We start from the raw sequence: 43,236 nt of genomic DNA on the forward strand, positions 1-43,236 counted from the left end.
TCCGCAGCATAATCACGAATGGTCGTGTGCCCACACTTTGGGACTCCGGAAGTTATCCACAACCATGCCGACCAGCACTTTCGCTCAACGATCAAGGCTTATGTGCCCGCGAACTGCGAAACTCGGGATGCTGGCGAGGGCATGGTGGCCTCTTCCGCGTCTCACACCAAGGGGCCGCGCTCGATCTGACGGCCCCGTCGGGTGAAGCGCGGGGCGTCGCCTCGGTGACGCCGGTCTCTCACCCCCAGGGCAGCGGAGTGCCGACATCGGGCGCGGCCGAGATGTCCCGGCCGCCGGCTAAGTTCGACGGGGCGGAGGGGGCGGTGAGGTCGCGGAAGATGTCGGTGCCGGGCCGCCGCGAGCGTCAGCAGTACGGAGAGCACCTCGGTGCCCAGCGGGCATTCCGAGGGAGAACGTCTGGTTCCAGGACAGGCCCGTGGTGTCGAGACTGCTGGTGAACGTCCGCGCGAACCCGGCCGGACCTTCCCGGCCAGCAGCCTGTTCATGATCGGGGCCAGACCGAGTACGAGAGACAGGGGCAGCGTCCCCTCCCACTCGGAGAAGTTCCTGATCAGCGGGTACGGCGGCGGGGTGCCAGGACCTCGGTGACCTTGGCGATGGCTTCGGCACCGGGTTTGACGTCGCGCATGGCGGTGCGGGGGTTCTTGTGGCGGGTCTTGCCCATGATGAGCTGCAGCGGGACTTCGGCTTCGCCGAGGTGGGTGGCGGCGCTGTGGCGCAGTTGGTGCAGGTCGAGCCCGGCGTACTTGTCCCGTAGGAGGCGGGTCGCGGTCGTAGCCCAGGCGGGCGCGGCCGGTGTGCGGGCAGATGTCGGCGGCCGCGGGGCGGCGGGCCGGGACCGGGCGGCGTTCGGACAGGAACAGCGGGCCGTGCGTGCGCGTGTTGCCGTCGGGGAGCCGGAGGAGGCGGGGTAGCAGGTGGGCGGTGCCGCTGTCCCAGTACACCCACTCGGTGGCGTCGCCCTTGGAGCGGACAGGGGCGCGGCGGTGCTCCAGGTCGAGGTCTTCGACGTTCAGCGCGAGGATCTCGGCGGCCCGGGCGGCCGTTTCGTACAGCATCCGCCACAGGGTCTTCTCCCGGAGCGGGATGTCGCGGCAGGGACAGCAGCCGATGGATGGTGGTCTTGGCGACCGCGCGGGTCTCGTCAGCGCTCTCCTTACGGCGTTCGGCCTCAGCCGGGACCGACGGTACGGCCCAGTGCTTCTTGGCGCGGCACCAGGCCAGCCAGGAGGTGACGGCGGCGCGGTTGCGGTTCCAGGTCGCCGGCGCGCTGATACCCCACAGCTCGGCGAACACGGCGCCGATCTCGGCGTCGGTGACGTCGGCGAGCGGCCGGTCGCGGCCGAGCCGCTCGATGGTGCGGTCGATGGCCGAGGCGTAGGCGCGGTGGGTGTTGGGGTTGGCGGTGCGGGGGGTGGCCAGGAAGGCGTCGGCGGCCGCGGCGAGCGTGACGTGCCCGCCGCGCAGGGCGGTTACCTTCGGCGCGGCGCTCATGCCGGCCGCCGCGCGATGCCCGGTGCGATGTACCGGATAACGTGCCGGAGTCGCGCACCTCCCCAGCGAGGAGTGTTCCTGGTCGCCGCGCCACCATGACCGCTCATGTACGTGATGCGATTCGCCCACCACGCCTATCCACGCGCCCGACCGTATCCTGGCCGGCTTCGCCGCGCACACCTCATCGCCGAGCCCTCGTCATGGCCGACAGAATGATCAGCGGTTGACACGTTGCCGACAGATCATCGCGACGGCGAGGGCCATGCGGATCCACGCGCACCAATCCATGGCCAGATAGCCACACCGCAACCGACTCCACTTCCAGCCCAGCGGTCAGCCGCCCTCGAACCCCTGCAGCAACCATCGCCGCCCTGCGACGTCCAACGACAACACCAGCACCCCCCGAACCCTGCTCCGAACACGGCCTGCCCCCGATAACGCCACATATCGAGCCGAGCCTCGAACGGCAGATCCTCCCGCCACCACTGCCGTGTCCTCACCCACGCCCCAGCACCTCCTCCACCCAGTAGAAGCGTGCCCGTCCACCGCGGCGTGTCCAGGTGAACGTCGCCGGGCGGCCCAGAAGGAAGACCAGGTTGTCATCCTCAACGGTGACGACCTCCACCAGCCGCTCCTCTCCCATCCCGCCAACGTAGGCCGCCGAGCTACACCGGCCAGCCCGACGCGCCGCCACCCCCGCCACCTTCGTCCTGCCACAACCCCTCATCGCCGGACGCCACCACCGCACATCCCCAACGCGGCGCCGAGGGATGCCAGGGTAAGCGTGGAGTGAGCCGGGGCAGCCGCTCCCCCACCAGCGGATCTGCAGGTGCCGCTCGACAAGGAAACCGTGAGCGGAAAGGCCGACACGACGCCGTACAGCGCGCCAAGGAGATCGGCGGCATTGTCGGCCCGTCAAACCACAGAATCCGTCTTCGACGGTCTGCACGGGCGAAGCCCGTTCCCCTCGGGTCCTTACGAAAAGATAATAAAATCTATGCTGCCGCCTTTACATTGTAGATTAATACAGCCGCGTTGCTGAGTGCCTTCATCGCCGAGGGCGAGAATGCCTCCACTCCGGCCCGGCTGCGAATTCTGGCTGGTCTACCTCCCTGAGGGCGTCGGCCTCGGCCTGCTGGGCGTCGAGGGTGAAGCCTGCTGCGATGATCGCGTCCACGTGCCGTAAGTCCCCGAGCCCTGGCAATCGCCTCACCGTGGTGGCGGATCGCCCCGCGCGGACGTCCAGCGCAACCGCGCGGCCCTGCTCGAAGCGGCGCAGCGGCACTTCCTGACGTACGGGGTCGGCACCTCTTTGGAGGCAGTGGCCATGGAGGCCGGCCTCGGGCCCGGCACGCTGTACCGGCACTTCCCCACCCGGGAGGCGCTGCTGGCGGCCGTGCTGCAACCGCGCTCGGAGGAACTGGTGGCCCGCCAGGCGGACATCGCGCAACTCGGCGACGAGTGCGAGGCGTTGCGGCAATGGTTGCGGGCGATGGAGGACTACTTCAGCGCCTTCAGCGGGCTGCCGAAACCACTCATGGCCGCGGCCAGAGCACAGGTGCCAGACAATCCGCTCACCCTCCCCTGTGACACCCTCATTGCCACGACCGACGAATACGTGCGGGCCGCGCAGTTCACGGGGCGGGTGCGAGCCTCGGTGACCGGGTACGACCTGTTCCTCGCGTCCGTCTCCAGTGAAGAACACGTGCGGCACCCGCGCAGACGTCAGCCGCTTGAACTGCGGACAGGCGGTTCGCTCGATCCACGTCATCCCAAGGCCGTCCCTCGCCTCGATCCCAGCGTCCAGACGCCGGAAACCGTAGCGACGATCAACTCCAGCAGATGCCTTGTTCACCAAAAACGCAATCAATCCCAGCGGAGGGTCACATCATCCGAGAAACGCCCCCTCTGACTAGCAGTTCAGCAGCCCACTGTCCCTTTCTCCCGTACGTGGTCTACCCCCAGAACCGGCGCGCCTGCAGGGCGACCAGCTCGACCAGCGATGCGGCGAACGGGCCGGCCTGCTCGGCGGGCAACGCCTTCAAGGCGCCCTGGAAACGGGCGTGCGCTTCGGGGAAGAGCTCCCGGGCCCGTTCCTCGGCCAGGCGTGCCCGCTCGGCGCCCTCCATCAGCCGTGCATGCTGAGCGAGATAGTCCGCGCGTTCGCGCAATCATCCGACCTGGACCCTTCCGACGTAGCCGGGACCTGATACACGCCAGCCCCGGCCACGTCGCGAAGCGGTCACACCAGCCGGGTGACCTTGCCGGTGTCGAGCGAGTAATACCCGCCCACGATCTTGAGATTCCGGTCGGCGATGCGCGGGGCGAGCAGCTTGTCGGCCTTGAGTTCGGCCACGACATTGGTGGTGTTGATCCGGATCATCCTGTCCACGTCCCCGCGGGCTTGCTCATAGGCCGGTCGCAGGTCGGTGACGATGCGGTGCAGGTGGCCGGGAAGCTTCGTGCCCGTCTTGAGGGCGTGGGCGGCGGCGGTGACCGCGCCGCAGCGCTGGTGGCCGAGCACCATGATCAGGGGTGTGTCCAGTTCGGCGGGGCCGTACTCGATGGCGCCGGCGATGAGGGGGTCGATGGTCTGGGCGGCGCTGCGTACGGTGAGGATGTCGCCGATCCCCGTGTCGAAGACGATCTCCGGGGGGACGCGGGAGTCGATGCAGGAGACGACCACCGCGTACGGTTCCTGCTTCTGGGCGACCTCCGCGCGCCGGCCGAGGTCCTGGTGGGGGTGGGTGGAGGCGTCGGCGGCCCAGCGCCGGTTGCCCTCGCGCAGCTTCGCCCACGCCTCGTCCGGGGTGGCGGGCCGGCGCGCGGAGGGTCGTGCGAGGCTGTGCGCCGCCCCGCCGTCTAACAGGACCTGTCCGGCGACCAGTCCAGCGGCGAGCAGTACTGTACGACGGCCCATGATCTTCTTAGGCATGGGATCCAGTATGCAGTACACCGACTACGCGTTGATCGCCGGGGCGCCCTCACGGACCCGCGTCACCCTGTTTCCGCGCGGAAAGACCGGTAAAGCGTTGGACGACACCACCCTCCAGGCAAAGGCCCCCGCCCCGGAACGTGTCCCTAGACCTCGATGGAGAAACCATGCGAAAGAGCAGCGCCACCAGCGTTCTGTCCACTGTCCTCGCCGCAGCCCTGGCGACTCCACTGGTCGCGTTGGCGGCGGCCCCTGCCCAGGCCGCCGCCTCCACTCAGGCGGCCGCAGCGCTCGCATGCGAGTTGCACCTCGGCCCCACCACCAAGAGCGGCAGCACCATCGTCGGGTTCGGCAGCCAGTCACAGGACTGCGGCACGAGCGGCACCTCCACGCTGGTCATCCAACGCAGCCGCTGGTACGGCTGGCAGGACCTCGCCAACACGACGGTCACGGGACGCGGCTACGACGCCTACGTCCGTTACAACTGCTCGGGCACGGGAACCCACACCTATCGCACCATCCACGTGGGCCGGACGATCGGCGGCAGCCCGGCGTTCAAGGAGTCCAACCACCTGCGCGTCTCCTGCTGACAGTCGGTTCGACACCAGCGGCACACGGTAGGCAGACTGCGGAAGATCTCCGACCGTATCCGGGTGAGCGCCTGACAGACAGCACTGCGGGGCCCCGCGCCTGCTCCCGGGATCCGGGCCCCGCCTGTACCGCGTCGCAAACGCAGCCACGAGGCTCTGACCTGTGGTTTGCCGGGACCTGGACCCGCAAGCAAATCGCGGGGCCTTCAGCTTCGCGATGGCGGATGGCGGCCTTCACCCTGCCGCGCCGGTTCGACCCGAGCCTGGCCCGGGCCGGCTTTCGCAACAGCCGCAACAGGCGGGCCTTCTCGGGTGTCGCGCAGGCGTACGCGGGAGCCGGGTGCGCGAAGACGATGGTCGGGGCAAGGGCGGCGAGGAATCGTCATGGCAAGCTTGGTCCGGCCACCCCGGCGATCAGGCGAGCCGACGGGCGACGCCGCAGCAATTCTCCTTCAAGATTCAGTAGATGCGGGTCCGAGCCGGGCCAGGTGGGCGCGGATGGTCTCGACGTCCACGCCCCCTTCGTCGCCTTGGTCGGTGCCGAGGTCGCTCAGGATGGTCAGCGTCCGGGACCAGTGGTGGCGGGCCTGTTCGTACTGGCCGAGTGCGGCGTAGGCGTGCGCGAGGCCGTCGTGGGCGCGGGCCTCGTCGCCCGGTTGATCGAGGTCCGAGGCGAGCTGCCGGGCCTGGTCGTGGCTGTCGAGCGCCTGGTCGTCCTGCCCGCAGGCGTGCTGCAGCCGGCCCATGCCGTGCACGGCCTCGAACTGCCAGTTGCGGTTGCCGATCTCGCGGGCGAGGTCGAGTGCCTGCTGGTAGCAGTCGCGGGCCTGCTGGTGACGCTTCTGCATGCGGTGCAGATCGCCGAGCGCGGTGACGCTGTCGAGCTCGCCGAGCCGATGGTGCGTGGCGCGCGCCAGGTCCAGGGCCCGCGTGAAGTGTTCGGTGGCGGGCACGTGCTCGCCCCGGCCGAGGTGGATGTGCCCGAGCCCGAGCAGGGCGCGCATCTCACCGGTACGGTGGCCGATCGTCCTGGCGATGTCGAGCGCCCGCACCAGGTTGTCGCCGGCCGGCTCGGGCCGTCCCGTCATCCGGTGGATGTGGCCCAAGCCGATCAACGCGTCCAGCTCGCCGGTCCGCTGCCCGATCTGCTGGGCGAGGTCCCGCGCCTGCGTGAAGTCCTCGGCCGACTGCTTGTACTGCCCGTGGATCGCGCGGAGCAGGCCCAGGGTGTTCAGGGCGCGCAACTGGCCGGAGCGGTTGCCGATGGCGCGGCCGATGTCGAGGGCACGCGAGGTGTCCTCCATGGTGATGGTGTACCGGCTCTGCTTGTAGCGGATCTCGCCCAGCCCGAGCAGCGCCTCCATCTCGCTCGTACGGTCGTCGGCGGCGCGCGCGGCGGCCAGCGCCCGCGCGTGCAGCGTCTCGGCCTCGGCGTAGCGGCCACGGGTGCGCAGGCACCGGTGCAGGGTGACCGACAGGTGCTGGAGGTGCTCGGGGAAGCCCTGCTCGGCGGCGTGCTGGGCCAGGGAGAGCAGGTTGACCAGCTCCGCGTCCAGCCAGGCGGTGGCCTGCGCCGCATCGGCCATGGACACGGTGCCCGAGGGCGGGAGCGGGCGCGTGTCGGCCTCGTAGGGGTAGAGGCGGTCCATCGCCGCCGACGCGCCCTGGGCGTAGTGGTCCAGCAGCCGGTTCAGCGCGGCGCGCCGATCGGCCTCCGGCTCCTCCTGCGCGGCCACCTCGGCGGCGTGCGTGCGGATCAGGTCGTGGAAGCGGTAGCGGCCGGGCACCGGCTCCTGCATGACATGCACCTCCAGCAGCCGATCCAGCAGCGCAGAGGCGTCCTCGACGCTGGTGGCCAACAGCGCGGCGGCCGCGTCGGGCGGGATGTCCACCCCGGCGTGCAGCCCCAGCAGCCGGTACGGGCGTCGCTCGGCGGCGGTGAGCTCCCGGTAGGACAGGTCGAGCGCGGCGACGACGCTGCGCTGCCCGGCCCGCAACTCGCTCAGCCGGCGCTCGTGCTCCTCCAGGCGTCCCAGCAGGTGTGCCACGGTCCAGGTCGGATGCGCCTTCAGCCGGGCCGCGGCCAGCCGGATCGCCAGCGGCAGCAGCCCGCACCGATGCACCACCTCGGCCAGCGCCTCGCGGGGGGCGTCCGCGACCCGTTCCGGCCCCGCGGTGCCGGCGAACAGCGCGATCGCGTCCTCGGCAGGCAGCACGTCCACCGACACCGTACGCACGTCATTCAGCTCGACCAGCCGCCGCCGGCTCGTCACCAGCACCAGGCAGCCTCCCGCGCCCGGCAGCAGCGGCCGCACCTGGGCCTCGTCGGCGGCGTTGTCCAGCAGGATCAGCATCTTCCGGCCGGCCAGCACGCTCCGGTAGAGCGCGGCCCGGTCGTCGACGTGCTGGGGGATCGACTCTCCGGCGACGCCCAGCACGTCCAGCACCCGGGCCAGGGTGTCGGCCGGGTCGGCCGGGGCCATGCCCTGGGTGTAACCGTGCAGGTCGACGAACAGGTCGCCGTCCGGGAAGCGGGCGGCCAGCCGGTGCGCGGCGTGCACGGCCAGCGCGGTCTTGCCGACCCCCGCCATGCCGTCGATGGCGGTGATCACCACCGTGGACGCGCCGCCGGCCTCGTCCAGCAGGGCCAGCTCCCGCGCCCGGCCGACGAACTCCACGTCGGCGGGCAACTGCCGCGGCGTCGGACGCAGCAGGGGCGGGGGCTGTTCGGCTCCGCCCGCGGCGCGCTTCAGCAGCCACAGCTCCTCGGCCCCCAGGCCCAGAGCCTCGGCCAGCAGCCGTACCGACGCGTGGCGCGGCCGGCGCAACTCACCCGTCTCCAACCGGCGGACGGTGCGGACGTTGACACCCGCCCGCTCCGCCAGCTGCGCCTGGGTCAGCAGGGCGCGATCACGCCAGGTGCGCAGCAACGTGCCCAGGTCCGGCTCCTCCTCCGGAGGGCTCGCATGAGGTCGGTCACTCGCTCCTGACAGCATGACGACATCTCCCGCGCGCACCGGCTTGGATCAGGGTCAGACTACGGTAAACGCGGCGAGTCAGGGCGCGGTTCACCGGCCCGCCACCCGCGCCGATCCCCGCGGCCGGGCGCTGGACGGACACGTCGTCGTCCTTCGTTGTCCGGCGGCGACGATCGCAACGTCTGGGTGCGCAGCCTCGACACCGGGCAACTTCTCGCCGACCCTTCGCCGGCCACACCGACATCACCACCGCTCTGGCGGCGGACGGTCGTCGACGCCATCGGCCCGAACCTCCTGCCGTACACGATCGGCACCCCCGCCTGCTACGGCCTCGCGGGTCGGGCCGGCGGTCGGATCGGTCGAGACCGGGGTCAGGGGCGGGCCGGCCCGCGGGGCCACCGTGCTCGCAAGCTCGACCGACTGGGACTACACCGGCCCGTTCCTGCTGCCCGACGGGCGCGAGATCGAGGCGACGTGATCCGGTCCAGTGATCGGGCCCGTGGCGTCAGAGGAGCGGCAGGCGACCGGCGTCGCGCCACGCCTCGTACTCGGCGCGGCTGTCCGGGCTGAGCGGGTAGTAGTCGGACAGCCGGGCCCCTTGTTCGAGCCGCATCCGGCTGAACTCCTCCCAGTTCTCGTGGTCCTCGGCCGACTGCACGAGCTCGAGCGCCTTGCCCGAGGGCACGATCACCGCGCCGTCGTCGTCGGCGACCACGACGTCGCCGGGCAGGCAGAGCACGCCGCCGGCGGCGACCGGGACGTCGTACGCCCAGGGGAACAGGTCGGTCTGGGAGGCGTAGTGCGGCGTCGTGCCGGTGCACCAGATCGGCACCCCGAGCTCGCGCACGCGCCCGGAGTCGCGGATGCGCCCGTCGACGACGATCCCGGCGCCGCCGCGACGCTTGAAGTAGCGGACGAGCATGTCGCCGAAGCAGCCGGTGAACGAGCTGCCGTAGGCCTGGACGACGAGCACGTCGCCCTCCTGCACGGTCTCGAGTACGGCCCACAGGGCGGTGTCGCGCTCGACGTACTCCTGGCCCAGGCCGCTCGCGACGTCCTCGCGCTGCGGCATGAACTGCAGCGTCAGGGCGGAGCCGACGACGCTCCTGCCGCGTTCGAGCGGGGCGGGACCCTGGACGGCGGTGCGGGTGATGCCCATGCCGTTGAGCTTGGCGCAGGCCGTGGCGGCGCTGACCGCCTTCATGCGGCGCAGGATGTCGGGGTCGGCCCGGTCGAAGGGCTCACCGCGGACGGGCAGGGGCCAGACGGCCGACGGCGACTCGGGGGCGGTGTTCATGCGTGGTTCTCCTGAGCGGTGCGGACGAAGTCCTGGTGGGAGGCGCGGTGGACGCGCCGGGTGATCTCGAGGTCGAGGGCGATCCGCGTGCGCGCGGGCAGCAGCACCTCGATCCGCGAGGCGCCGACGGCGACGCGGTGGCGCGTGGCCGGGGCGGGCGGGATGTCGTATCGGCGGTCGTCGCCGGGGTAGCCGGGCTCGGCGGTGTCGTGGCCGGCGCTGACGATCTCGTCCTCGCCGAAGGCGCCGGCCTGGACGACGGCGAGCTGGTCGTCGTCACCGAGGTTGACGAGGTCGAGCGCGACGCGGCGTTCCTCGACCGCCCTGACCAGGGCCGCGACGCCGGGCGGCAGGCCGGGGCGGCCGCGCGCCCCGTCGCCGACCAGGACGCGGGCGAGCGCGAGGCCGCCGTAGTAGACGGCCGGTGGCGCGCCGGTCACGAGCTGGCTCAGCACCTCCGTCACGACGGGGTTGAGCCGCTGCCAGAAGTGGATGTCGCCGTCCGCCGGTTCGCCGGGGGCCTGCGCGATCAGCGCCATCCGCCGCAGGACCTGGGCGAGGGCCAGCTCCAATGCGCGTTCCGGGTAGTCCGGGTTGCGTCCGGCGAGGTAGCCGATCCAGGGCGCCTCGTGGCCCTGCTCCTCCTTGTCGTGGAACCAGCGCACCGCCTCCCAGTCGGAGTCGGAGGCGGCCCGCAGCCGTTCGATGCGCGGGTCGTGGGCGATGTCGCCGCGCGCCCACGCGAGCCAGAGCACGGGCGCGAGCGGCACCGGGTGCCGGTCGAACCAGCCCCGGGGGCCGTGCCGGTAGGGCACGAGCAGCTCGCGGGTGCTCTCGCCGGCGCCGAGCCGCTCGGCCCAGCCGGGGCCGAGGCTGCCGCGGGTGGCGATGCGGTCGGCGACCTCGCCCTGCGCCATCACGGCGTCGAGGGTGCCGCCGACGAGGTCGAGCCGGTCGAGCGTGCCGGTGAGCACCACGGTGTTGAGCGCGGCGACCGTGGCGGCGGGCGCGATCGAGTGCAGGCCGTGCGGCCAGGTCCAGCCGTAGTGGCCGCCGTACCAGGCGCCGCCGTGCAGCTCGCCGACGGTGCCGCCGGGGCCGACGTTGTCGGGCAGCACGCCGCCGTTCGCGGCCGCGCGCTCACGCCAGGCGTCCACGTACTCGAGCACCCATGCTTCGAGGCGCGGGTCGTGGTCGTAGAGCCAGGCGTTGACCGCGAGGGTGGTCGCGGCGAGGTTGACGGCGGTGTCGCCGCGCCCCATCCGCTCCTGCATCGCCTGCCCCATGGCGCGGGCCGCGGCCGGGTCGCGCAGGTCCTCCCAGTCGCGGACGCCGGGGACGTCGAGCAGCGGCAGGCCGTAGATCTCCATGCCGGGCTGGTCGGCGCGGTACTCCTCCCAGTCCTCGCCGACGCCCCAGCGCGGGCCGCCGGAGCCGGTGTGCGGGGCGACGATCGTACGGGTGAGCGGGTCGTAGTTGCCGGCGCCGGGCAGGTAGAGCTCGGCGAAGCGGCGCGCCCGCGCCCGGAAGGCGGCGTCGCCGGGGTCCGCGGCGCAGATCGACAGGAAGAACGGCAGCGACTCGCCCTGGTGGAACCAGTCGTAGCCGAGCTCGTACTCCTCCCGGACGAAGCCGAACTCGGTGAGCTGCCGGGTCACGCCCTCCCAGTGGTGCTTGGCCGCCTCCAGCAGGTCGCCGGACCCGCCGAGGCGGTACAGCACGGGCCAGTTGAAGAACGGCTCGTAGAAGTCGTCGACGCCGTCGCGGCCGTACATCCGGCCCCGGTAGCGCAGGCGGCCGTCGGGCTCGCAGAAGCGCCGCTCGAACTCGCGCCAGGCGCGGTCGAGGCGGGCGAGCAGCTCGCGCTCCAGGACCGCCCAGCGGGGCAGCTCGCGCAGGGGCACGGTGGCGGAAATCCTGATCATCCCTTGACCGCTCCCGAGGTGAGGCCGCCGATGATGCGCTTTTGCAGCAGCACGTAGAACACGAGCGCGGGTGCGACCGCGAGCAGCATGTTCGAGTAGACGATGGTGAAGTCGGTCGAGTACTTGCTGACCGCCGCGAACACCCCGGTGGTCACCGTGTAGACGCCGGATCCGGGTCCCAGGATGATCCGCGGGTTCACGAAGTCGGACCAGACGCTCACGGAGTTGAGCACGACGGCGGTCGCGACGGCCGGGCGCATCAGCGGGAAGATGATGCGCCAGAACGTGCCCATCCGGCTCGCGCCGTCGATCCGGGCGGCCTTGTCCAGCTCGCGCGGGATGCTCTGCACGAACGCGGTGAACAGGAACACCGTCGTGGGGATCGTCAGCGCCGTCTGGAACAGGACGAGCCCGGGCACGGTGCCCATGAGGCCGATGGTCCGCAGCACGTAGATCACCGGGATGACGATCGCCTGGCTCGGGATGAACAGGCCCATCAGCAGCACGAGCAGCACCAGGCGGTGGCCGCGCCGGGTCCCGCGGGCGATCGCGTACGCGGCCGGCCCGGTGACCAGGATGGACAGCACGTTGACGGCCGCGACGAGGAGCGCGGTCGTGCCGTACGCGCCGAGCACGTTGAAGTCGGCGGAGGTCGCGGCCCGCACGATGTTGTCGAGCGTGAACCCGTCGGCGGGCACGCCGAACGGCGAGCCGACGATGTCGTCCTGGCTCTTGAACGCGTTGGTCGCGAGCAGGTAGAGCGGAGCGGCCATCACGGCGGCGAGCACGACGAGCACCACGCCGCGGAGCAGGCGGGCGGTCATGCGGCCACCGCCTGCTCGCCGCGCCGGCGGAGCTGGGTGACGACGACCGTCATCGCGATGATCGCGATCATCAGCACGACCGACTGGGCCGCGCCGTAGCCGAGCTGCGAGCGGCTGAAGGAGGTCGTGAGGATGGTGAACACCGACGTCTGGGTGGCCCCGGCGGGCCCGCCGGCGGTGAGCGCGAGGACGAGCTCGTAGACCCGGAGCAGCCCGATCGCCGCGAGCACGACGTTGAGCGTGACGGTCGGCGCGAGCACGGGGAGCTTGACCCGCCAGAACGTCTGCCAGGGGCCGGCCCCGTCGATGACCGCCGCCTCCAGGAGCGAGGCGTCGATGGTCTGCAGGCCGGCGAGGTAGAGCACGACGTTGACCCCGAAGCTGGCCCAGATGATCACCACGACGGTGGTGGCGGTGGCCCATACGGGGTCGGCCAGGAAGGGCAGCCGCTCGACGCCGAAGCCGGTCAGCAGCGCGTTGACCGCGCCGTTGCTGCCGAGGATCGACGCCCAGAGGAAGCCGAGGATGACCGGCCCGATCACGTACGGCGAGAAGACCAGCACGCGCATGACCGTGGTGACGCGGTTGCTGCGGTTGAGGAGCACGGCGATGCCCAGGCCCAGCGCGTTGCAGGCGATCGTGCCCACGACGGCGATCACCGCGGTGAAGCCGGCGGCCCGCAGCACCTCGGGGTCCTGCACGAGCCGCTCGTAGTTGCGGGTGCCGACCCACGACGGCGGGATCGTGAAGCCGTCCCAGTTCGTGAGGCTGAGGTAGACCGCGATCGCGATCGGGACGAGCACGAACAGCGTGACCAGCGCGAGCGCCGGCGCGATCATGACGGCGTCGGTGAGCAGGTCGAGGCGGGCGCCCCGGACGCGGCGGGTGGCCGGCGCCGCCCCGGCGGCACCGGCCCGAGTGCTGCTAGCCGGCATTCAGATCCCACCACGAGTCCAGCGCGGCCGCCGCCTTCGCCGGTGCGGTGCCGACGTAGAGAGCCTGGACCTGCTTGTTGAGCTCGTCGCCGAACCCGCCGGGGATCGTGGGGCCGGAGGTGCCGAGCACCAGTCGGGGCGCGGCGTCGTGGATCGCCGCGACCTGCTGGTTGAGCGGGCTGCCCTTGTACGGGTGCCCCTGGCGGAAGTTGCCCTCCGAGGCGAGCGACGCGGCGACCGCCGCCTTGTCGCTGACCAGGTACTTGACCAGGCTCAGCGCGAGATCCTGGTGCTTCGAGGCCTGCAGGATCGAGTACGGCTGCGCGGGCCCGCCGAGCTGCCCGGCCGGCCGGCCGTCGAGCGACGGCGCCGCGAAGACGCCCACGTCGAACGAGGGAGCGGCCTCGTCGATGGAGGGCACGATCCAGTTGCCGATCACGTACGTGGCGGCCTTGCCGGAGGTGAACCCGTCGATCGAGTCCTGGTACTTCAGGCCCAGCGCGTCCCGGTCCACAAGCCCGTCGGCGATCCAGCCGGCGTAGGCGTCGAGGTAGTTCTTGTACGGGCTCGCCGCGAAGGTGGCCGTGCCGGCGTTGCGCTGGGCGTAGAAGTCGCCGGACCCGAGGAGCTGCGGGTTGGCCAGCATGGCGAACTGCGCTCCGGTGACCCACTCCCCCGCCGTCTGCAGCGGGAGGTAGCCGGCCTTCTTGAGCGCCTTCAGGTCCTGGGTGAACTCCTCCAGGCTGGCCGGCGGCCCGTCGATGCCGGCGTCGGCGAAGGCCTTCTTGTTGTAGAAGACGAGCGACTGGATCTGCGCGCCGGTGGCGACCTGCCAGATCTTGCCGCCGACCTTGTTCTCCTGGACGAGCGGGGTGTCGAGCACCCAGTCGTCCTCCGGGAAGGCGAGCAGCTGCGGCGCCACCACCGGGTCGAGGTTGCTGGCGACGATGTCGGGCACGTCGCCCGAGGCGAGCTCCTGCTGGAGGGTCGCCTGGACGTCCTCCGCGCTCGGCACCTCGATGGTGACCTTCACCCCCTTGTTCTGGGCGACCCAGGGCTGGACGAGTTTCTCGTAGTACTGCTTGGTCAGGACCGGGGTGATGTTGGCGAGGATGCGGAGCTCGCCTCCGCCCTCCTCGGCGCCACCGCTCGCGCATCCGGTCAGGAGTCCGGCCGCCATCGCCGAGCCGAGCAGGATCGCGACGCCGCGCATGCTGTATCGCATGATTTTCCCTTGCTAAGACAATCGCCTATCGATAGGCGAGTGGCACAGTAGACCGTGGTCCATCTGTCTGGCAAGCCTAGGACGACGACCGGTCGGTCCCGAGGTCGCCCGCCGCGTGCGCCGCGAAGGCCACCGCGGCCACCTCCGGATCGCCGCTGACCAGGGCGTCGATGAGGTCGGCGTGCCAGCGGACGACCTGGGCCCGGTCGCCGAGGTAGGAGGGGTCGCCGATCGCGCGCTGGCTGATGAGCATGGGTTCGAGCGTGTCCCAGAGCCGGGCGAGCACGGAGACGCCGGTGGAGGCGATCACGCTGCGGTGGAACTCGACGTCGAGCTTGCGGAAGGCCGCCCAGTCCCCCGAGGCGACCACCTTCTCCATGCGCGCGACGATCGCGCGCAGCCGGGCGAGGTCGGTGGCGGTCGCGGCCGTGACGGCGAGGCGGGCACCCGCCGCCTCGATCGAGGCGCGCATCTGCCGCGCGATCGCGAACTCCTCGGGCGAGATCTCGGTCACGTAGCTGCCGTGGCGGGGCACCGAGACGACGAGCCCCGCGTGCACCAGCCGCTTGACCGCTTCACGGACAGGCGCCTGGCTGATGCTGAGCTGCCGGGCGATCTCGGACTCCACGACGCGGGATCCGGGGGCGCGCGTGCCGTCGAGGATGGAGGTGAGAATCAGGTCGTACACCTGGTCCGAGAGCAGTCCCCGGTTGATGCCGGTGTCGGTCATGGCGCCTTTCCTTGCGTTCCGATGGTGCTGCCTAGGCTAGCGATAGTCGATTGTCCCCATTGACGCGGCACGACCCTGGTCACTAACTTCTCGATAATCGATTAGTGATTGGATCTTGGATGGCCCGTCGGATCGTCGCGGCCCGTGCCGCCGCACTCGCCACGACCACCGCCGCCGCGTTACTCGGTGGCACCCTCACCAGCACACCCCCCGCCGCAGCCGCGGGAGGCACCACGTACTACGTGAGCACCTCCGGCTCCGACTCCAACCCGGGAACCTCCGGCTCCCCGTTCCGCACCATCCAGCGATGCGGCACGGTCATGACCGCCGGTGACACCTGCCAGATCGCCTCCGGGACGTACCGCGAGACCGTCAAGCCGGTCGCCGACGGCACGGCGGCGAACCGCATCACCTACACCGCCGCCCCGGGCGCGGCGGTGATCGTCGACGGCAGCGACCCGGTGACCGGCTGGTCCCAGGTCACCGGAGCCCAGCTGGCCGCGCTCCAGGAGGCCGACCCCACCCTCACCGGGTCGGAGTTCGCCGCGGCGGTCGGGGCCGGCCGGATCTACCGGGCCCCGGTCACCGTCAACGGCGCCCTGCCCGGGCAGCAGGTGTTCGTCGACGGGGCGATGCAGCCCGAGGCGGCCTGGCCGCACCCGGGCAACAACCCGGCCGAGCCGGTGCTCGCCTCCGCGCAGTCCGGCACCCAGACCTCGCTCTCCGACGCGGCGCTCACCCAGCCGGCCGGCTGGTGGGTCGGCGCCCGCCTCACCTCGCACAACTGGTTCGTCAGCGAGTCCGGCACCGTGACCAGCTCGGCGGTCGGGTCGGTGACCGCGAGCAGCCTGCCGGCCTGCGTGGGGCTCAGCCCCAACCAGCGCAACCTGTACTCGCTGAGCGGCAAGCTCGCGCTGCTCGGCAAGGCGGGCGAGTGGCACCACCGCGCCGCCGACGGCCACCTCTACCTCTGGACCCCCGACGGGGCCGCCCCGTCCGCCCACACCGTCGAGGTCAAGCAGCGCGAGCTCGCCTTCGACCTGTCCGGCCGTTCGTACACGACCGTGCTCGGCATCGGCATCAAGGGCTCCACCGTCCAGACCTCGTCCTCGACCCACCACGTGACGCTCGACGGGATCACCGCCCGCTACGTCTCCGCCTACAGCGACCTCGTCGTCGACCCGGCCAAGGTCACCCCCGCCGACCCGTGCGACGTGCTCACCGCCGGCGAGACCACCAGCGGCATCCAGCTGCGCGGCACCGCCAACGTGCTGCGCAACAGCACGATCGACTGGAGCGCCGGCAACGGCGTGCTGGTGGCGGGCACCGGCAACACGGTGACCAACAACCGCATCACGAACGCCGACTACATGGGCAGCTACGCGGCCAGCATCAACGTGCTCGGCAGCGACCACCTCATCAGCCACAACACGGCCTGGGGCAGCGGGCGCAGCAACCTCAACATCGACAACAAGGTCGCCGGCACCGTCTCCTCCGGCCACCTGATCCGGTACAACGACTTCGGCGACTACGGCAAGCTCGTCAACGACGTCGGGGCGATCTACGTGTGCTGCCGGGTGAACCTGGCGAACACGATCATCGACCACAACCTGCTGCACGACGCGGCCCCGGGCGTGGCCCAGGACGGGCCGGCGCCCGGCGTCTACCTCGACCTGGAGACCTACAACGCCACGGTCGCCGACAACGTCGCCTGGAACCGCACCACGTACGGCGTCGTCCTGATCAACCCGAACGGCGGCACGACCTCGGGCAACAAGATCTACGGCAACACCAGCGGCACCGACCCCAAGGCGGTCAGCCTGTTCGGCGGCACCTACTCCACCTCCGAGGTGAAGAACAACATCGGCATCGTCGACACCATGCCGGGGGTCACGGTCTCCAACAACCTGCCGAGTTCGACCGACCCGCAGTTCACGAACGCCGCCGGGCTCGACTTCACCGTCACCTCCGGCTCCCCCGCCCGCAACGCCGGCGCGGTGCTGCCGCCCTGGACGGACGGCTCGACCGACGCGACCCCCACGATCGGCGCCTACCAGTACGGCGCGACGAAGTGGACCGCCGGCGTACGCTCCGTCGGCGCGACCATCCAGGCGGAGTCGGCCGCGGCCTCATCCGGCACGAACACCCGCTCCGGCGGGACCGGCACGGTCGTCGGCAGCTTCGACGGCGGCGACTGGCTGCGCTACGCGAACGTCGCCTTCGGCAACGGGCGCACCATGTTCGCGGCGACCCTCGCGACCGAGGTGCAGTACGCCAACCAGCGCTTCGAGATCCGCATCGACTCGCCCACCGGCCCCGTCATCGGCACCGCGACGGTCTCGGCGACCGGCGGCTGGGACCGCTTCGTGCCCCAGTACACGCCGATCACCCCGACCAGCGGCACCCATGACGTGTACCTCATCGCCCTGGGCACGGGACCGGGCGTCGGCGACATCGACACCATCTCCTTCACCCGCACCCCGGCCAAGCTGGAGGCCGAGCACGCGGACGCCGGCTCCGGCACCAGCGTGGCCGCGGGCGGGACGGGGAAGTTCGCCGGGAGCTTCGACGGCGGCGACAGCCTGACGTTCCGGTCGGTCGACTTCGGCATGGGGCGCACGTCGTTCTCCGCCTCGGTCGGGGTCGACCCCGCGTACGCGGGCCAGAGCTTCGAGGTACGGATCGACGGCCCGGCCGGTCCGGTGATCGGCACCCTCACGACGGCCTCGACCGGCGGGTGGACCCGGTTCGCCACGCAGAGCGTCGGCATCGCCGGCACGAGCGGTGTGCACGACCTGTTCCTGGTGGCGAGCGGGGGCGCGGGCGTCGCGAACATCGACTGGGTGGCCCTGGAGTGACCACCCGGCCGGCCCGCCGGTAGCCGGGGACCTGCTGTCCCGTACCGGGCGGCAGCGCTACCGGAGGAGCCGCCGCCCCGAACCCGGAGGGCGTCCCTGGCAGCCGATCCATCCGGGACAGCAGATCCCCAATTCTCCCCCAAGTTGTCACATACCGGACACCTGGCTGGTCTTAGGAGGCATGATTGCGACCTCAACCCCTGAGACCAGCCCCTCCTGGATCCGTACGACCCTGGCCGGCGCCGGCCTCGCGATCGTCACCCTGGCGACCGTCGGCCTGACCGGCACCCCGGCGGCGGACGCGGCCGCGGCCGAACGCGCCATGCCCACCGTCATCCTGGAACACGGCGCCTTCGCCGACGCCTCGAGCTGGACGGGTGTCGTCAAGCGGCTGCGGCATGACGGGTATCCCGTGATCGCCGCGGCCAACCCGCTGCGCAGCCCGGCCAGTGACGCCGCCCACCTGCGCGGCCTGGTGGACAGCGTGCGAGGTCCGGTGGTGCTGGTCGGTCACTCCTACGGCGGATCGGTCATCAGCACCGCCGCCGACGGGGACGACCAGGTCAAGGCACTCGTCTACATTGCGGCCTTCGCGCCGGACACCGGTGAGAGCGCCGCGGACCTGGCCGCCAGGTTCCCCGGCAGCACGCTGTCCGAGACGCTCGAGCCCGTGCCCTTCACCCTGCCGGACGGAACCTCCGGCACCGACCTCTACATCGACCAGGACAAGTTCCGCCGGCAGTTCGCGGCCGACGTCCCCGCCACGATCACCAAGGTCATGGCCGCCGCCCAGCGCCCCGTCACCGCCGCCGCGCTGGAGGAGAAGGCCACCAAGGCGGCGTGGAAGACCATCCCGTCCTGGACGCTGATCACGACGCGGGACAGGAACATCCCGGCGGCCGCGCAGCGCTTCATGGCCAGGCGCGCCCGCTCGCACGCCGTCGAGGTCGACGCCTCCCACGCGGTGTCCGTCTCCCGGCCCGACACGGTCACGCGCCTGATCGAGCAGGCCGCCAATGCCACTGTCCGCTAGAACACACCTCCCCCGCTCGGACCCCGGGGCGCTCCGGCGCGAGCGACGTCGGAGCGCCCCGGGCACCACCTCGCGTGTCGCGGCGAGCTGCGGGACCGTCAACGCGGACCAGAAAGTACGGAGCGCAGGCCAGGCTCCGGCGCGCGAGGCAGCGCAAACCCGAGCGGCCAAGACCCCGGACACAGCCCTGCACCCGGACCTGGCGGAGGATGCTCTCGGCGGTGATCCGGGCATCGCGCCTACGGGCCGGGACGACGCACAGGTAGGCGCCGTCAGGTTCCATGAGGACGTTCGCGCCGCCTAAGTGGATCTTGTACGTGCGCAGATCCCCGCCTAACACCAGGAACCGTTCGGTGAGAGTGAGCCGGTCGGCGATGGCCGCGCGGGGCAGCAGCCGCGCCAGCGCGTCGCCGCGCACCTCGGCCGTCTCCACCTGTACGAAGCCGCGCCCCTCCCGCCGGTCGAAGCGGACCCGCCCGGTGGGGGCCAGCGTCACCTCGTGGCCCTCGACGCCCGCCGCCGAGTATCCGAACCGGACCCGCCAGGCACCCTCGGCCAGCTCCCTGCTCGCCTCCGCGGCATGGTCGCCGTCGAACGGCCCCAGCCAGGTCGTCCGCCAGCGGCGCCCCTTGTCACGGTGGCTGCCAGGCCCACCAGGGTTCGCTGACCGTGGAGGACCCTCCGCGCCAGGGAACGTGCCTGGTCCTGCGCATGCGTCTGCTGCCCTGAACCGGCTGCCGCACCAGCCCCCGCCGTCGCGACACGGGGCCGCTCGCTAAGGGCAGAGGCCCGGCGGGGCCGCGCCGGTGTGCTCGGCCGCGCGGCGATCAGTAATGAATGGCGCCCTTCGCGCCACCGCCCACGATCACCCGGCGTCGCCGTTGGTGGCGACGCTGAGCGGACTGGTGAGGAAGGCGACCACCACCGCGACCTCTTCGGGCCGCACGAGCCGGCCGATGGAGACGGAGGCCGCCATCCGGCTCTCGAACTCCTCCGCGGTCGCCCCGCTCTCGGCCGCCGGCGGGCCGATGATGTCCAGCATGGTTTCCGTACGGGTGGGAAACGCCCGCAACGCCTTGCCATCCGCGTTTCCGACGATTTCTGGCGCCAACGCTGCAAATGATGCCGTTCATGATCCGTTGCCGTTATCAACCACTGAGACGATCCGGTCGTTAAGTCCCTACTGATCGGAGATATAAGTCTTGACCGTAAATCCCTTCCGCCGGCGGGCGCTGGCGGTCGGAGCACTGCTCGCCACGGCGCTCACCACGGCCGGCCCCGCCGCCGCCGCTCCCGGAGCGGCCGCCGGCGGCGCACCCCCCACCGGACCGGACACCGTGCCCGCCGCTGTGCCCGCCGCGTCCGGCGGCCCCCGCACTGTCACCCTGATCAACGGCGACAAGGTCACCGTCAGCGACGCCGGCGGTCTCGTCACCACCACCGTTCAGGGCCCCGACGGGCGCCCTGCCGGTGCCCGGACAACCACCTTAGGCAAGGACACCTACGTCTATCCCGACGAGGTGGCGCCGTACGTCGCCGCCGGGTTACTCGACGAGCGGCTCTTCAACGTCACCGAACTCATCGCCGACGGCTACGACGACGCGCACGCCGACCGGCTGCCGCTGATCGTCACCTACAGCGGGGACGCGGCCCGCGCCAAGACGCCGCCGGTGCCCGCGGGCGCGGTGCGCGTCCGCACCCTGAGCAGCGTCGGCGGCGCCGCGATCGAGCAGCGGCGCGACCAGGCGCCGAAGTTCTGGGCCGCGCTCACCGGCGCCCCGGCCGCGGGCCGGCGGGCCTCCTCCGGCACTGCCTCCTTCACCGCCGGCGTCGCAAAGATCTGGCTGGACGGCAAGGTACGCGCCACGCTGGCCGACACCACGGCCCAGATCGGCGCACCCGCCGTCTGGTCCGGCGGCAACACCGGCGCCGGCGTCACGGTGGCCGTCCTGGACACCGGCGTGGACGCCGCGCATCCGGACCTGGCCGGCCAGGTGGCCGCCGCGCAGAGCTTCGTTCCCGGCGAGGACGCGACCGACCGCGTCGGGCACGGCACCCACGTCGCCTCGACGATCGCCGGCACCGGCGCCGCCTCCGGCGGCAAGGAACGCGGTGTCGCGCCGGGAGCCCGGCTGCACGTCGGCAAGGTTCTCAACGACGAGGGCTGGGGGCAGGACTCCTGGATCATCGCGGGCATGGAATGGGCCGCGCGCGACCAGCACGCCAGGATCATCAGCATGAGCCTCGGCGGCGACCCCACCGACGGCACCGACCCGCAGAGCCAGGCGGTCAACCGGCTCAGCGCCGAGACCGGGACGCTGTTCACCATCGCCGCGGGCAACTCCGGCCCCGACATGCAGAGCGTCGCGGCCCCCGGCGCGGCGGACGCCGCGCTCACCGTGGGCGCCGTGGACGGGCTGGACCGGCTCGCCGTCTTCTCCAGCCGCGGCCCCAGGCGCGGCGACAACGGGCTCAAGCCGGAGATCACCGCCCCGGGCGTGGACGTTCTCGCGGCCCGCTCGCAGTACGCCGCGGAGGGCGAGGGCCCCTACCTCACGATGAGCGGCACCTCGATGGCCACCCCGCACGTGGCGGGCGCCGCCGCGCTGGTGGCTGCCGCGCATCCCGACTGGACCGGCGGACAGCTCAAGAACGCCCTGCTGAGCACCAGCAAGATCACCCGGCGGTACGACGCCTACTGGGCCGGATCCGGGCGGCTCGACGCCGCCGCCGCGGTGTCGGCCACCGTCCTGGCCACCGGTGTCGACTTCACCGGGCTGCGCTGGCCGTACCCGCCGGGTGAGCAGGCCGAGCGGGAGATCACCTACACCAACACCGGGGACGAGCCGGTCACCCTGGACCTCGCCGTCAACGCGCCCACCGCCCCGGCCGGCCTTTTCACTCTGTCCGCCTCCCAGGTCACCGTGCCGGCGCACGGGACGAGCAAGGTCACGCTGAACGTCGAGCCGGCCCGTGCGGACGATGACACCTACGCCAGTGGCCAGATCATCGCCACCGGGCCGGGCGGTACCCCGGCGGTGCACACCCTGATCGGCATGAACAAGGAGGGCCGGCGGACCGGCCTGTCCATCCGGACCAGGGACCGGGACGGCGGCGGCCTGCCCGGGGAGGTCGTGGTGAAGGACATCACTCGCGACACCGCGCCGAAGTCGTACCTGATCGACGAGTCGGGCCGGCTCGACCTGCGGGTGCGGCCCGGCACGTACAGCGTCGCCCTCTACAGCGACGTGACCGGCGTGCACGGCCCGTCGTCACTCGGCCGGGCGGTCCTGGTGGCCCCCGAGACGATCCTGGACGACGCGGACAAGACGATCACCCTGGACGCCGCCGACCTGCGCCAGCTCACGGCGGTCACGCCACAGGAGACCGCCAAGGCCGAGGTTCGCGTCGACTTCGTCCGGTCATATCCCGATCGGTACCGGCTCGCGGACAACTACATCGTCGACGACGCCTACGACAGCCTCTGGGCCACGCCGACCGGCGGGAAGGTGACCCAGGGCGCGTTCAGCTTCGGCGTCCGCTGGAGTTTGATCGAACCGCCGCTTACTCTCCGCGGCGACAGCGGCCACAGTGACGGCAGCGGTGACTACGACGACCTGCGCGTCCAGACCGGTGCCGGCCTCCCCGCCGAGGGCCGGGCCCGGATGGAGGCGGTCTTCGCCGGGCAGGGCGCCCCGGCCGACTTCGCCCGGGTCAAGGTGCGCGGCAAGGTCGCGGTCGTCCGGCACAACGCCGGTGTGCCCGCGACGGCGCAGGCCGACGCGGCCGCGGCGGCCGGCGCGAAGCTGCTCCTCATCGTCAACGACGGTCTCGGCCGGCTCGACGCCTGGCAGGATGTGCCGGACCCCAAGACGCCCCTGCCCGTCGCCTCGCTCGGCCGGGACCAGGGCGAAAAGCTGATCTCCCAGCTCGGCCGGGGCCGGGACGACCTCACCGTCGAGGCACACCCCACCCCCGGCTACGTGTACGACCTGGTCCGCCGCTACGACGGCGCGATTCCGGCGAACCTTTCCTATCGGCCATCCGTGCGCGAGCTCGCCCGGGTGGACGTGGCCTATCGCAACCCGGCACCCGGCTCCGGGTCCGTTACCGGCCCCGCTACTGGCCCCGCTGCTGGCGTCGCCATGCGTTACGACGTCTCTCCCGCCCAGCCGGGCACCGCCCTTGGCGGCGCGGCCGTGCCGGTCCCGGCGCAGGGCACCCGGACGGACTGGGTCTCCGGCGGCGAGCAGTGGGTGGAGATGACCACCATGGTTCCGATCAGCGAGTTCTCGGACGTCCTCACCTACCCGGCGGGCCGCCGGGCCGAGGCAACCTGGTTCGCGCCCGTCGCCCGGCCGCGCCTGCTCCAGGAGAGCATCGGCTCGGGACCGCCGCAACTGATCGGCACCACCCTGTCGGCCCTCACCCTGCCGTCCTGGGGCGACTCCGACCCGCACCACAAGGGCCTGGCCTGGGACGGCGAGATCAGCTGGAGCGCCAGCGTGTACCAGGGTGACGAACTGCTGGCCGAAGGCCTTGGCGGCACCGTGGAGGCCGATCTCACCCCGGGCCCGTCGCCGGTGCGGCTGGTCCTCGCGACCACGCAGAAGGCCGCCGTCTCGCCGTACTCGCCGCGAACCAGCACCGAGTGGACCTTCGGCTTCACCGAGGCCGGCGACACGCCGAGACAACCGCCGCTGCTTCAGCTCGACTACGGAGTCGAGACCGACCTGGCGGGGACGGCCAGACGCCGCTCCGACCTCGAGGTCACCGCCTCGCACCTGCGCGACGCCGACGGCGCGGCGCAGGTGCGAGACGTCGGCTTGGAGGTGTCCTACGACGACGGAGCCACCTGGCAGCCGGTGGGCAAGCGGCACCGGACCCGTGACGGCGGCTGGCTGTTCACCATGGAGGCTCCCTCCTCCGCCAGATTCGCCTCGATCCGCGCCACGGCACGGGACACGGCGGGCAACAGCGTCACACAGACGATCGTGAGGGCCTTCGGGCTGCGCTGACCCTTGCGATCCAGGCGGCCCCGGGACGGCCATCGGGCCGGGGCCGCTCGCTCGCCCGGGGGATCAGTTGACGCGGCCGATCACGCAGCTCTGGCTCCGTGACCTGCTCTGGGATCATCTCCGCTCCGATCACCTCGCTGCCCGCGTTCGGCCCACCGGTCGATCAGACGCGCGGGGACATCACCGAACTGAGCGCCTTCCTCGAAGTGGAGGCACCCGGCGGCGGCCACGACCCCACCGTGCTGCGGGTCGAACAAGCTCACCGCTTCGCCGACCAGCAGCACCGCGAACGCAATGGCCCCGCGTCACTGGCCATGAAGAAGCAAGTCGGCACGCCCCCTCCATCGTGACCACCATCACCCGGTGCATGGTTCTCAGCTTATCCTCGCAAGTCAGAGCTAGATGATCTTGTCGGGCACGTCAGGCATGTTGACCGGCCTAGAAGGCACGTTGCGTCGAAGGCGCGCCCGCGTGTTCCGCCGAATCCGCGATGCCTGTTGGGGCTGATCTGGTCAGCTGCTGCGTCACCGTCCTCGTGCTGCGGGGTCGTGCTCGGCGGCGATGGGGCGGGGTTTCCTCGCCGAGGCGGACGTAGCGGCCAAGGCTGTCCAGGTGCCGGTGGCGGCTCTTGGCCTGCAATTCGGGCGCGATGCGCGGCACCGTCTGCTGCGGGTTGTTCGCCAACCCCAAGAGCGGCAACCAGGGCAGCGTCGCCCGCGACGGCGTCATCGTGGGGTCGGGCACCCACCCAGGCGGCGGCAGCGTCTCGCCCGACCAATCCGCCGTGGAGATCCTGATGACGTACCCGTACCAATACCAGTAAGTGGCCATTGCCTACTGCTGCGCCGACGCGGGCCTGCGGCCGGCCGACTCCCGTGCGATCATCGGCGAGTGCGACCTGTGGATGAGACTTCCCGACCATCCGCTCGGAGACGGGCGTTGATCGTGGTGGCCATCGCTGCCACGCCCTTCCTCCTGATGTACGCCGCTGCGACGGCCCCCCGGTGGATCGCCGATCACCGCCTGGCGAGCCTGGAGAATCGAGCCCTCGACCATCCGCTGCCACCCGGCACGACGTTCGGCGCGTCCGCACCTCAGGAGCCCGTCATCGGTGACTCCGGCGACTGCTGGGCCGGCTTCGCCTTCACCCTGCGCACCGATCGCCCGCCCGAGGAGATCAAGCGGTACTACGAGGCGGCCCCCTTCCTGCGAACCGACGCGCACTTCTCCGAGCTGAGCGTCAGCGCCGTGCAGGAATCCGCCGACCAGGTGTCGGTCGCCGTCGACACGATCTACTCCGGCACCTGGGACCTGCGCTGCTGGTGAACGGCTCTTACGGCCCTGACGGCTTGGCTCGCGTGGCGTTCGTGGAGCGGTCTGCCTGGCGGCAAGGCTCGTGCTGTCAGTGGCGCTTGATCCACTTGGCCGGGGATCAGTAAGGTTGGGCGCTTTCCTCCTCACCCCCATCCCGGAGTGCCTCATGCGCCGCCATCGTTTCGGCCGGCTCGCCGCCGGCTTCGCGGCCCTCTACCTGGCCGCCGTGATCGTCCTCGCCGTCGTCGGACTGGTCACCGGCGACCTCGTCCCTCTGTGGAGAGTCGTCGCGGACCCGGACGGATACACGGCGGACGAGATCCGGGCGTGGCCGTGGCTGCCCGCCCTGCTGGTGCCGATCGCGGCGGTGCAGGCGTGGGCGTACCGGGAGGTGTTGCGCGGGCGGCTGCGCGGGGAACCGGCACGGCACGGCCGGGAGGTGCGACTGCTGCGGGTCGCTCTCTACGCCATGGTCGTGTACGTCCTGACCTGGCAACTGCCGATCCCCTACCTGTGGTGGATGTCGCTGGTCGCCGATGTGATCGAACTCGTGGTGATATGGCTGTTCTTCCGCGTGCTGCGGGGGAGCACCCGCCGATGGCCACGGGTGCTCATGCTCGTGACCGGCACCCTCAGCGCGGTGCACAACGTCGCCACCACCATCGCGTACCAGACGGGCAACTACCTCTTCGCCGGGCAGAACTGGACCTGGACGCTGGACGTCCTGTGGTCGGTGTGGCTGGTGTCACTGCTGGTGGCGCAGGCGCGGGATCCGCGCTGGAGCGGCGCGACGGTACGGGCCGGCGTGATCGCGGTCTTCTTCTCGCTCCTGTCGTCCGGCTCGGTCTCGATCGTGGCGTTCGGCGGCTCGGACGCGGTGGCGTGGAAGCTACTGATGCCCTCGCTCCTGGGCGCGGTTTCGGTCTTCTCGCTGGTCTGGTGGGCGCGGTCCGCACACGACCTGGGCACGCTCCAGCCTCCCGTGCCCCGGACGGAGCCCGTGCGGGCGCGCGCCAGGTGGTGGCCGCTGCCGGCCGTGGCGATCGTGCTCCCGCTGGTCCCCGCGGCCGTCAACCTCACGCAGGGAGTGCCGTTCTGGCTCGGACCGAAGAACGTGCTGAGCGACGCGGTACGCGAGTACACCGGGCCGGAGGCCACCGCGTACTGGTTCGCGCTCGACCTCCTCGTCGGCGTCGGCGCGCCGGCGGTGCTGATCCTGGTCGCCGTGCGGCGGCGGACGCGCACGTTACTGCGCGCCACGACGCTGAGCCTGTTCCTGCTGGGCGGGGCCGGCGCCGTGAGCGCGCTCACCTCGGAGCACTCCACCTTCTTCGGGGAGCTGTGGCTTTACCCGGAAAGCCTCTACGTCGAGCGGGGCGCCACCGTCCCCTACGAGGGCGCCCAGCTCCTCTCCCCCGGTATCTCCCCGCTCTGGTACGCCCTCGCGCTCACCGCCTCCGGCCTCATCCTGCTCCTCCTGTACGGCGCCCCGCCCGCCCACCGCGTCCGCCACCACGTCCTCCTGGCGGGGCTCGCCTCGGCCGTGGCCCTGTGCCTGCTGCCCACAGCGGACAAGGCCCGCGGCCCCGTCACGGACTGCGACATGCCCGAGCGGTGGAAGATCGACATCAGCGAGGCGGAGCCGCGCGAGCTGACGGCCGAGCAGAAGTTCGTGTGCTCCCTGCGCAGCGAGCACGGCGCACAGAACCTGCACGTGTTCCCCGACACCACGCCCGACCAGGTCGTGCTCGCCTACGGCCGCCACCTGTGCGGCGTCCACACCCGCAACGACCCACCGGAGCTGGCCCGGCTGAAGACCGACCGCGCGTCCCTCACCTATCCACTGGCCGGCATCTGTCCCAGCGCCACCACCATCGTCCAGGCCACGAAGGCCAAGCAGGACCAGGAGATCGCGGCGATACAGGCCGACTCCCAAGCCATGTGCGACGCCACGCCGCGCCACCGCCCACGCACCAAGCCGGCCCGGGCGATCCGGATGAAGGAGCCGCAGTGGACCGACTACGGGGTGCTGCAGACGTACGAGGGGGAAGGAGAGGAGGAGACCGAGCCGGACATGGACCCCGGCAACGGGCTGGTCTCCTCCGCGCGCGGCATCCTGGCCGTCATGACCCACCCCGACTTCGACCTCTGCGTCACCCTGGAGACCTACACCCGCCGGCCGCCCGTCGAGACCAAGGGCTGGGACAAGGTGGTCGAGGTCGGCTACTACAGCCCGGGCGGCGAGATCGTGCTCTACGACAGCCTCAGCGGCACCGAGCTGCCCAACCTCGCCCTCAACGGGCGCAAGGGGCACTACCGCATCCGCGTGCACTACGCCTGGTTCCCCTGGAAGGGCGAGGCGCAGAGTGGGCAGCGGCTGCTGATCATGGCGTATCCCGGCAAGGGCGACAAGGAGATCGTCCACCGGAACCGGAAGTGACCTGATTCTCCAGCCGCCGAAAGGTTTCCTCCCATTCGGCGCCGATGGCGCTGCGGGCGTTGCCGCGTTCATACGCCTGAGCGCAGATCAGGTACTGCCGGTCGATCGCGGGGTGGCTCATCGCCGGCCCTGACCGCTCGGGGTGACCCTCGCGAGCCGTTGTGGAACCGCGCGGCTGACGACTGCGGAGACCTCCCAACCGTCAGGTCGATTCACGGATGGGAGGCCCCGACCGGCGCCGTCCACCGCGCGCTCACCACTGACGCCGTCAGGTGCTGGGATTCGTAGACGGCGAACCTGAGACTGCCGGGTCGTCCGTCGGGTCGCTGGTCGGGTCGTCCGTCGGGGCGTCCGTCGGGTCGTCCGTCGGGTCGTTGGTCGGGTCGTCGGTCGGGTCGTCGGTGGGCTCCGAGGTCTCCACGCACGGGCTGGGCGTGGTTACCCGCGGGTCGGTGGACGCGACGCACGGGGTGGGCGTGTCCTTCAGATCCGGCGTGGGCGTGGGCGTGGGTGTCGGTGTGCCGTCCTGCGCGCCCTCTGTGCCGGTTGGCCGGTCGAACTCCTTGCCGGTCTCCTGGCCGGTGGCGGGATCGAGCTGGGCGAGCTTGATCGCAGGCTGCTCCTCCCCCGCCTCGACCACGGTCACCCTCTTCTTCGAGAAGTGCTTCCATTTCTGGCCCTTGTACTTCGCCCGGTCGATGTCCACGTCGCCGTCGGGCGGAAGCAGCGGGTTCCCGCAGTCGCACTTGACGACGGGCGTTCCCGTCCTGTCCACGAGGACCGCGATGCCCGCCTGGAGCAGGGCGTGGAAGGCCTTGCTCTTGCCCTTGCGGTATCCGTGGTTCTTCACGAGCACGTCGCGCCGCAGCACGACAGAGGTGAGCGCGCCGACATGAGCAGGTATGTCGGCTACGTCCATGTCGAGCGCTTCCGCCCACGCCCTGGCCTTCTTCGGATTGTTGTTGAGAAACTCGATGAGCTTCTTCTTCGAGCACTGGGTCGATCTGGTCGTCCCGCCGTAGAGGCCCGCGCGGTCCCCGTCCACAGCACCGCCGGCTCCCGCGATGACGTTCATGAGGTTCTCCGCGCCGGTCTCGAAGAACGGATCGTCCCCGAGGACGTCCACGGCGGTCAGCACGATGGGCACGACCCGGGTGGCCATCGTGCAGGACGAGACGCCCAGCACCATCGCCAGCAGGGCGGCGAGCGTGGCCAGGATCCCTCCCCTGGATGCGTACATGCGATTTCCCCTCCGAAGCGAGGAACCAGCGTCCGGCGGCCCCCTTGCAGAACGGGTGTAGAACAGTTGAAAGACTCTTACCGGAGGGATCTACAGAAGGGTCGTCGGCAAGCTCTCCCACAGGAGCGAGCGCAGCCTGTGGTGTCGATGACGTGGACTGGTCTCGGGGGACGCCGGTCATCAGCTCCCGCCCAACCCGACCCACCGGGCCGTGCCGTGGACGCGGCCATCGATGGTGAGTCGCGGCTTCTCGATCCTGAGGCGCGTGCTTCTCCGGCCCTTGTCGGGAGCTTCTGGACCCGGAGTTCACTGAGATCGGAGCCTCAGGACGCTGGTGGGACGCGGAGTCAATCCTCACGATGATGGAGGGATCGGTGGCTCCGGAGCCGCCGGTCACGGTCAGCAAGATGTCGGGGGTCGTGCTGGCTCAGGGCATCGTTCACCTGACGTACTTTGCTGACCATCGGGGGCGCCGGGCATGGCGGAGCTCTCTATGGCGCCTGACGGAGACTGGCTGGCGCATCCATTTTCATCAGGGCACTTTGGCTGGACGCCTTGACCAGTGACTCCCTCAGGGCACGAGGTCCAGGGTTCCGGGCGCTTCGATGACGGTCAACTGCCGCTCGGGGTCGGTTTCCTGGTGCGCGAACGGGTTGATCAGGTCGGCGAGGTCTTGCCGGTCCCGCTCGGTCGAGGACCGTCGCCGGGGGCGCAGGAGCGGCCCCGGCGACCGTTCATGTCCCGGGTGTCACCACGATGTCGTGGTAGGTGCTGTCCGGCGACCTGCCGCCGGCCCGGTCCGCGCTCATCACCACCAGCTGGTAGCGGGTGGCGTTGGGCGGCGTCCACGTCACGGTGGCAGTTCCGTCGGGGCCGGCGGGCACCCAGGTCCAGGGCAACGTGCCGGTGATCTGGTAGTAGTAGCCGGCCACGTCGGTCACCCCGTTGGGCCCGAAGGTGAACTGCCCGGGCACGCCCGGGCCACCCGCCGGCTGGTCATGCGAGTACGGCGTGCCGGAAACCGTGGGCGGCCGGTTGGGTGCGGTGGTGTCGACGACGTACTCACACCAGTCGCTCCACTCGCTGACCTGCTCGTACTGGTCCTCCGAGCGCACCCGCCACCGATAGGCGACTCCGTCCTCGCCGTGTCTCGGCCCGTAAGCCCTGAAGGGCCCCCCGGGCCCGTTGCGTTCCTCATGGTCCAGCTGCCCGTCCAGCGTCTCCCACTGCCAGCGGGCCCACCGCCACCCGGCACCGCCGGGAACGTTCGCCTCCGGCCGGGGCCGGTACGGAATGTAGGGCCTGTCCTCACCACGCACACAGGCGAAGGGACCGATCGGACCGGACGGGCCCGGGTAGCCGGAATTGTCGGTGACCAGATCGGTGGGTTTGCGCAATGGCGGTAGATGACTGACACGGAGCAGAGGGGCGTTGGCCAGCAGATACCAGCCGAGCGGGTCCTTCTCGGCCGCGGAGCGCAGGCCGATGGTCACCGTCGTCTGCCCGGCCTGCCAGGCCTGTTTGAGGGGCTCGGTCACGTCCATGAACAACGTGGCGCCGTCGTACTCGCACGCCTGCCAGGTGTAGGTGTCCATCTTGCGGAGCCACGCCGGCTGCCGGTGCCAGGTGGTCTCTTCGCTGATCTCCCCGGTCTCCCAGAACTGGACGGGCAGCTCACCCGGACGGCAGGTGTCGGCGCGCGGCACCTCCAGCCGTACTTGATCGATCCGGTGCCCGGCCAGTGACGACAGGTCGAAGCGGAAGAAGGACCTGTGGCGGCGGTGTCCGTCCGGCGAGCCGACGGGTGCGGGCTCCCCGGTGCTCCAGTGCGGCGCCTTCCTGTGCCGGGACTCGACGTAGGCCCAGGCCGCGGGCTGCAGATCCGCGACGGGGAGCCATGGATCCTTCGGCCCGGAGCTCCGCCTGTCGAACTCGTAGGTGATGCGCAGCTCGGGACTGTGGTCAAGTAGCAGCCGGCCCGCCGGATGGGTTTCGTCGAACGATCGGATCCCAAAGGTGACCAGCCCGCTCTCGCTCGCCACGGCGTCGGTCACGGCCGCCGTCGGCTGCATCACGAAGGGCCAGTAGGCCTCCTCCTGCGAGCACGGCTGCCAGGGGATGAAGGTGCCTCCTTGCTCCCTGATCCAGTCCGGCTGCTTCTCCCAGGTGGTGCGCCTGTCGATCGGCCCGGTCTCCCACAGGGTGAAGCCCACGATCTGGTTGTCGCAGGTGTGGTCGTAGGGCCAGATGGTCAGCTCGGCCTTGACGACGGTCCTGCCGCGGATGGCGGAGACGTCATAGCCGAAGAACGAGCGCCGCACCGATTCGGGTTGTGCCGCCTCGGTGTAGGTGCCCTGCAGGCCGACCGTGGCGGCGCCCCACTCCTTGTAGTGGGGCGTGTCCGGCTCGGATGAGGAGACGTACGCCCACTCGTGCGCCCTGATCGTGAGCGTGGCCGTCACGGTGGCCGCGTGACTGGGCACCGCTGTGAGCGTCGCCATGGCGAGCGCGAGAACCAGCGCCTTCACCAAGAGGCGCGATAAACCAGGAATCATGAAAGTTGCCCCGTTTCTGCTGTGGCCCCCTGAGTCAAAGGGTGACCCGGACAGACCGAACCGGGGAGGTCACGAATCTCACGATCGTGCAACGGACGCGCCCGCAGCGCGTGGCTGCGGGCGCGCCGGTGGTGGTGTCAGCCGGCCGAGTCGAGGTCACCTGCGAGAAGGCGATGTAGATCAGGACCGCCACGAGCCCGACCGTGATCCCGACCGTCACCTGTAGCAGAAGGCGTCCCGCAGGAGCAGCGTCTGCTCGGCCATGAATGTGGGATTGCCGCCGCTGTGCGACAGCTCGCCGGGATCGTCCGCGATCCACCCCATCGCGTACTCCGGGCTACGGGCGGTGGGCCTGTGGGCGACGTGGATCGACCCGGCCGACAGCACCCGCCCACCGTCAGACCCGACGCCCTCGTTGAGATGCGCGCTAACCAGCGGCCCATGGCCGCGGCGGTCGTCACGACCCCCTGCGACCCGTTGACGAACGCCGTCGGCGCCGGCGCCGGGACCGCTATCCCGAAGACCCGGATGTGCCCGGAGCGAGGAAACCGCGCTGCGGTGTCCACGGTGGCGCTGGCCCGCATCCCTAACGGACCGAACGCCAGCCAGTTGGGACACCCGTTGCCGCAGCGACTCGGCCGGATCAGCGGGCGCGCGGCGGTCGTCGAGCCCGGAGGTCTGGGCCAGCAGGTTTCGCACCGTGATCTGCCGGGCGCGTGGATCGGCCATGGCGAACTCGGGCAGGTACGTCACGACCGGGTCGTCCAACCGTACGGTGCCCTGCTCGACGAGCCGCAGCACCGCTACGGCAGTGAAAGACTTACTCACCGAGGCCACGGGAAACGCCGTGTCCTCCGTGACGTCGGCGCCGTCGGAGTCGCGGCCATAGCCCGCGACGTGCACGACACCGTCCCGGGACACGACGGCGACCGCCGCGCCCGGGATACCGTTGCGGTTCAGGTACGCCGGGACGCATCGATCGATCGCCACCGTGTCAACCGGGCTATCGTGGGCGGTGGCCAGCGGTGCCACGAACAGGGCGAGCCCGACCGCCGGCGCGCTGCACAACAGCATCCGCGAAAGCACGCCGCTCGGCTCGCGTAAGACCTCTGGCCGGACAATCGCCAGGCCGTCCGGAAATCAATCATGGCTCCATCGTTCTGGCGCGGTGAACCAACCGGTACCGACGAAAGTCGGGCAGCGCGGGGATCGGAGACCGCAGCCGGTGCAGGCGGTCGGCGACCATGTCCGGTTGTAGCGCCCGACCATGGCATGCGGCCTCCACCCTGCCTACCGGGTCCAGGCTCAGCAGGGTGCAGAACGCTCGAATGAGCACGGCCAGGTCGGCTCACAGCCGCTGGGCGAAGCGTGCGTCGGCGAGGCCGCTCTCGCCGACCCTCGTGATGGCCCGCCAGCCTGCGAGGCGCGGACCTGCCATGCGTCTTCCTGGCCGTCTGGAAGTTGATGGTTCGTTGTGGATTCGTGTGGGCAACGAACGGGAATCTCCGGCGGATCGGACACACGACCAGCGGCCCCGCGCCGACACGTAGATGAGGAGGAAAGACCACCATGGCGACCGACTACGACAGCCCCCGCAAGACCGACGACGACCCGCGGGAGGACAGTCTTGCCGAACTCCAGGCCCGCCGCGCCGATGCCTCGTCCGGCAGCCTCGACGTCGACGAGACCGACCCGGCCGAGCCGATCGAACTGCCTGGCGCCGATCTGTCGGACGAAGAGCTGTCCGTGCGGGTGATCCCGCCCCAGGCGGACGAGTTCACCTGCTCGCGCTGCTTCCTGGTGCACCACCGCAGCCAGCGCGCCGCTGGGCGAGACGATCAGCAGATCTGCCTGGAGTGCGCCGCCTGAGCAGGACGACGATCAAGGCCAGTGACGCGGCCGGGTTTCGGCAATTGAACGAACGGGAGCTCGGCTGCCACCGTCATCGCGGCTCGGCGCGCCCTCGCCCTGCTCCTCCCAGAGCGACCCCGTCGGCAAGGCCGAGCAAGGGCAGCGCATCCACGATCCCGTGTCGAAACGCCCGGAATCGATGCCGGTGGGCGGCGTGCCCGGCGGGTCGGTGTCGACGAAGAGCGCCCACCGCTCGCGAGCGGCCGGCGTGGCGGCCAGGTCGACCTCGGCCAGTGAACGCACCCTCTGGCGCCCAACCGCAGATCACACGTCTGCCCTGTACTTTACGGACACAGAATGCAGTGCCCTCAGCCGAGGAGCACGACGAGCAGTACAAAAGCACGTTGCCCCACACCTGGCAGGAAAAGAATGATGTGCCCATGAAATACACCGTCTCCATCGAGATCGCCCTGCCGCGGGAGAAGGCGGTCCAGTTGCTCGCCGACCCGGCACACATGCCGAAATGGCTGCGGGGCCTGGTGCTGCACGAGCCGCTGAGCGGGGAGCACGGGCAGCCCGGCACCAAGTCGCGGGTGGTGATGCAGATGGGCCAGCGGAAGTTCGAGGGCACCGAGACCATCACACGCCGGGAACCGGCAGACCTGCGCGAAATCCCGAAAACGAGCGTCGTCTATTTCGAGCGCGAGATCGTCGGCGAGGGCATGTGGAGCGCCGCGCGCGATCGGCTGACCGAAGCCGGCCCCGAAACGACGCTCTGGGAGTGCGAGAACGAATACCGGTTCAGCGGCTTTCTGATGAAGCTGGTGGGACTTCTGATGCCCGGCGCCTTCCGCAAGCAGTCGCAACAGCACATGGAGGACTTCAAGGCGTTCGCCGAGCAGGGAAAGGACGTCCGCGAAGCGACGGACTGATCTGCCGTAACTCGTCAGGCGTCAGACGGTGTGGCGTGTTGATCTTCCCTTCGTTCGTAGATGACCGCTGGGGCAAGCGCCACCAGCGCTGTCTGGAGATGACCGTTGCCGAGTAGTCGTGGTCGGGCGTAGGGCACGCCGAGCAACTCGCAGATCACCCGGGAGGGCACCGGCAGCGACAGCGCCTCGACCAGATCGACCGGGCGAGGCGCGGCGAGCATCTTCTCGATGCAGTCGTCCACGATCTGCTGCACGCGCGGGCGCAGCGCCTCGGTGCGCCGCAGGGTGAACTCGCCGAGCACGGCGCGCCGGGCCTTGGTGTGTTGCGGCGCATCCATCCGATCAGGGACATGGACACGCTTGAGGCGGGGCGCTGACCGACGATGAGGCGCGGGAAGCCCGGTCGGCGACGATCGGAGCTCATCCGCGGATCGGTGAGCACACTCCGGACGTCCTGGTGCCGGGTGACCAGCCAGTTGGTGCCGGCGCCTGGCCGCACGCGACGGCCGCGGCGAGCCCGTCGGCGGGGACGTGGAAGCCGCCGAGCAGCTTGAACCGACTCGGTCATGGTCTTGGACGGTAGGCCCGGAAGGCCAGGCCAGGCCCGGCCGGGCGCGTGCGAGCTGGAGCTTCCGGTGGCGGCCGCCCGTTCAGCCCGCCGTGGCCCGTGCCCGGTTGGTTCGTTCCACCACGATTCACACCAGGCCCCGGCGGTGGGCCTCGGCGCCCGCCTGGAAGCGGGTCTCGGCCCTGAGCGCGTCCATGAGAGGACGCAGGCGGCGGCGGAGGCTGCGCGGGCTCATGCCGAGCTGGCGGGCGATGGCGTCGTCCTTGAGCCCGGCCGCGAGCAGCGCCAGCAGCCGGCGATCCTCCACACTGAGCTCCGCCAACTGCTGGTCCTCACCCTGGCCCGGCTCGTCGGCCGGTTCCGGCGCGCCAGGCGCGTCCGCGGGCCGCGGGTACATCGGCACCGCCTCCCGCCACAGACGCTCGAACAGTTCGACCAGGGCCACGACCATGGTGGATCCCCTGATCAGCACGCTGCGGGTCAGCGGCGGGTCCAGGTGCAGCGGCATGATCGCCTGCCGCCTGTCGATGAGCACCATCTTGAACGGCAGCCCCGGCAGGACCCGCGCGTGCTCACCCGACTCCAGCATGTCGTCCAACTGGTCGAGCGCCCCCGCGTGCTGGAACGCCTCCGGCGCGTAGATGGTCCGGTAGCGGACGCCGTCGCGCAGGCGGGCGTCCTGCAGCGGGTTGCGGTAGTCCAGCACGTACGGCGGCCGATCGAAGATCAGCACCTCGTGTTCGGCCTCCTGCTGCAGCCGGACGTACCAGCGGGTGAGTTGCTCCGGGCCGGCCAGGACCTCGAAGTGACCGGCTTCCTCCGGGTCCTGGCCGATCGTTTGGAAGGCGACCTCCAGCGCGTCGGCGGTGTCGGCCAGCCGTTCCAGATCGTTCAGCACGCCGCGCGCCAGCGACCGGAGCGCGGTCCCGGGGTTCGTCGCCGTCCAGCGGGGCGAGCGGCCCGTCACTCGGGTGACCAGGCCCTTGGCGCGGAGCTTGGCCAGCGCGGACTGGATGCGGCCCGCGCTCTCCCCGCTCCTCAGGAGGAGTTCCTGCAGGGTGATGCCGGGAGAGGCGAGCACCGCGCGATGGACGCGCTCCTCGAACGCGGTGATTCCCACGATTTCCAGCGCCGGGTCGTCGTCCAACATGCCTACGATCCTGGCCGGATCCGGCGCGCGCCGCAACAGGACAGCAATTTTCCTTGTCCTCATGGTTTAGAACCGGTTAAGAATCAACGTCGTGCTACAGAAAACCGCCCTCGTCGGCATGGCGATCACGGCCCTGGCAGCGGCCGCCACGCCGGCCCAGGCGACCCCTGCTCCTACCCCGCCCCCTACTCAGGCGGGGCAAGCCGACGCGAAAGCTGGACCGCCCAAGACGATCACCCTCATCACCGGCGACAAGGTCACCCTTCGGCCGTTCCCCACGCGGCAGGACCAGCTCATCGTGAAGCCGGGCCCCGGCAGGGAAAAGGTCGACTTCATCCACCGCCGGGGTGAGGACGGACTCAGCATCGTCCCCGCGGACGCCATGCCCCTGCTGGCCGCCGGCCGGCTGGACCCCCGGCTGTTCAACGTCACCCAGCTCGCCGCCTTCGGCTACGACGACGCGGCCAGCCCGGCGCTCCCGCTGATCGTGACCTACCCCGCGGGCACCGCCGCGCCGCGCGTCGCGGGCGGGCGCCCGCTGCCCGCCATCAACGGTGCCGCGCAGAGCGAGCCGCGCACCGGCGCCGGGACGCTGTGGAAGTCCCTGACCGCGCAGGCCGGAGCGGCGTCCGGACCGGAGAAGATCTGGCTGGACGGCAAGGCCAAGCTGTCGCTCGAGGTCAGCGTCCCGCACATCGGCGCGCCGCGGGCGTGGGAGGCCGGCCACACGGGCAAGGACGTCACCATCGCGGTGCTCGACTCCGGCTACGACGCCGACCACCCCGACCTGCAGGGCCTGGTCACCAAGGCCGAGAACTTCACCACCGAACCCGACGTCCGCGACACCAACGGCCACGGCACCCACGTCGCCTCCACGATCGCCGGCTCCGGCGCCGCCTCGGACGGCAGGTTCAAGGGCGTCGCTCCCGGCGCGAAGCTCCTGATCGCCAAGGTCTGCGACCAGAGCGGGTCCTGCCCGGACTCCAGCATCGTCGAGGCCATGACGTGGGCGGCGCAAAACGGCGCCCGCATCGCCAACCTCAGCCTCGGCGCCCCCGACATTCCCGGCGACGACCCGCTGGAGCAGGCCGTCAACACCCTGTCGGAGCAGTACGGCACCCTCTTCGTCGTCGCGGCCGGCAACAACGGCAACCAGGGCCCCCAGACGCTCGGCTCGCCGGCGACCGCGGACCGCGCGCTCGCGGTCGGCGCCTCCCACCGTGACCACGACGCTCTGGCCACCTTCAGCAGCACCGGCCCCCGCGTCGGCGACGCGGCGGTCAAGCCGGACCTGATCGCGCCCGGCTCGGACATCGTCGCGGCCAGGGCCGAGGGCACCGGCTTCCCGATGGACGGCGCGCCGGCCTACACCCCCATGAGCGGCACGTCCATGGCCACCCCGCACGTGTCCGGAGCGGCGGCGATCCTCGCCGGCCTGCACCCGGGCTGGAAGGCCGACCGCATCAAGGCGGCGCTGATGGCCTCCACCGCGCCGGGCGACGAACTGGGCGCCTACGTCCAGGGCACCGGCCGGGTGGACGTCGCCCGCGCCGTCGCCCAGCAGGTCACCTCCGAGCCCGCCTCTCTCAGCATGGGTGAGACCGAGCTGCCCCACTCCACGCCCGCCAAGCGTACGCTCACCTACCGCAACGACGGCGACGCCGCCGTCCGGCTGGACCTGAGCGTGACGGCCAAAGACGGCCAGGGCAACGCGGTGACGCCGTTCAAGCTCAGCGCCACCACGGTGGAGATACCCGCGCACGGCACCGCGCAGGTCGAGGTGACCGCCGAGGCCGACGCGGTCGGGATGTACAGCGGCACGGTCATCGCCACGGGCGGCGACGTCTCCGTGCGCACCGGCATCGGCATGCGGGTCATGCAGGAACGGCACGCGGTCAAGCTGTCCTTCACCGGCTCGGACGGCGAACCGGCCAAGGTCGCCTACGCCGGTCTGATCGACCTCGAGACCAAGAAGCAGGTCAACTACGACATCGCCACGGGTGCGCTCGATCTGCGGCTGGACAAGGGCCGCCGCTACTCGATCATCACCCTCATGCTCGACCACGACGGCACGACGGTGATGGCCGCGGACCCGGAGTTCACGCTCGACGCCGACCGCACCTTCGCCTCGGACGCCCGCAAGGCCACGCCGGTGGACGTGCGCACGAAGGAGCCGACGGCCCGGCTGGCCGTCGGCATGCTCAGCCTGCTCCAGTCCGTCGACTGCGGTCAGACCCCCGAATGCCGCTCGCCCCTTGGCGTGGACCTCGACCTGTCCGGCTCGTTGGGAGCCGACCGCCTCGAGGGCTTCAAGGCCATCCCCATGAACCGCACTGTGAGCAAGAACTTCGCCTTCGCCCGGTGGACGCAGTGGGCCAAGCCGAAGGGCGACGGCACCTACGACGACAGCCCGTACATCTACCACCTGATGAAGGCCGATCCGGGCATTCCCGCCGATCCCGGCTACCGCCCGAGCCGCCAGGACCTGGCCGAGGTCGGCGCGACGTACGGCGCTCAGCGGGACGACAGGCAGGGCGAGCACTGGGCCCTGCCCGTGCTCCACGGCACGGTCGTGCCGTGGATGCCGTACGGCCCGGTGTCGCGGTTCTCGCTCCCCTTCCACCGGACGGAGTACTACACGCCCGGCGACAGCGGCTGGGCCCCGACCTTCGTCCAGTACAAGCCGGTGCCACGCGACGAGTACGACAACGTCGAAGGCGCCGTCCTCGGCCAGACCGCCTTCTACCGCGCCGGCAAGACCTCCGACCGGTGGAACCTCGGCACCGCCGCGGTCGGACTGACCCACAACGGCGGCCATTCCTACCGCAAGGAGAACATGCTGGAGCTCTCCGCCCAGGTGATGGAGAACGGCAGGCCGGACCGCACCCTGCTCGCCGAGCACGCCCAGATCAAGCTCTATCGCGAGGGCGAGGAGATGGAGGAGCTGTGGTACAGCCTCTTCAAGGTGCCCGACGACCCCAAGGAGACGGAGTACCGGCTCACCATGACCGCCGGCACGGTCATGTCGAAGCCCTACACGCAGATCAGCACCGAGTGGCGGTTCACGTCGAAGAGCCCCAAGGCGGGTGAGGAGCAGCTGCTGCCCCTGATGGCCGTCAAGATCAGTCCGCGTCTGGACGACCGCAACAACGCCTCCGTCGGCCACATGCGCATCCCCCTGGAGATCCAGCGCCAGGACGGCTCGCCCGCTCTCAAGGTGACCAAGCTCACGGTGGAGATCTCCTACGACGACGGCCGCACCTGGCTGCCGACGCTGGTGCACCGCTCGGGCAAGGACGCCTTCGCCGCCGAGACCTGGCACCCGGCCGGCTCGCGCGGCAAGTACGCGTCGCTGCGCGTCAAGGCCGCTGACACCGGCGGCAACACGTTCGACGAGACCATGATCAAGGCTTACGCCATCAAGTAGGTCACCGCGAACCCCGCCGCGCTCTCCGGACGCGGCGGGGTTCGACCCTGACGTCGCGTCAGGCACCACGATGACCGCGTGACCGACTACTACGAGGCGGCTTCACCCTCCCCAAGGGGTGAGACCGCGTAGGTCGGACGCGCACCGCATCGTCTCAAGCTTCATGAAGTGGCCTCCTTGCGGCGTGGGGGTTGTCGGGTCCCTGGCGGTGTCGCCGTCACGGCGGAGTACGCGTAGGCGATCGAGAACAGCAGCACCCCCGCCGTAGACGACGGCGTTCAGGCCGGGCCGGGAACCCGGTGGCGGATCGAGGACCATGGCCACGCTCGCCAGAGCGATCGCCACGGCGAACAGCACGGCCGCGGCCGGCTGCTGCCCCGCTCGCAGTTCGCCGTCAGGGCGACGCCCCGGTTGGCCGCGATCACGCGGACGACGCGGACGGCCCGCCGCAGCCGGTGACCGTTCCGGAAGTTGACGCCGGCGGCGATGTCGGCGTAGCTGACCTCGCGCCCGTGGTTGCAGCGCAGCCAGATCATCACGTCCGCGACGTCCTTCTCGGTCTGTGTGAGGCCCATCGCATCGCGTTGTGGGGTCCGCCGGGAGGTCTTCCGGCCGCTCATCCAGACCAGACGATCATCGCCGATCGGCACTACCACGGCCGCCTCTTCGAATCGGAGCCCGCCGAGCGTGAGCTGCGACTGCTGCGCCCGGCCCGCCCGAGCGGCCCGGCGCACCACTGTTCAAGCCACTGCGCCAGACCATCGAGTCGATCAACCAGACCTTCAAGAGCCGGCTGGACCTGGAACGCCACGGCGGCCGTACCCCTGCCGGCGTCATCATTCGCGTGCTGACCCGCATCCTCGCGCTCACCACCGTGATCTGGCAGTGGCCCCGGCTTCCTGGCGGTGACCTACACCTCCTCCGACGGCCGCCGCCAGTTCGCCGTATCCACCACGCTGAGATCGACAACCAGCAGGCCATACCCGTCAATGACGCCATGAACAAGGCCACCGCGACCGTGCTCTGCCCCAGCCGATGACCGGAGGCGTCCATCCACCGCGACCTGCGTTCACGAGCCCCTGGACCCCGCGAACCGATCAACGGCATCGACGTGACGCCCGGTAGCCGAGGCCTCGGCGGCAACAGCGTCATGCGGCCTCCCGTCCATGCACTCTTGAGAAGGAATATCTCCATGGTTGTCAGCCGTAGGGCCTTTGTCGGCGGGCGCTGCTGATGGCGCCTGCCGTTAACGAGAAGGCTCGTCGTCAGGTTGCCGGCGCGTCCTCGATGATCCACTGGATCCCATGCGGGATGAGAAAGTCGAGGAAGGCGGTCGGGTGGTAGGCCTGGGCGGGTGCGAGTACCCCCGGCTTGGCGGGGTCGGCGATGAGACGGCGGGCGCCTTCGACGGCGATCACCGCGGTCGTGCCGTAGGTGTCGGGGCCCTGGACGACGCCGCGGGCGCGGCGGCCGTCGGTACCGGTGGCGTCGACCACGTAGGTGAAGTGCTGGGTGCGGCGGCTGCCCTCATCGGGTCCTTCGGGCAGGCTTTCGATGATCTCCGGTGTGAGCGGGATGTTCAGCCGGTCGCCCAACGCCGCCTCGGTCAGGCCCTCGACATGCCGGACGCGGATGTGACGGGGAATGGTCACCACCTCCGGCACAGGGAAGGCCATCACCGGGGTCGCCCCCGATTGTCCGGGCAGCCTGATCGCGGTGTGGCGGGCGGGCATGCCGGGGCGCCAGTCGCCGTCGTCGTAGGCCATGCCTCCCGCCTTGATGGCGTCGATCGTTTCGACCAGCGAGCGCAGCGAGCCGCGCGACATGCCGCCGCCCCCGACGATCACGTGGGTGGTGATGATCTCTTCGACCGGTTCAAGGCGGCCGGCCAGGATGTGGGCCAGGAGGTCTACCGGGACGCAGCCGTCGTTGGCGGCGGGTACGACGGTGACCCCGGCGTTCTCCGCCTCCGTGGTGAAGGTGTCGAAGATCTTCTTGATGTAGAGCTGCTCGCCTGAGGTGTCGACGTAGTGGCAGCCGGCGGCGATCGCGGCGCGGACCACGGCCTCACCTGACGAGGTGAAGGGTCCGGCGCAGTTGATGACGCCGTCGCAGCCGCGGAACGCGCGCACCAGCGCCCCATGGTCGCCGGTGTCGGCCACGCGTCGTTCCGCGTCGAGGAGGCCGACCGCCGAGGCGGCCTCCTCCAGGCGCGCGAGATCACGTCCGGCCAGGACCGTCTCGACGTCGCGTCGCGCCAGTTCGGCGAGCACGAGCTTTCCCTGGTATCCACTCGCGCCATAAACGGCGATCTTCATGTCATCTCCTCACGATGGGAGCTGCGCGGTTGCTCAGCCCACCAGCACAGTAAGGCGCCGACACAAGACGATCGAATGCGTGATCCGCTCTAGAGTTTGCGTCATCGTCTTCACCGAGGTCGTCGTTGGTTACACTGGCTGCGTGGATGTTCTGTCTGATGTGGTGAGTGCGGCGCGTACCGGTCGCCCCCACTCGGGCCGGGTGACCAAGTCCGCTCCCTTCGCCGAGCGGTTCCCGCCGGTGCCGTCCGCCGGGTTCCACATCGTTCTCCAGGGAACGTGCTGGCTTCTCCCCTCGCAGGGTGAGCCGATCGCGCTCGGGCCGGGCGACGTGGCGTTCCTGCCGCGCGGATCCGCACACGGTCTGGCCGACGACCCCTCCACCCCGGCGAGCGAGCCGCCCACAACGCTCACCGGAGTCCATGACGGCCGCGACGACGAGACGCCAGCCGACCGGCCGCCGACGGTGGTCATGCTCTGCGGTGCCTACCTCCTGGACAGATCCGCGCCGCATCCGCTTCTGAACGACCTGCCCGAGGTCATCCACCTACCGACGCGGGTAGGGCGCCACAGGGAACTCCGCGCCGCGGTCGAACTCCTCGGTGTGGAGCTGGACAGCGACGCCCGCCCGGGCTCCGACACCATCCTGCTCACCCTGCTGGATCTTCTGCTGCTCTACATCCTGCGCGCGTGGTTCGAAGAACAGCGCGTCTCCGGCCACTCCGCCACCGGCTGGGCCGCGGCCCTGCACGACCCCGCCGTCGCCGCCGCACTCCGCGCCATCCACGCAGACCCCAGCCGGCCATGGACCGTCGAGGAGTTGGGCGCGCAGGCACGCCTGTCCCGCGCCGCCTTCGCCCGGCGGTTCACCCATCTGGTCGGCCAGCCACCGCTCACCTACCTGACATGGTGGCGGATGACCACCGCCGCCCGGCTCCTGCGCGCCTCCGACGCCCCCGTCAACACGATCGCCCAGCAGGTCGGCTACAGCTCGCAGTACACCTTCACCCATGCATTCAAACGCCAGTACGGGTCACCGCCCGGCAGTTACCGGCACCACGCCGGCTGAAGCACAACACCCGCGCAGGGATCTTCGGAGTCAGGCGGCCTTCGAAGGTGATGGCGGAGGCGTTGAGGGCGGCTTTCCAGCGGGTGATCCAGCGTTTGCGGCCATTGCCGGTCGGGTCCAGGCTCATGATCGCCATGTGGACGCACTTGAGCGCGGCCTACTCGTTGTGAAGTGGCCGCGGGCCTTGACCGCCCGCCGGATCCGGGCGTTGACCGACTCGGGGCGGCGTACCGGAACGAGGCGCGCAGCAAACCCGCACCGCCATGCGCTACGTCGAACCCGGCCCCGAAGCCATCGCCAAGGTCACCGAGGTGCCGGACCCCGCCGCCGTACGCATGACTGCGCACGTCACGACCCAAATGGCGGCTGGTGACAGACGCGTTAACCTCAGCTATTCAGCCGGGGCGGTAGCTGTGCTCTAGAACATGAGAAAAGGTGCCCCTGAACTGCAAGGATTCGGGTGTCGAAGCCATATCCGCTGCAGAAGCAGGTGCACCTTTCTGGTGAGT

The 43,236-nt window shown here is 70.7% G+C and carries 33 protein-coding genes and 3 pseudogenes; 17 read left to right on the forward strand and 19 right to left on the reverse strand.

What is annotated here, in order from left to right:
- The first annotated feature begins 1,225 nt into the window (after positions 1-1,225).
- Positions 1,226-1,402, forward strand: coding sequence for a hypothetical protein (locus ACBJ59_RS61590; protein ID WP_375119190.1), 177 nt, complete (start codon positions 1,226-1,228; stop codon positions 1,400-1,402).
- Between the two features lie 609 nt (positions 1,403-2,011).
- On the opposite strand, the gene ACBJ59_RS61595 is transcribed toward ACBJ59_RS61590, so the two are convergent.
- Positions 2,012-2,158: a hypothetical protein gene (locus ACBJ59_RS61595; RefSeq protein ID WP_375119191.1), complete on the reverse strand. Its 147-nt coding sequence runs from the start codon at positions 2,156-2,158 to the stop codon at positions 2,012-2,014.
- Between the two features lie 618 nt (positions 2,159-2,776).
- Here ACBJ59_RS61595 and ACBJ59_RS61600 point away from each other — a divergent pair.
- Positions 2,777-3,427, forward strand: a complete 651-nt coding sequence (locus ACBJ59_RS61600; protein WP_375119220.1) for a TetR/AcrR family transcriptional regulator — start codon at positions 2,777-2,779, stop codon at positions 3,425-3,427.
- Between the two features lie 43 nt (positions 3,428-3,470).
- Here ACBJ59_RS61600 and ACBJ59_RS61605 read toward each other — a convergent pair whose 3' ends face one another.
- Both ACBJ59_RS61605 and ACBJ59_RS61610 read right to left on the reverse strand, forming a co-directional pair.
- Positions 3,471-3,686 (reverse strand): hypothetical protein, encoded by a 216-nt coding sequence (locus tag ACBJ59_RS61605; protein WP_375119192.1) that lies wholly within the window; start codon positions 3,684-3,686, stop codon positions 3,471-3,473.
- A gap of 71 nt (positions 3,687-3,757) precedes the next feature.
- Complete coding sequence (locus ACBJ59_RS61610; RefSeq protein ID WP_375119193.1) at positions 3,758-4,450, reverse strand: carbonic anhydrase; 693 nt, start codon at positions 4,448-4,450, stop codon at positions 3,758-3,760.
- 167 nt (positions 4,451-4,617) lie between these two features.
- Between ACBJ59_RS61610 and ACBJ59_RS61615 the strand changes: the two genes are divergently transcribed.
- Positions 4,618-5,040 (forward strand): hypothetical protein, encoded by a 423-nt coding sequence (locus ACBJ59_RS61615; protein WP_375119194.1) that lies wholly within the window; start codon positions 4,618-4,620, stop codon positions 5,038-5,040.
- Positions 5,041-5,492: 452 nt separating this feature from the next.
- Here the strand turns inward: ACBJ59_RS61615 and ACBJ59_RS61620 are convergent, their stop codons facing one another.
- The 7 genes from ACBJ59_RS61620 to ACBJ59_RS61650 form a co-directional block, all read right to left on the reverse strand.
- Complete coding sequence (locus tag ACBJ59_RS61620; protein WP_375119195.1) at positions 5,493-8,036, reverse strand: tetratricopeptide repeat protein; 2,544 nt, start codon at positions 8,034-8,036, stop codon at positions 5,493-5,495.
- A 487-nt stretch (positions 8,037-8,523) separates the two neighbouring features.
- On the reverse strand, positions 8,524-9,315 hold the full coding sequence (locus ACBJ59_RS61625) for a hypothetical protein (protein ID WP_375119196.1): 792 nt from the start codon (positions 9,313-9,315) through the stop codon (positions 8,524-8,526).
- Complete coding sequence (locus ACBJ59_RS61630; RefSeq protein ID WP_375119197.1) at positions 9,312-11,240, reverse strand: hypothetical protein; 1,929 nt, start codon at positions 11,238-11,240, stop codon at positions 9,312-9,314. Before ACBJ59_RS61630 ends, ACBJ59_RS61625 begins: the two co-directional genes overlap by 4 nt.
- Positions 11,237-12,064, reverse strand: coding sequence for a carbohydrate ABC transporter permease (locus ACBJ59_RS61635; RefSeq protein WP_364120953.1), 828 nt, complete (start codon positions 12,062-12,064; stop codon positions 11,237-11,239). Before ACBJ59_RS61635 ends, ACBJ59_RS61630 begins: the two co-directional genes overlap by 4 nt.
- Complete coding sequence (locus ACBJ59_RS61640; protein ID WP_375119198.1) at positions 12,061-12,999, reverse strand: carbohydrate ABC transporter permease; 939 nt, start codon at positions 12,997-12,999, stop codon at positions 12,061-12,063. Before ACBJ59_RS61640 ends, ACBJ59_RS61635 begins: the two co-directional genes overlap by 4 nt.
- Entirely contained in the window at positions 12,989-14,224 is a 1,236-nt protein-coding gene (locus ACBJ59_RS61645; protein ID WP_375119199.1) for an ABC transporter substrate-binding protein, read from the reverse strand. Before ACBJ59_RS61645 ends, ACBJ59_RS61640 begins: the two co-directional genes overlap by 11 nt.
- Positions 14,225-14,300: 76 nt before the next feature.
- The gene (locus ACBJ59_RS61650) at positions 14,301-14,954 is read right to left on the reverse strand and encodes a GntR family transcriptional regulator (protein ID WP_375119200.1); all 654 of its coding nucleotides are present in this window, start codon (positions 14,952-14,954) and stop codon (positions 14,301-14,303) included.
- Positions 14,955-15,073: 119 nt separating this feature from the next.
- On the opposite strand from ACBJ59_RS61650, the gene ACBJ59_RS61655 reads away from it, so the two are divergent.
- A complete protein-coding gene (locus ACBJ59_RS61655) occupies positions 15,074-17,812 on the forward strand; it encodes a carbohydrate-binding protein (protein WP_375119201.1) in 2,739 nt (912 codons plus the stop codon).
- 181 nt (positions 17,813-17,993) lie between these two features.
- On the forward strand, positions 17,994-18,845 hold the full coding sequence (locus ACBJ59_RS61660) for an alpha/beta fold hydrolase (protein WP_375119202.1): 852 nt from the start codon (positions 17,994-17,996) through the stop codon (positions 18,843-18,845).
- 865 nt (positions 18,846-19,710) lie between these two features.
- On the opposite strand, the gene ACBJ59_RS61665 is transcribed toward ACBJ59_RS61660, so the two are convergent.
- Positions 19,711-19,887, reverse strand: coding sequence for a hypothetical protein (locus ACBJ59_RS61665; RefSeq protein ID WP_375119203.1), 177 nt, complete (start codon positions 19,885-19,887; stop codon positions 19,711-19,713).
- A 160-nt stretch (positions 19,888-20,047) separates the two neighbouring features.
- On the opposite strand from ACBJ59_RS61665, the gene ACBJ59_RS61670 reads away from it, so the two are divergent.
- The 6 genes and pseudogenes from ACBJ59_RS61670 to ACBJ59_RS61695 all read left to right on the forward strand — a co-directional run.
- On the forward strand, positions 20,048-23,863 hold the full coding sequence (locus ACBJ59_RS61670; RefSeq protein WP_375119204.1) for a S8 family serine peptidase: 3,816 nt from the start codon (positions 20,048-20,050) through the stop codon (positions 23,861-23,863).
- Positions 23,864-23,961: 98 nt separating this feature from the next.
- Positions 23,962-24,213: a hypothetical protein gene (locus tag ACBJ59_RS61675; RefSeq protein WP_375119205.1), complete on the forward strand. Its 252-nt coding sequence runs from the start codon at positions 23,962-23,964 to the stop codon at positions 24,211-24,213.
- Between the two features lie 299 nt (positions 24,214-24,512).
- Positions 24,513-24,686, forward strand: coding sequence for a hypothetical protein (locus ACBJ59_RS61680; RefSeq protein WP_375119206.1), 174 nt, complete (start codon positions 24,513-24,515; stop codon positions 24,684-24,686).
- Between the two features lie 122 nt (positions 24,687-24,808).
- Complete coding sequence (locus ACBJ59_RS61685; RefSeq protein WP_375119207.1) at positions 24,809-25,189, forward strand: hypothetical protein; 381 nt, start codon at positions 24,809-24,811, stop codon at positions 25,187-25,189.
- 154 nt (positions 25,190-25,343) lie between these two features.
- A complete protein-coding gene (locus tag ACBJ59_RS61690) occupies positions 25,344-27,617 on the forward strand; it encodes a hypothetical protein (protein ID WP_375119208.1) in 2,274 nt (757 codons plus the stop codon).
- 272 nt (positions 27,618-27,889) lie between these two features.
- Positions 27,890-27,982: pseudogene (locus ACBJ59_RS61695) on the forward strand (hypothetical protein); the annotation flags it as partial.
- Between the two features lie 236 nt (positions 27,983-28,218).
- Here the strand turns inward: ACBJ59_RS61695 and ACBJ59_RS61700 are convergent.
- Positions 28,219-28,857 (reverse strand): annotated as a pseudogene (locus tag ACBJ59_RS61700) (DUF6777 domain-containing protein); the annotation flags it as partial.
- Between the two features lie 314 nt (positions 28,858-29,171).
- Here ACBJ59_RS61700 and ACBJ59_RS61705 point away from each other — a divergent pair.
- Complete coding sequence (locus ACBJ59_RS61705; protein WP_375119221.1) at positions 29,172-29,423, forward strand: DUF4440 domain-containing protein; 252 nt, start codon at positions 29,172-29,174, stop codon at positions 29,421-29,423.
- Positions 29,424-29,591: 168 nt separating this feature from the next.
- Here ACBJ59_RS61705 and ACBJ59_RS61710 read toward each other — a convergent pair whose 3' ends face one another.
- Positions 29,592-31,385, reverse strand: a complete 1,794-nt coding sequence (locus tag ACBJ59_RS61710) for a hypothetical protein (RefSeq protein ID WP_375119209.1) — start codon at positions 31,383-31,385, stop codon at positions 29,592-29,594.
- Between the two features lie 243 nt (positions 31,386-31,628).
- Positions 31,629-32,486 carry a serine hydrolase domain-containing protein gene (locus ACBJ59_RS61715; protein ID WP_375119210.1) on the reverse strand — a complete coding sequence of 286 codons (858 nt, stop codon included), beginning with the start codon at positions 32,484-32,486 and terminating at the stop codon, positions 31,629-31,631.
- Positions 32,487-32,981: 495 nt separating this feature from the next.
- On the opposite strand from ACBJ59_RS61715, the gene ACBJ59_RS61720 reads away from it, so the two are divergent.
- On the forward strand, positions 32,982-33,281 hold the full coding sequence (locus ACBJ59_RS61720; protein ID WP_375119211.1) for a DUF4193 domain-containing protein: 300 nt from the start codon (positions 32,982-32,984) through the stop codon (positions 33,279-33,281).
- Positions 33,282-33,703: 422 nt separating this feature from the next.
- Entirely contained in the window at positions 33,704-34,195 is a 492-nt protein-coding gene (locus tag ACBJ59_RS61725; RefSeq protein WP_375119212.1) for an SRPBCC family protein, read from the forward strand.
- Positions 34,196-34,209: 14 nt separating this feature from the next.
- Here the strand turns inward: ACBJ59_RS61725 and ACBJ59_RS61730 are convergent, their stop codons facing one another.
- The gene (locus tag ACBJ59_RS61730; protein WP_375119213.1) at positions 34,210-34,533 is read right to left on the reverse strand and encodes a hypothetical protein; all 324 of its coding nucleotides are present in this window, start codon (positions 34,531-34,533) and stop codon (positions 34,210-34,212) included.
- 357 nt (positions 34,534-34,890) lie between these two features.
- The gene (locus tag ACBJ59_RS61735) at positions 34,891-35,913 is read right to left on the reverse strand and encodes a TrmB family transcriptional regulator (RefSeq protein ID WP_375119214.1); all 1,023 of its coding nucleotides are present in this window, start codon (positions 35,911-35,913) and stop codon (positions 34,891-34,893) included.
- Between the two features lie 91 nt (positions 35,914-36,004).
- Between ACBJ59_RS61735 and ACBJ59_RS61740 the strand changes: the two genes are divergently transcribed.
- Positions 36,005-39,340, forward strand: a complete 3,336-nt coding sequence (locus tag ACBJ59_RS61740) for a S8 family serine peptidase (protein WP_375119215.1) — start codon at positions 36,005-36,007, stop codon at positions 39,338-39,340.
- Between the two features lie 278 nt (positions 39,341-39,618).
- Here the strand turns inward: ACBJ59_RS61740 and ACBJ59_RS61745 are convergent, their stop codons facing one another.
- On the reverse strand, positions 39,619-39,915 hold the full coding sequence (locus ACBJ59_RS61745; RefSeq protein ID WP_375119216.1) for a hypothetical protein: 297 nt from the start codon (positions 39,913-39,915) through the stop codon (positions 39,619-39,621).
- 269 nt (positions 39,916-40,184) lie between these two features.
- On the opposite strand from ACBJ59_RS61745, the gene ACBJ59_RS61750 reads away from it, so the two are divergent.
- On the forward strand, positions 40,185-40,379 hold the full coding sequence (locus ACBJ59_RS61750; RefSeq protein WP_375119217.1) for a hypothetical protein: 195 nt from the start codon (positions 40,185-40,187) through the stop codon (positions 40,377-40,379).
- Between the two features lie 226 nt (positions 40,380-40,605).
- Here ACBJ59_RS61750 and ACBJ59_RS61755 read toward each other — a convergent pair whose 3' ends face one another.
- Entirely contained in the window at positions 40,606-41,658 is a 1,053-nt protein-coding gene (locus ACBJ59_RS61755; protein WP_375119218.1) for a saccharopine dehydrogenase family protein, read from the reverse strand.
- Between the two features lie 142 nt (positions 41,659-41,800).
- On the opposite strand from ACBJ59_RS61755, the gene ACBJ59_RS61760 reads away from it, so the two are divergent.
- Entirely contained in the window at positions 41,801-42,727 is a 927-nt protein-coding gene (locus tag ACBJ59_RS61760) for an AraC family transcriptional regulator (protein WP_375119219.1), read from the forward strand.
- Between the two features lie 34 nt (positions 42,728-42,761).
- Here the strand turns inward: ACBJ59_RS61760 and ACBJ59_RS61765 are convergent.
- Positions 42,762-42,946 (reverse strand): annotated as a pseudogene (locus ACBJ59_RS61765) (IS256 family transposase); the annotation flags it as partial.
- Positions 42,947-43,236 lie beyond the last annotated feature (290 nt).

This window comes from Nonomuraea sp. MTCD27 (genome assembly GCF_041950495.1).
In the GTDB taxonomy this organism is placed as follows: domain Bacteria; phylum Actinomycetota; class Actinomycetes; order Streptosporangiales; family Streptosporangiaceae; genus Nonomuraea.

Excerpts from the sequence above, each read along its gene's own strand:
- ACBJ59_RS61595 (WP_375119191.1), bottom strand. The coding sequence starts at position 2,158 with ATGGGAGAGGAGCGGCTGGTGGAGGTCGTCACCGTTGAGGATGACAAC.
- ACBJ59_RS61610 (WP_375119193.1), bottom strand. The coding sequence starts at position 4,450 with ATGCCTAAGAAGATCATGGGCCGTCGTACAGTACTGCTCGCCGCTGGA.
- ACBJ59_RS61615 (WP_375119194.1), top strand. The coding sequence starts at position 4,618 with ATGCGAAAGAGCAGCGCCACCAGCGTTCTGTCCACTGTCCTCGCCGCA.
- ACBJ59_RS61620 (WP_375119195.1), bottom strand. The coding sequence starts at position 8,036 with ATGCTGTCAGGAGCGAGTGACCGACCTCATGCGAGCCCTCCGGAGGAG.
- ACBJ59_RS61625 (WP_375119196.1), bottom strand. The coding sequence starts at position 9,315 with ATGAACACCGCCCCCGAGTCGCCGTCGGCCGTCTGGCCCCTGCCCGTC.
- ACBJ59_RS61630 (WP_375119197.1), bottom strand. The coding sequence starts at position 11,240 with ATGATCAGGATTTCCGCCACCGTGCCCCTGCGCGAGCTGCCCCGCTGG.
- ACBJ59_RS61635 (WP_364120953.1), bottom strand. The coding sequence starts at position 12,064 with ATGACCGCCCGCCTGCTCCGCGGCGTGGTGCTCGTCGTGCTCGCCGCC.
- ACBJ59_RS61640 (WP_375119198.1), bottom strand. The coding sequence starts at position 12,999 with ATGCCGGCTAGCAGCACTCGGGCCGGTGCCGCCGGGGCGGCGCCGGCC.
- ACBJ59_RS61645 (WP_375119199.1), bottom strand. The coding sequence starts at position 14,224 with ATGCGATACAGCATGCGCGGCGTCGCGATCCTGCTCGGCTCGGCGATG.
- ACBJ59_RS61650 (WP_375119200.1), bottom strand. The coding sequence starts at position 14,954 with ATGACCGACACCGGCATCAACCGGGGACTGCTCTCGGACCAGGTGTAC.
- ACBJ59_RS61655 (WP_375119201.1), top strand. The coding sequence starts at position 15,074 with ATGGCCCGTCGGATCGTCGCGGCCCGTGCCGCCGCACTCGCCACGACC.
- ACBJ59_RS61660 (WP_375119202.1), top strand. The coding sequence starts at position 17,994 with ATGATTGCGACCTCAACCCCTGAGACCAGCCCCTCCTGGATCCGTACG.
- ACBJ59_RS61665 (WP_375119203.1), bottom strand. The coding sequence starts at position 19,887 with ATGCTGGACATCATCGGCCCGCCGGCGGCCGAGAGCGGGGCGACCGCG.
- ACBJ59_RS61680 (WP_375119206.1), top strand. The coding sequence starts at position 24,513 with ATGCGCGGCACCGTCTGCTGCGGGTTGTTCGCCAACCCCAAGAGCGGC.
- ACBJ59_RS61690 (WP_375119208.1), top strand. The coding sequence starts at position 25,344 with ATGCGCCGCCATCGTTTCGGCCGGCTCGCCGCCGGCTTCGCGGCCCTC.
- ACBJ59_RS61715 (WP_375119210.1), bottom strand. The coding sequence starts at position 32,486 with ATGCTGTTGTGCAGCGCGCCGGCGGTCGGGCTCGCCCTGTTCGTGGCA.
- ACBJ59_RS61720 (WP_375119211.1), top strand. The coding sequence starts at position 32,982 with ATGGCGACCGACTACGACAGCCCCCGCAAGACCGACGACGACCCGCGG.
- ACBJ59_RS61725 (WP_375119212.1), top strand. The coding sequence starts at position 33,704 with ATGAAATACACCGTCTCCATCGAGATCGCCCTGCCGCGGGAGAAGGCG.
- ACBJ59_RS61730 (WP_375119213.1), bottom strand. The coding sequence starts at position 34,533 with ATGGATGCGCCGCAACACACCAAGGCCCGGCGCGCCGTGCTCGGCGAG.
- ACBJ59_RS61735 (WP_375119214.1), bottom strand. The coding sequence starts at position 35,913 with ATGTTGGACGACGACCCGGCGCTGGAAATCGTGGGAATCACCGCGTTC.
- ACBJ59_RS61745 (WP_375119216.1), bottom strand. The coding sequence starts at position 39,915 with ATGGGCCTCACACAGACCGAGAAGGACGTCGCGGACGTGATGATCTGG.
- ACBJ59_RS61755 (WP_375119218.1), bottom strand. The coding sequence starts at position 41,658 with ATGAAGATCGCCGTTTATGGCGCGAGTGGATACCAGGGAAAGCTCGTG.